Origin of the sequence: Christiangramia aestuarii (assembly GCF_009735585.1) — a bacterium.
GTDB classification, from domain to species: Bacteria; Bacteroidota; Bacteroidia; order Flavobacteriales; family Flavobacteriaceae; genus Christiangramia; species Christiangramia aestuarii.
On record NZ_VJVW01000003.1, the window covers coordinates 517,355 to 562,791 of the forward strand.

Annotated in this window: 35 protein-coding genes, 1 other RNA gene and 1 pseudogene (1 of these 37 cut by a window edge); 25 read left to right on the top strand and 12 right to left on the bottom strand. The window is 42.9% G+C overall.

The features are described 5' to 3' along the window. The 4 genes from prfB to FLP08_RS10290 all read left to right on the top strand — a co-directional run. Positions 1 to 549, top strand: a protein-coding gene (prfB, locus tag FLP08_RS10275) for a peptide chain release factor 2 (protein WP_156276589.1); it begins 550 nt to the left of the window's first position. Within the gene, positions 1 to 549 belong to an annotated coding region that runs on past the window's edge; the region does not span the whole gene. 60 nt (positions 550 to 609) lie between these two features. Next, positions 610 to 951 carry an arsenate reductase (glutaredoxin) gene (gene arsC / locus FLP08_RS10280; protein ID WP_156276591.1) on the top strand — a complete coding sequence of 114 codons (342 nt, stop codon included), beginning with the start codon at positions 610 to 612 and terminating at the stop codon, positions 949 to 951. A 12-nt stretch (positions 952 to 963) separates the two neighbouring features. After that, the gene (locus FLP08_RS10285) at positions 964 to 1,332 is read left to right on the top strand and encodes a hypothetical protein (RefSeq protein WP_156276593.1); all 369 of its coding nucleotides are present in this window, start codon (positions 964 to 966) and stop codon (positions 1,330 to 1,332) included. A 113-nt stretch (positions 1,333 to 1,445) separates the two neighbouring features. Beyond that, on the top strand, positions 1,446 to 3,983 hold the full coding sequence (locus tag FLP08_RS10290) for a TonB-dependent receptor (RefSeq protein WP_156276594.1): 2,538 nt from the start codon (positions 1,446 to 1,448) through the stop codon (positions 3,981 to 3,983). Positions 3,984 to 4,034: 51 nt separating this feature from the next. On the opposite strand, the gene FLP08_RS16410 is transcribed toward FLP08_RS10290, so the two are convergent. Next, complete coding sequence (locus FLP08_RS16410) at positions 4,035 to 4,211, bottom strand: hypothetical protein (RefSeq protein WP_026934940.1); 177 nt, start codon at positions 4,209 to 4,211, stop codon at positions 4,035 to 4,037. A 125-nt stretch (positions 4,212 to 4,336) separates the two neighbouring features. Beyond that, entirely contained in the window at positions 4,337 to 4,672 is a 336-nt protein-coding gene (locus tag FLP08_RS10295) for a hypothetical protein (RefSeq protein ID WP_156276595.1), read from the bottom strand. A gap of 467 nt (positions 4,673 to 5,139) precedes the next feature. Here FLP08_RS10295 and fumC point away from each other — a divergent pair, with 467 nt between their 5' ends. Then, positions 5,140 to 6,537, top strand: a complete 1,398-nt coding sequence (gene fumC, locus FLP08_RS10300) for a class II fumarate hydratase (protein WP_156276596.1) — start codon at positions 5,140 to 5,142, stop codon at positions 6,535 to 6,537. A 62-nt stretch (positions 6,538 to 6,599) separates the two neighbouring features. Here the strand turns inward: fumC and FLP08_RS10305 are convergent, their stop codons facing one another. After that, the gene (locus FLP08_RS10305) at positions 6,600 to 8,018 is read right to left on the bottom strand and encodes a serine hydrolase domain-containing protein (protein WP_156276598.1); all 1,419 of its coding nucleotides are present in this window, start codon (positions 8,016 to 8,018) and stop codon (positions 6,600 to 6,602) included. Between the two features lie 64 nt (positions 8,019 to 8,082). Beyond that, on the bottom strand, positions 8,083 to 11,247 hold the full coding sequence (locus tag FLP08_RS10310) for a cytochrome c biogenesis protein CcsA (RefSeq protein WP_156276600.1): 3,165 nt from the start codon (positions 11,245 to 11,247) through the stop codon (positions 8,083 to 8,085). 127 nt (positions 11,248 to 11,374) lie between these two features. Between FLP08_RS10310 and FLP08_RS10315 the strand changes: the two genes are divergently transcribed. The 9 genes from FLP08_RS10315 (at position 11,375) to FLP08_RS10355 (ending at position 20,937) form a co-directional block, all read left to right on the top strand. Then, positions 11,375 to 12,136, top strand: a complete 762-nt coding sequence (locus FLP08_RS10315; RefSeq protein WP_156276602.1) for a Rossmann-like and DUF2520 domain-containing protein — start codon at positions 11,375 to 11,377, stop codon at positions 12,134 to 12,136. Continuing rightward, the gene (locus FLP08_RS10320; protein WP_156276604.1) at positions 12,120 to 12,635 is read left to right on the top strand and encodes a KdsC family phosphatase; all 516 of its coding nucleotides are present in this window, start codon (positions 12,120 to 12,122) and stop codon (positions 12,633 to 12,635) included. Before FLP08_RS10315 ends, FLP08_RS10320 begins: the two co-directional genes overlap by 17 nt. A gap of 4 nt (positions 12,636 to 12,639) precedes the next feature. Next, entirely contained in the window at positions 12,640 to 13,554 is a 915-nt protein-coding gene (locus tag FLP08_RS10325; protein ID WP_156276606.1) for a geranylgeranylglycerol-phosphate geranylgeranyltransferase, read from the top strand. Between the two features lie 4 nt (positions 13,555 to 13,558). Continuing rightward, positions 13,559 to 14,149, top strand: a complete 591-nt coding sequence (locus tag FLP08_RS10330) for a Maf-like protein (RefSeq protein WP_156276608.1) — start codon at positions 13,559 to 13,561, stop codon at positions 14,147 to 14,149. 23 nt (positions 14,150 to 14,172) lie between these two features. Further along, positions 14,173 to 15,060 (top strand): septum formation inhibitor Maf, encoded by an 888-nt coding sequence (locus FLP08_RS10335; RefSeq protein WP_156276681.1) that lies wholly within the window; start codon positions 14,173 to 14,175, stop codon positions 15,058 to 15,060. Then, on the top strand, positions 15,060 to 15,599 hold the full coding sequence (locus FLP08_RS10340; RefSeq protein ID WP_156276610.1) for a mechanosensitive ion channel domain-containing protein: 540 nt from the start codon (positions 15,060 to 15,062) through the stop codon (positions 15,597 to 15,599). Before FLP08_RS10335 ends, FLP08_RS10340 begins: the two co-directional genes overlap by 1 nt. A gap of 71 nt (positions 15,600 to 15,670) precedes the next feature. Beyond that, positions 15,671 to 18,160: a PIG-L family deacetylase gene (locus FLP08_RS10345; protein ID WP_156276612.1), complete on the top strand. Its 2,490-nt coding sequence runs from the start codon at positions 15,671 to 15,673 to the stop codon at positions 18,158 to 18,160. Between the two features lie 108 nt (positions 18,161 to 18,268). Further along, a complete protein-coding gene (locus tag FLP08_RS10350; RefSeq protein WP_156276614.1) occupies positions 18,269 to 19,972 on the top strand; it encodes a sodium:solute symporter family protein in 1,704 nt (567 codons plus the stop codon). Next, on the top strand, positions 19,969 to 20,937 hold the full coding sequence (locus tag FLP08_RS10355; RefSeq protein WP_156276616.1) for a Gfo/Idh/MocA family protein: 969 nt from the start codon (positions 19,969 to 19,971) through the stop codon (positions 20,935 to 20,937). The genes FLP08_RS10350 and FLP08_RS10355 overlap by 4 nt, the downstream gene beginning before the upstream one ends. Before the next feature lie 97 nt (positions 20,938 to 21,034). Here the strand turns inward: FLP08_RS10355 and FLP08_RS10360 are convergent, their stop codons facing one another. Beyond that, on the bottom strand, positions 21,035 to 21,883 hold the full coding sequence (locus tag FLP08_RS10360; protein ID WP_156276618.1) for a DUF2911 domain-containing protein: 849 nt from the start codon (positions 21,881 to 21,883) through the stop codon (positions 21,035 to 21,037). Positions 21,884 to 22,014: 131 nt separating this feature from the next. Here FLP08_RS10360 and FLP08_RS10365 point away from each other — a divergent pair, with 131 nt between their 5' ends. The 3 genes from FLP08_RS10365 to FLP08_RS10375 are packed head-to-tail and all read left to right on the top strand — an operon-like array spanning position 22,015 to position 24,538. Next, positions 22,015 to 22,524: an SRPBCC family protein gene (locus FLP08_RS10365; RefSeq protein WP_156276620.1), complete on the top strand. Its 510-nt coding sequence runs from the start codon at positions 22,015 to 22,017 to the stop codon at positions 22,522 to 22,524. Positions 22,525 to 22,529: 5 nt separating this feature from the next. After that, entirely contained in the window at positions 22,530 to 23,228 is a 699-nt protein-coding gene (locus FLP08_RS10370; protein WP_156276622.1) for an SDR family NAD(P)-dependent oxidoreductase, read from the top strand. Then, a complete protein-coding gene (locus FLP08_RS10375; protein WP_156276624.1) occupies positions 23,228 to 24,538 on the top strand; it encodes a cryptochrome/photolyase family protein in 1,311 nt (436 codons plus the stop codon). The genes FLP08_RS10370 and FLP08_RS10375 overlap by 1 nt, the downstream gene beginning before the upstream one ends. Here FLP08_RS10375 and kdsB read toward each other — a convergent pair. Both kdsB and FLP08_RS10385 read right to left on the bottom strand, forming a co-directional pair. After that, the gene (gene kdsB, locus FLP08_RS10380; protein ID WP_156276626.1) at positions 24,531 to 25,277 is read right to left on the bottom strand and encodes a 3-deoxy-manno-octulosonate cytidylyltransferase; all 747 of its coding nucleotides are present in this window, start codon (positions 25,275 to 25,277) and stop codon (positions 24,531 to 24,533) included. The genes FLP08_RS10375 and kdsB overlap by 8 nt on opposite strands. Positions 25,278 to 25,301: 24 nt before the next feature. After that, entirely contained in the window at positions 25,302 to 26,738 is a 1,437-nt protein-coding gene (locus tag FLP08_RS10385) for an ATP-dependent DNA helicase (RefSeq protein ID WP_156276683.1), read from the bottom strand. A 124-nt stretch (positions 26,739 to 26,862) separates the two neighbouring features. Here FLP08_RS10385 and FLP08_RS10390 point away from each other — a divergent pair, with 124 nt between their 5' ends. From FLP08_RS10390 to FLP08_RS10410, 5 genes and pseudogenes are all read left to right on the top strand, one after another. Then, on the top strand, positions 26,863 to 27,516 hold the full coding sequence (locus FLP08_RS10390) for a hypothetical protein (RefSeq protein WP_156276628.1): 654 nt from the start codon (positions 26,863 to 26,865) through the stop codon (positions 27,514 to 27,516). Then, on the top strand, positions 27,500 to 28,318 hold the full coding sequence (locus tag FLP08_RS10395) for a DUF3822 family protein (protein WP_156276630.1): 819 nt from the start codon (positions 27,500 to 27,502) through the stop codon (positions 28,316 to 28,318). The genes FLP08_RS10390 and FLP08_RS10395 overlap by 17 nt, the downstream gene beginning before the upstream one ends. Beyond that, a complete protein-coding gene (locus FLP08_RS10400; RefSeq protein ID WP_156276632.1) occupies positions 28,318 to 28,851 on the top strand; it encodes an RsmD family RNA methyltransferase in 534 nt (177 codons plus the stop codon). The genes FLP08_RS10395 and FLP08_RS10400 overlap by 1 nt, the downstream gene beginning before the upstream one ends. A gap of 15 nt (positions 28,852 to 28,866) precedes the next feature. Next, positions 28,867 to 29,247, top strand: a complete 381-nt coding sequence (locus FLP08_RS10405) for a hypothetical protein (protein WP_156276634.1) — start codon at positions 28,867 to 28,869, stop codon at positions 29,245 to 29,247. Between the two features lie 56 nt (positions 29,248 to 29,303). Then, positions 29,304 to 30,044, top strand: a pseudogene (locus tag FLP08_RS10410) (glycoside hydrolase family 16 protein); the annotation flags it as partial. A gap of 31 nt (positions 30,045 to 30,075) precedes the next feature. On the opposite strand, the gene rnpB reads toward FLP08_RS10410, so the two are convergent. Further along, an RNA gene (rnpB, locus tag FLP08_RS10415) (RNase P RNA component class A) lies at positions 30,076 to 30,389 on the bottom strand. A gap of 115 nt (positions 30,390 to 30,504) precedes the next feature. Here rnpB and FLP08_RS10420 point away from each other — a divergent pair. Further along, entirely contained in the window at positions 30,505 to 32,475 is a 1,971-nt protein-coding gene (locus FLP08_RS10420; protein WP_156276636.1) for a DNA polymerase III subunit gamma/tau, read from the top strand. Positions 32,476 to 32,477: 2 nt separating this feature from the next. Further along, a complete protein-coding gene (locus tag FLP08_RS10425) occupies positions 32,478 to 33,062 on the top strand; it encodes a MiaE family protein (RefSeq protein WP_156276638.1) in 585 nt (194 codons plus the stop codon). Here the strand turns inward: FLP08_RS10425 and FLP08_RS10430 are convergent. Genes FLP08_RS10430 through pdxH form a run of 4 tightly spaced genes read right to left on the bottom strand, consistent with a single transcriptional unit; the run spans position 33,059 to position 37,206 of the window. Beyond that, entirely contained in the window at positions 33,059 to 33,964 is a 906-nt protein-coding gene (locus FLP08_RS10430) for a Ppx/GppA phosphatase family protein (RefSeq protein ID WP_156276640.1), read from the bottom strand. The genes FLP08_RS10425 and FLP08_RS10430 overlap by 4 nt on opposite strands. Beyond that, complete coding sequence (gene ppk1, locus FLP08_RS10435; RefSeq protein ID WP_156276642.1) at positions 33,964 to 36,066, bottom strand: polyphosphate kinase 1; 2,103 nt, start codon at positions 36,064 to 36,066, stop codon at positions 33,964 to 33,966. The genes FLP08_RS10430 and ppk1 overlap by 1 nt, the downstream gene beginning before the upstream one ends. Positions 36,067 to 36,072: 6 nt before the next feature. After that, on the bottom strand, positions 36,073 to 36,558 hold the full coding sequence (locus FLP08_RS10440; RefSeq protein ID WP_156276644.1) for a SixA phosphatase family protein: 486 nt from the start codon (positions 36,556 to 36,558) through the stop codon (positions 36,073 to 36,075). A gap of 3 nt (positions 36,559 to 36,561) precedes the next feature. Beyond that, positions 36,562 to 37,206 carry a pyridoxamine 5'-phosphate oxidase gene (pdxH, locus tag FLP08_RS10445; RefSeq protein ID WP_156276646.1) on the bottom strand — a complete coding sequence of 215 codons (645 nt, stop codon included), beginning with the start codon at positions 37,204 to 37,206 and terminating at the stop codon, positions 36,562 to 36,564. A gap of 620 nt (positions 37,207 to 37,826) precedes the next feature. On the opposite strand from pdxH, the gene FLP08_RS10450 reads away from it, so the two are divergent. Further along, positions 37,827 to 45,437, top strand: a 7,611-nt coding sequence (locus FLP08_RS10450; protein ID WP_156276648.1) for an Ig-like domain-containing protein, incomplete at its 3' end; no start/stop codon positions are given.

The following is a 45,437-nucleotide window of genomic DNA, read 5'->3' on the forward strand; positions in this document are numbered from 1 at the left end:
GGCTGGCTGAAAGGTGAAAATGGAGTACACCGGCTGGTGAGGATCTCTCCCTTCGATTCGAATGCTAAAAGACATACTTCGTTCGCTTCAGTATATGTATACCCGCTAGTAGACGAAAGTATAGAAATCGATATCAATCCTTCAGATCTTAGCTGGGAGACCATGAGATCTTCTGGTGCCGGCGGACAGAACGTGAACAAGGTAGAAACTGCCGTGAGGTTACGCCACGCTCCTACCGGGATCGTCATTGAAAATTCTGAAACCAGGTCTCAGCTGGAAAACAAGAATAAAGCCATGCAGCTTTTAAAGAGTCAGCTTTTCGAGATCGAACTTCAGAAAAGACAGGAACAGCGGCGCGAGATCGAGGATTCAAAGATGAAGATAGAATGGGGATCGCAAATAAGAAATTATGTGATGCACCCATATAAACTGGTGAAAGACGTTAGAACCGGACAGGAAACCGGGAATGTTGATGATGTGATGAACGGGGAGATCGATGCTTTCCTTAAATCGTTCCTCATGATGATGGGACAAAAGGACGAAGCCTGAGAAGTTTTTCCTACAGTTTTTTAAATTTGAATTAATTGACTATTTTAAAAAGAAAAAATAATGCTTAAGATCTATCATAACGCTAGATGCAAAAAGTCCAGAGAAGGCCTTGAGATCCTGAAAGAATCGGGAAAGGATTTCGAAATAAGGGAATACCTTAAGGAACCATTGGATGAAAGCGAATTGAAAAATCTGATCAAAAAACTGGAGATCGCACCCATACAGTTAGTGCGAAAGAATGAAAAGATCTGGAAAGAGGATTACAAGGAAAAAGACCTTAGTGACAGTGAATTGGTCACGGTAATGGTTAAAAACCCCAAGCTTATTGAAAGGCCGGTGGTAGAAACCGACAAAAAGGCTGTTATTGGAAGGCCTCCTTCAGATATCAAAAAATTGCTTTAAAAATAAAGGATAATGAAACTTCAACATAGAATAGCATTAATTAGTGTGGCGGCTGCGGCAGTAGCCGGTTTCGTTTATTCACAGATCTACATTCACGAAAGGAATCGAAGGGAGATCAAGGAAGTTGCAGGGGAACTTGCCCTTACCTGGAAAGACCAGTTACAGCTTAACCAGGAACAAACCCAGCTTCTGGAAGATTCCATTATAGAGTACACCATCAAAAAGAATGAGATCATCAATTCAAGCCTGGGCATTAACCAACAGGTGAATAAGCTAAAGGCTATTCAGAAGAATGAGCACAGGTCGCTACAAAAATTTTTAACCGAAGATCAGTTCGAAAATTATATTTTTCTGAATAAACAGCTCACCCGAAAGTCCTGATTTCGAGATTTATACATATTTGTTTAATCATTTATAATTTTTGTTTAACAAAACTTTAACCGGGATAGATTAAACCATCCCGGTTCTATTTGGTCATAGAACAAAAATTGAACATGACCACCAAAAAGATCTTTACACTCAGTATTATTTTTACTTTTCTCAGTGTAATGCTAATGCCCGGCTTCGCCCAGGGCCCCTCTTCTTTCAAAAAAAACACCATAAAAGGTAAAGTTATAGACGACGAGCTCAATGTTCCCCTGGAATATGCTACTGTTTCTGTACAGAATACCGAAGATCCTCAGGATATCACCGGGGGTATCACCAATGCTAAAGGAGAATTTTCCGTAGACGTTAAGAACGGAACCTACAATATCATTATAGAGTTCATCTCTTATGAAACCAAGGAATTCAAAAATCGGAAGATCACTAACGATCTTAATCTGGGTGTTATAAAGCTGGGATTGGGTTCAGAAAATCTCGACGAGGTCGTCGTTAGAGCTGAAACCACCCAGGTAGACATTCGTCTCGACAAAAAGATCTACAATATTGGGAAAGACCTTACGACTGCCGGAGGGACGGTAAGTGACGCGCTGAACAACGTTCCTTCAATTTCGGTAGATATCGAAGGCGGGATAAGCCTTAGAGGAAATGAGAACGTAAGGATCCTGATCAACGGGAAACCTTCTGCCATGGCAGGCTTCGGAAATACTGATGTACTTAGTCAGTTACCTGCTGAAGCTATTGAAAGAGTTGAAGTGATCACTTCCCCTTCCGCCAGGTATGATGCTGAGGGAACCGCCGGGATCATCAATATCATCCTTCGTAAAAAAGAGACTCTTGGCTTTAATGGTTCAGTAAACCTTAATGGTGGAATTCCTGAGAATGCCAGTATTTCAGCTAACCTGAATTACCGAACAGATAAATTCAATCTCTTTACCACTACAGGTTACAGATATAATGAATCTCCCGGATATGCTTATTTCGATACTCGATATTTTGAGCCCAGGGAAGATGCTTTTCTTGGTGATATAGAATACGACCGTAATATTGAAGACCGTGATTATGACAGGATCAATCGCGGGTTCAACACTAACGTTGGGATGGAATACTATATTTCAGATCTTTCCTCTATTACCGGTTCGATCTTTTATAGGCTTGGAGATGATCGTGATGTGACCATGAACAAGAACGATTATATCCTGAATGGAGAAAATCTTTTAGGAACCAACCGTAAGGAAACGGAGAATGAAAAGGATGAAAGTATACAGTTCGCACTGAACTATATCAAGAAGTTTGATAATAAGGGGCACGAACTTACCGCCGATTTTCAGTTTGAAAACGATAGTGAAACCCAAGACGCATTTATAAACGAGCCTATTCTTTATAACAACACCGATGTTGATGCGATCAGGGTACCTTCTGAATCTACGATCACTATCGAAGATCAAAAAGAATACCTTTTACAGGCAGATTATGTAAGACCTATAGGTGAAGAATCACAGTTTGAGGCTGGTTACCGTGGAAATATTGAAAATGAAGTCACAGATTATGAGCTGTACCAGGAAGATGCCAATGGTAATTTTATTCTGAATGAGAATCAAACTAATGTATTTGATTATACTGAAAATGTACAGGCAATTTATTCTCAATACGGTACTAAGTTCGGTGATTTTAGCTTTCTTCTAGGTTTGCGCCTCGAAAACACCAATCTTAAAGGAACCATCGATTCTGAACTTACCGAAGAGGAACTTCAGGAAGAATTTTCATTCGATATAGATACAGATTTTGATAATAATTACCTGGGCTTATTCCCTACGGTAAATATCATTTACGAACTTGGTGAAGAAGAAAATATCACGCTTGGATATAACAGAAGGATCAACAGGCCACGAGGTTGGTATATCAACCCGTTCCCTTCCAGGAGTAGTCGTAATAACATCTTCCAGGGTAATCCCAACCTTAACCCGGCATTCTCTAATGCCTTTGACCTGGGTTACCTTAAGAGATGGGAAAAGTTCACCCTTACTTCTTCGGTATATTTCCAAAGAGAGACCGACGCTTTCCAGAGAGTTCAGGAAGAAGTATTTATTACAGGACCTGCAGGACAGGATATAGAGGTGATTAGAAGTATCCCTTTTAACCTGGCTACCAATGACAGGATGGGTGGAGAATTAGGTTTTCTTTACAACCCAACAGATTGGCTGAGACTGAATGGTAGTGTGAATGCGTTCCGGTTTAAACTTGATGGAGAATTCAACGGTGTAGATTACAGTCAGGATAACTTCAGCTGGTTTGGTAGATTCAGTTCTAAAGTGACTTTACCTCTTAAAATAGACTGGCAAACCAACCTGTTCTATCGAGGACCTTCAGATGAGATCCAGGGAACACAGGAAGGTATCCTGAATATAGATCTAGCTTTCAGCAAAGAGATCCTGAACGATAATGCCACTCTATCTCTTAACGTGAGAGATATCTTTAACGGAAGAAAGAGGAACAGTTTTACCTCTACCGAGTTCTTTGAACAGGATAGCGAATTCCAGTGGAGACAGGGACAATCTGTAAATATTTCGTTTATCTACAGGTTCAACCAGAAAAAACAACGCCAGCAAAGAGGAGGCGGAAACGAAGATTATGATGAAGGAGAATTCTAGGAGAGAATGAAAACAGGAAATAAAAAAAGGGACTTTAAATAGTCCCTTTTTTTATGCTTTTTCTGCTTTAGCTTTTTTGCGTGCTTCGCGTTTTTCCTTGATCAATTCTCCTACAGAACCTCCGATCCAGTAAGGAAGGAAAGCCATTAAAAAGATCATAAGCCAGAAACCCATCGTTAATATCGCTAAAAAGGCTAAGAAGCCCAGGTATTGATCGAATTCGAACATAACAGTCAAAGTTTGATTTGAATCAGGCCAAAGATATGAAGTCTGGGCCGCTTATCACAAAAATTCCTTCTTTTTTTCGCTTTATATTGTCATTCAAATAATTAGACTTTCGATCTCCCAGCCATCTACTCAAGGTCTACAAGGCGGAACTCACCTTCCATGGCTCCCATTAAACCATCCAGATCGTTCATCATTTCGCTGCAAAAGATCTTACCCTCTATATAGTTGTCACGAACTGAAGATATTTCGATATAATTCGCATTTAAATTGAGGGTTTTCTGCAATCCTACCAACCAGGATTCAGACCGCAGCGGACTCTCGAACTTCATCCAGCTATTGGTATAATAACTGCTTCCCAGCTGATACTTACCAATGCCCTGGAAATTTTCTACCATGAACTCTAAAATATCGCCTTCTGCAGAAAGGGCCTTGACATATAGGTTAACGCGGCCAGATGGCATTAATATTCTTTTAAAACCTAAGGGTTGTTTAGTTTCGTCTGATGTAAAGTTTACACCATTTACGTTGGCAATCAAGAATTGCTCTGTGTTAATTTGAGCATCATCATCGGAACTACAACTCAGAAAAAAAATTGAAATCACCAATGAAAAAACATAGGGTAAATTGCGCTTTTTCATGTTTAAATTTATTTAGTTAAAGAATAGTTTAAATTACGACTTTAAGCCATCTCCTGAAAAGGGATTTTACCCCTATTTTACGCGCAATACGCTGTTTTTCAATATTTTACGAATGTAGAAATATAAGGTATGGATAATTATAATAGCCTTAATCTTAGCTTATTAAATAGCATAAGAATTACACTTATGGTATTTTTTAAGTGAAATTTCTAAGTGTTTAATTTTAAAGTTTTTTTAGTCCAAAGAAATCTTTGAAACCTTAACTTTGCGGGACAACCAATTTTTGTATTATGGATTACAGAATAGAGAAAGATACCATGGGGGAAGTTAAAGTTCCTTCAGATAAATTATGGGGTGCGCAGACTGAAAGATCACGCAATAATTTTAAGATTGGTGCTGCCGCATCCATGCCTCTTGAAATCATTTATGGCTTCGCCTACCTTAAAAAGGCGGCTGCCTATACAAACTGTGAACTGGGAGTGCTTCCGGTAGACAAAAGAGACCTTATCGCACAGGTTTGTGATGAGATCCTGGAAGGCAAACACGATGACCAGTTTCCGCTGGTTATATGGCAAACCGGTAGCGGTACTCAAAGCAATATGAATGTGAACGAGGTGATCGCCAACCGTGCCCACCAGATCGCAGGTAACAATATTGGTGAAGGCGAGAAAACACTTCAACCTAATGACGATGTAAACAAGTCCCAGTCTTCTAACGATACCTTCCCAACAGGAATGCATATCGCGGCTTATCAAAAAGTGACCAAGGTTACCTTACCGGGCCTTAGAAAACTTAGGGATACTTTAAAGAAAAAGTCTGAGGAGTTCAAGAATACTGTAAAAATTGGTCGTACCCATTTTATGGATGCCACTCCCCTAACCCTTGGTCAGGAATTTAGTGGTTATGTTGCCCAGTTAGATTACGGGATCAGGGCTTTAGAAAATACCCTCCCCCACCTTGCTGAACTTGCCCTTGGCGGAACCGCGGTAGGAACCGGGCTTAATACTCCAAAAGGATATTCTAAAAGGGTTGCTGAATTCATCGCAAAATTCACCGATATGCCTTTTGTTTCTGCAGGCAATAAATTTGAAGCTCTTGCAGCCCATGACGCTTTCGTAGAAACCCACGGTGCCCTTAAACAGCTGGCAGTTTCGCTAAACAAGATAGGCAATGACATTAGAATGCTGGCCTCTGGACCACGTAGTGGAATCGGTGAGATCAATATTCCTGCTAACGAGCCAGGATCCTCTATCATGCCTGGTAAAGTGAACCCAACCCAGTGCGAGGCCCTAACCATGGTTTGCGCACAGGTGATAGGAAACGATACTACGATGAGCGTTGGAGGAATGCAGGGACAGTTCGAGCTGAACGTTTTTAAACCTGTTATGGCGAACGCCTTATTGCAAAGTGCACAATTACTTGGAGATGCCTGCGTTTCTTTCGAAGAGCATTGTGCAAGAGGAATTGAAGCCAATACACCAAGAATCAAAGAACATCTTAATAACTCGTTGATGCTGGTAACCGCCCTTAACACCAAAATTGGTTATTACAAGGCGGCAGAGATCGCAAATACCGCTCACAAGAACGGTACTACTTTAAAAGAAGAAGCTGCTAATCTTGGTTACGTGACCAATGAGCAGTTTGATGAATGGGTAGACCCAAAAGATATGGTAGGAAACCAAAAATAATTCCTTCCGTCATTCAAATAAAAACCTGCAGAAATGCAGGTTTTTTTTATTTTTAGTAGTTCCTAATTAAGCTGTTTTTCTACCTTCTCTATTTTCCTTTGAAGCTGGGCGTTATCCGGAGCTAAGCCTAAAGCCTTTTGGTAGGCTTCGGCTGCACTTTCGTAATCCTGAAGCCGCTCTTTATTTTGTCCTTTTATATCCCAAACTTCCCAGTCTTCCGGTAATTCCAAGACCATAATATCGCTCAGCTGGTCACTAACTTCCCAGTTCCCCTTTCCATAATTAAGCCTCTCCAACCAGTAAATATCTACTATTTTCACCAGTTTCCCCTCATTCTTCATGTTCTTATAGCGGGATAAAAGGTCTTCAGTTTTACCCATTTCAATAAATTCTGCCAAATCGTATGCGATACTTCGCTGTGGTCTGTTCAGGTTAAATTCTGGATAAATAAGCTTCAAACCTATATCATCGTTAAGACTTACCGAATTGGATAGAATAACCACCCCGGTACCAGTGGATTTATTATAACCTGTAAAAGAAGTAAAACCTCCCGTCCCCCCGTTATGGATAAGAATTTCAGTGCCAGGTTCCGGTTTCATGATGAACCATCCCTCCTTAAAGTATAGCTCGCCATGCCCCATGTTCCTGATCCCAGTTGGAATGGCTTCAGAAATCAATTCAGATGAAAAGATCTCGTTATTCCTTTTCTGAAATTTCAGATATTCGATAAGATCGCTGGTATTGCTAATAAGTGCCCCGGCGTATTTACTGGGGCCATTCAAATGCCAGTAAAAATTCTTTATCCCTATATTCGTAGGAGTGGCCAATTCAGCATCCTTTAAACTGGAATGATCAAAAACCGTTTTTTTAAGTCCTGCCTCATCGAGAAAATCTCCCATCAGACTTTCGAAATCTTTCCCCGTCTTCTTTTCTATGGTCCTGCCCAGGATCCCGTAACCAAAGTTTGAATAGCTCCAAGACTTCAGGCTGTCTGCCACAAACTTAAGATCTTCAAGTTCGGTGTTCAGTTTTTCATTAGAATAATCCTGGTAAGGATCTGCCCAGTTCGCAGGAGAAAAATTATCAGACAGGCGGGGTACTCCAGAAGTATGGTTTCTTAACTGAAATATCTTGGTATTCTGAAGTGCTTTATTCTTTATTTCAGGAAAGAAAAAAGCCAATGAAGTATTAAGATCTTCCTGCAAATATTCTTTGGCCAAATAGGCAGTAAAGGTCTTGGTAATAGACCCTATCTCATAAAAAGTAAGACTATCAGCCTTTTTTCCGGAATCATCAAGTTTTCCATAATTATAAAATCTCGTTTCACCGCCAGGCAATAAAAGACCAATGGACATGCTCGGGTTTATCTCGAGTTGAGTTCTTCTTTGAATTTCGGTTTCAACCTCCGCAGGAATCTCCTGCCCGAATGTATTCAAGGAGAAAAAGGCAAGAATAACAATGAAAAAATTCCTATAAATCATATCATAGAATATCAACTAAAATTTAATTCCTGCCTTTTTCAATTTTCACCTGATGGGACCAGGCTTAACTTTTGGCGAAATATTTTTTGAATTTCCAGTAAGATAATGCTCCTAATATTGCTACCACCGCGATGGAATAATAAACGAAACTAGGCGTGATCACCTTGTCCCCACTCGCGTAAGAATGCAATCCACTTAGATAGAAGTTCACTCCGAAATAGGTCATCATGATACTGGCGAAGGCCACGATCGCCATCAGGTTAAAGAACCAGCGACTTCTAAGCCCCGGCACCAGCCTCATGTGGATCACGAAAGCATAAACGAAAATACTTATCAGTGCCCAGGTTTCCTTAGGGTCCCATCCCCAGTAGCGGCCCCAGCTTTCGTTGGCCCACTGTCCTCCAAGGAAGTTTCCAATGGTAAGCATTACCAGTCCTACCGTAAGTGCCATTTCGGTGATCACGGTAATTTCGTGAATATTCACCTCCATCTTCTTTTTATTCTTCTCGTTGGTAAGGATCATCAGGATAAGCGCAACTACACCCAGTATCATTCCCAGGGTAAACGGACCGTAACTACCTACGATCACCGAAACATGTATCATTAGCCAGTATGAATTCAAAACAGGCTGTAGGTTAGCAATAGCAGGATCCATCCAGTTCCAGTGGGCGATCATTAAGATCATGGAAGCTACAAAGGCCGTAGAGGCGATAGTAAGATTAGATTTCCTTCCAAATGCCAGCCCAAAGAACATGGTAGCCCAGGCTACATAGATCATGGATTCATAGGCGTCACTCCAGGGAGCATGCCCCGAAATATACCACCTGGCTCCAAGACCCGCAGTATGTACTACAAAGAGAATGATTATGGAAATGGCTCCCAGTTTTATCAATCCCCTGATTAACTTGTTATCCTTAAAGATCTGCACGATTACGAACAGTAACATCAACAGACCAGCCAGCATATACATCCAGAAAAGGTTCCTGAAAATATCATATTTGTTATACATGATCTCTGCGTTAACCTTGTCTTCTGATGGCATTACCTCGCTTCCAAATTTTTCCTGGTAACTTTTAATGCTTCCAAGGTATTGGTCTGCCTTTTCATAATCGCCGGTTTCCCTGGCCGATCTCAAGGCGCTCATATATAAAGGAAGTATCTGTTTAGTGTAGACCGAATCCATACCGGTTAAGTTAGATTCATCAACCTCTGGATAGGATATCCATTTGTTATCCTCATCTTCAGGTACCGGGAATATTTTCAGCACTTTACCCTGAACGGCCTGGTAAAGCAGATTCACTTTTTTATCTGTCTCTATAAAATCCTTCTGAAACTGGTTGGGAACAGCAGCCTTATAGGCATCTTCCAGAACTGGAGAAAGTTTGTAGTTTCCTCTTTCATCAAAGAAATCGGTTAGGGCCAGGTATTTCTTACCCTCTCTTACCCCCAGCATATTGTGCAGGCTATCGTTCCTTTTCTTCACATAGATCAAAGGAGCCTGGTACCAGAATACCGGATTTTCGGTAATCGAAACCAGGACCTGGTCTGAACTCAGGCCGGCATATTCATCGCTCTTACTAAGCTTTCTTAATAGTTCTGAAGAATAGGTGTTGGCCGGTTTCATCCTTCCACCCGCATCCTGGATGATAAGTTTCCCGAACTTAGCCGCGTGTTCTTTGCTAACAGCGTTGGTCCTGATGATACTGTCTATCTGGGAAACATCTGAATCTATATGCTCATGACCACCTTCCTGAGCGCTGGCTCCGAAACCGGCACTCAAAATGATAAGCATGCTGGCGAGGGCCTTCTTCTTTTTCTTGATCTTTTTAAGGCTCTTTTCCAGATGTCCAAACCTGGAATTCTTATCGAATAATATCCACATTAGTCCAAAATATAGTAGGAAGTAACCAATATAGGTGGTCCAGGTACCCCAGAAATCATGGTTTACCGAAAGTATGGTTCCTTTTTCGTCGGGGTCGAAACTCGACTGGAAGAAACGGTAACCTTCGTGGTCCAGCACATGGTTCATATATATATCGTAAGGTTCGGGCTTTTCTCCTTCCTCGATGATCTCCACCTTACTTTTAAAAGAAGCATAACCAGGAGTTGGTCTGTCAGCAGTTCCGGGGTATTTTTCCGCAATAAAATCGTTCAGTTTTAAGGCAAAAGGCAGTTCCTTTTCAATAGAGCCGTAGTTAAGGAAGAACTCCAGCCCGGCAAGGTTAACCTGCACGGGATCTGCCACGATACCCTGTCCTCCCAGGAGGGTCACCGTTTCCGATTTGCCTTTTGAAGATACACGCACGGTTACGGCGTCCATATCTTCCTTTGTTTCAGGATTGGTGGGTACCACATCGTATTCCCCCTTGATCATGGGTTCGGGAATCACGAATTGCATGGCCCCAATATTATAGAGCGACCGGAGCATCAGGGTCTGCGTAGAATCTTTTACCAGCTCACCCTTTTTCTGGTCGGCCATACGCATGTAATTCCCTTCAAAAGGAGAATCAATAAGGTATTGTCCATCTTCGGTCACCTGTATATTGATGGCTCCATCCTGTGGGCTGTTCAGCGTAAAAAGAGTGTTGTGAATATTGCTAACCTCACCCTGTTTCAGGTAATGATCGTGACGATTCCCATCTCCGGCTTCCACGATCTTCAGGTAGTTCTCACCATCTTCAGTTGGTACAAGGGCTTCTTCAGCACCATGAATAAAGTTGGTCACCTCGAACTTCACCGGTTGCCCGTTGAAATCTGTGTTCAGCGTATAATCGTTCTCTACCTCAGGTCCAAAAAGTACATCTTCCTGAAGCACCCTTCTCCTTGCATTACCGTCTATTTCACCATCGATGAAAAAGGTTAGATAAGATTCCTGGGTCATAAAAGTATTGGTGGTCTCCCCTTCCCTAATTGGCATTATGCCCTCGTAACTAATGTATCGGGTGATAAAAGCACCTATCAGGATAAGGATAAAGGAGAGGTGCAAAAGCAAAGTGCTCCATTTCTCTTTTTTATAGAGCTGGTAACGCTTGATATTACCAATAAAATTGATCAAAAGGAACAGCATGATGCCCTCGAACCACCAGGTATTATAAATAAGTATCCTGGCTGTTTCTATACTATACCAACTTTCTATGAAGGTTCCCATGGCCATGGCAACGGCAAAAATTATAAATAAAACGGCCATGATGCGGGTAGAAAAAAGGATTGAGGCTATTTTTTTCTGCATGAAGAAGTGTCATTTTAACGGCTGCAAATTTAACGATTTATTATCAGTTTTCTGGGCTTATCCTGATTCAATCTAAACTGGACGAATGTTAATTTCACCTGCTTGAAAATTTTGGTATTTTAGCCGAATGATCAAAGTGGTAATTCTTGGCGCCGGAAACGTGGCTACGCACCTTTATCAGAGCTTTTCCAGGGCAGAGCAACTGGATGTGATACAGGTTTATAACCGTAATCCAGATCACCTGGATTTTGTGGAAGATCCTGAAAAAAGGATCTCAGATCTTAAGAAGTTGAAGCCTGCAGACCTGTATCTTATCTCGATCAAGGACGAAGCCATAGAGGAACTGGCCCCACAATTAGAGATTTCCGGAGGCATCGTGGCCCACACCTCGGGCAGTCAGCATATGGATACTTTATCGAAATTCGAGAATTTTGGAGTATTCTACCCACTGCAGACTTTTTCAAAGAACAAGGAAGTCAACTTCAGAGAGGTCCCGCTTTGCCTGGAAGCCAATACCCAGAAAAATCTAAAACTCCTGAAAAAGGTCGCTGCCAAGGTAAGTGACAAGATCTTCGAAGTAAATTCTGAACAGCGCAGAGCCCTGCATGTTTCGGCTGTTTTCGTGAATAATTTCAGTAATCACCTTTTCGCGCTGGCTTCAGATTATTGCCGGGATAATGATCTGCCCTTCGAGATACTAAGACCGTTGATCAGGGAAACCGTGGACAAGATCGAAAGCCTTGATCCCTATACTGCTCAGACCGGGCCGGCCTTGCGGAATGACAATAAGACCATCGAGGCACACCTGGAACTACTGGATCAGGACAGGAAAAAGATATATACTATATTAACCGAATCTATACAAAAATTGCATGGAAAAGAGCTATAAAGAACATTTGAACCAGATTAAAACCTTTGTTTTCGACGTAGACGGAGTACTTACCGACGGATCCATCCAGATTTCAACCCACGGGGAACTGCTTAGAACGATGAACACCAAGGATGGCTATGCCATGAAAATGGCTCAGAAATCAGGTTATACCGTATGTATCATTAGTGGCGGAAAGAACGAAGGAGTTAGACAACGCCTGCGCGACCTGGGTATTACCGACATCTATCTTGGAGTTGGAGATAAAGTGGAACAAATGGACGAGTTCTTCGATATCTATAATATTAAGGCCGAAGAAGTACTTTATATGGGTGATGATATTCCCGATATGTACCCCATGAAACTGGTTGGGCTGCCCTGCTGCCCACAGGACGCGGTGCCGGAAGTCAAAGAGGTTTCCCTGTATGTTTCCCATAAAAAAGGCGGAGAAGGATGTGTTAGGGATGTGATAGAACAGGTGATGAAGGTTCAGGGAAAATGGATCGAGAAAAAAGCCTAGTTTCATGCTGAAATATTTAAAATTGATCAGGGCCGGGAACCTCGTTTTTATCGCGCTTTGCATGTTCCTTATTAAATATGGCCTTTTTGAACCATTTGAAGTGGCCATTACCCTTAATCTATTCGGATTCTCCATGCTCGTCCTGGCTGTGGTTAGCGTAGCAGCCTCGGGATACGTGATCAACGATATCTTTGATGTGCCCGCCGACCTGAAAAATAAACCCGATCGTACCTTTATCAATAAGGACATTTCTGAAAAAGCAGCTTACCGACTGTTCTTTATTCTAAACATCATTGGCGTGGGGCTTGGTTTTTACCTGTCGAACATGATTGGTAAACCGGGGTTTTCAGCCTTTTTTATTTTTGGTTCGGCAATCTTGTACATTTATAATTCGCAGTTACAGCAAACCATCCTGGTGGGGAATATCCTGGTGAGCATAATCGTTGGACTAATCCCTGTAGGCGTAGGTCTTTATGACCTTTTACCCGCGATAACTCCCGAAAACCAGCAAACCCAGTCGGTCATCTTTTCCATTCTTATAGACTATTCTATTTTCGCCTTCCTGGTGAACCTCTTGCGCGAGATCGTAAAGGACCAGCAGGATATGGATGGTGATTATAATGCAGGCTATAAAACCCTGCCAATAGGTCTGGGAAAGAAAAGGACCAACAAGATCCTTTTTCTGGCTGGCCTTTTACCACTAGGTTTTCTTTTGTTCTATATCTACCAGTATTTGTTCGAGCATATTTACGCCGTGGTTTACGCCCTGTTCCTGTTGGTGGCTCCTTTGCTCTTTTTCCAGGTGAACATCTGGAGTGCTGAAAAAAAATCTGAATACGCTCGCCTTAGCCTGGTCCTGAAATTCGTACTTTTCTTTGGCCTTGTTTCTATTGGCCTCCTGCAATTCATTTTACTCTAAAATTATGCTGAAAGACTTACTGAAAGATTACGAGATCATCCTTGCTTCCGGGTCACCACGAAGGCATAAATTCTTTGACGAACTGGAGATCCCGGTTAAAATAGATGTGAGGCCTGTAGATGAAGTTTTCCCAGACCACCTTAAAGAAGCCGAGATCACAGACTACCTGGCCAGACTGAAGGCTGAAGCTTTTAAAGAAGATCTCAAAGCTAACCAGGTCCTTATTACCAGCGACACCATAGTATATAATGATGGTATTGCCATGGGTAAACCACAGGATCATGAAGAGGCTGTGAACATGATTAGATCACTTTCAGGAAAAGACCACGAGGTGATCACTTCCGTATGTTTCAGTATGGCGAATTCTCAAAAGGTTTTAAACCATACTACCAGGGTTTTCTTTTCAGACCTCAGCGATGAGGAGATAAAATACTATGTAAAAAATTATAAACCCTTTGATAAGGCCGGGGGTTATGCCATCCAGGAATGGATAGGTTTAATAGGCATCGAAAAGATCGAAGGAAGTTATTTCAATGTGGTGGGCCTTCCCACCCACCTCGTCTATAAAACCATTAAAGAGCTCGTAAATAGTTGAAATTTGTACCTTTAGAAGAAAACATGTACCGGCATTTAGTTTTCGTATTGCTCATTATCTTTTGTTTTTCCTGCAATAGCCAGAAAGGTAAGGTTCAGGAACTTCAACTTTCTGAAAAATTCAAGGATTACTGGTATTCCGGTGAAGCCGAGATCACTTCTTATGAACTGGAGCAGGCCAGGTACGGGGAAATGAGAAAGGGTGAAGCGGTACTCATTTTTGTGACCGAAGATTTCCTTCCGAAGGAGCAGGTAAAGGCAAATTCCCAGAACAAAAAAAATATTTCGGTTCTTAAACTTAATTCCACTAAGAATTTTGTGACCGGTATTTATCCTTACAGCATCATGCAAAGCTCTTTCTACCCTTTGAATGGGCAGGAACACGCGCTCAAGATTTCGGCTTCCATCCAGGAGTGGTGTGGTCAGGTCTACACTCAACTGAATAACAGAGAAAATTACGAAATAAGCAGCCATTCCTACTTCCAGGGAGAAGCAGACCAGCAACTGAGCCTTGAAAAGGCCGAACTCGAGAACGAAGTTTGGAACCGCCTGCGCATAGATCCAGATAAGCTTCCGGTCGGGGAATTCAAAATGATCCCTTCACTAGAATACCTGCGACTTAGTCATCAACCCATAAAAGAATATACAGTAAGCGGTGAATTTTATACTGTAGACGAACTCAATGTTTATATGCTGGAATACCCGGAATTGAAAAGGAAATTAAAGATCTTTTACCAGCCTTATTTTCCCTTTGGTATCGAAAAATGGGAAGAGACCTATCCTTCCGGTTTTGAGGATGATCAAAAATTGCTCACCACGAGTGCCGTAAAAAAACAACGCATAAAATCTGACTACTGGAACAAGAATTCGAATAAAAATCTACCTTTGCGGGAAAAACTGGAGTTAAATTAATGTACGAGATCCTTATCACATATCGCGAGCAATTGCTGTATTCCCTGGCGGTACTCATCATTTTGATGGTGATACAGTTTGCTATGAAAAAAGCGGCGAACAAGGTTGGTAAACGCAGTGAGATCAATATCACCAGGACGCGTTTAATGTTCAAATACATTAATATCCTTATTCTCCTGATCGCGGCCTTCCTACTTGCATTTGCCTGGGGCGTTGGGCTGACCGATCTTTCCCTCATTTTTTCTTCAGTATTTGCCGTGATTGGAGTGGCACTTTTTGCCATCTGGTCTATTCTGAGCAATATCACCTCAGGTATCATCATGTTCTTCTCCTTTCCCTACAAGATCGGGGACACCATCAAGATACATGATAAGGACCTGCCCATAGAAGCCGAGATCGAAGATATCAAGGCCTTCCACCTTCATTTAAGAACTGCGGAAGGTGAGCTTATCACCTATCCTAATAACCTTATTCTTCAAAAAGCAGTGTCCCTTATCGCCACCGAAAGAAGGCATGACGACGGTAAGGAAAGCCTATAAATCCAAAAGAACCCAAAAATACGCTTACTGAAGAATCGAAAGTTTTTATATTTGGTAAAACCTAAGATTCAATGCGCAAATTAATACTTGCTCTTTTTCTAATAGCCTACACTTTTAGCCAGGCCCAGGCTCCTGAAAAATGGGGATCCTCTGAAATTTACAATCATATCAAAAAGCTGAACTTTCTTGGTTCGGTACTATATATTGCGGCTCATCCCGATGATGAGAACACCCGCTTGATCTCTTATTTTTCGAATGAAAGAAATGCCAGGACGGCTTACCTTTCCCTTACCCGCGGCGATGGCGGCCAGAACCTTATTGGTCCTGAACTAAGGGAGCAACTGGGATTGATAAGAACACAGGAACTGCTGGCCGCAAGACGCATCGATGGCGGGGAACAATTCTTCAGCAGGGCCAACGATTTTGGTTATTCCAAAACCCCATCAGAAACCCTGGAGATCTGGAACAAAGATGAAGTGCTAAGTGATGTGGTTTGGGTCATTAGAAAGTTCAGGCCAGATGTGATCATTAACAGGTTCGATCATCGCACACCGGGCAGTACGCACGGACATCATACCTCTTCGGCGATCCTGAGCGTAGAAGCTTTCGAACTTTCAGGATCAAAAGATACTTATAAGGGTCAACTGGAATATGTGGAGGCTTACCAGCCAAAACGCTTATTTTTTAATACTTCCCCATGGTTCTACGGTGGGGATGAAGCCTTCGCCCAGGCCGATAAATCGAATTTCATAAGTTTCGATACCGGAACCTATTTTCCGTTAAGAGGTCTCTCAAATACTGAGATCGCTTCGCTAAGTCGTAGCCAGCATCGTTCCCAGGGTTTTGGAAGTACAGGCAGTCGTGGCTCACAAATGGAATATCTTGAACTTATAAAGGGAGAACTTCCTGCCGAAGACTCCAATATTTTTGAAGGTATAGATACTAGCTGGAACCGTATCGAAGGAGGAAAAGAGATTGGCGAGGTACTTTTAGAGGTTGAAAATAATTTCGATTTCCAGGATCCTTCAAAAAGTTTACCTCAACTTTTAAAGGCTTACGAATTGATCCAAAACCTGGAAGACGAACACTGGAAGGAAGTAAAGACTCGGGAGATCAAAGAGATCATATATGCCTGTTCCGGGCTTTACCTGGAAGCAGTGGCAGAAAAGCCCAGCATCACCCCTTCCGAAGACTTACAGGTAAGGCTGGAAGCTATTAATCGCAGCAATCAGGAAATTGTACTTAACAGAGTTGAGCTAACCCCGAATAATTCAGTTCTAAACCCGGAGGTAAAACTAGCCAATAACAAGGGATGGGACGGGAACATGAATTTCAAGATCCCGGCTACAGCCCAGTACACCACGCCTTACTGGCTGGAAAAAGAAGGGAGCATGGGAATGTATAGTGTGGAAGATCAAAAACTACGCGGCCTACCCGAAACGCCGCTGAATACCAAGGCGACTTTCAAGATAAATATCGGGGGCGTGAACATGAATTTCGAAAAACCAGTGGTTTATAAGTATAACGACAATGTATATGGCGAGACCTATAAGAATTTTGAGATCGTCCCACCTGTAGATCTGAATTTCACCGAGGATGTGCTTATTTTCAATAACACCCAGCCCAGGGAGATTAGCATTCGGGTTACAGCCAAAAAGCCTCAGCTTAAGGGTGAGCTAAAACTTACCGCGGGTAAAGGATGGAAGATAGAACCGGTAAAAAGCCAGTTTTCCATTGCCCAGGCTGGAGGTTCTGAAAATCTTAAGTTCAGGATCACTCCACCCGAAACCCAGAACGAAACCAGACTGATTCCCCAGGCGAGCATAGACGGAAAGGTCTATGATCTAAATCTGGTAGAGATCAATTACGAGCATATTCCAGATCAAAACCTGGTAAAACAGGCTAGTCTTAAACTGGTAAAACTGGATATCAACAAAAAAGGTGAGAATATCGCCTATATCGAAGGAGCCGGGGATGTAGTCCCTGAAAGCCTGGAACAAATAGGTTATAAAGTGACCAGTCTCTCTCCAGGGGAGATCTCCCTGGCCAGGCTACAAAATTTTGACGCCGTAGTCCTGGGAATAAGGGCTTACAATGTGGTTGAAGATCTTAAATTCAAACAGGAGATCCTAAAGCAGTATGTGAAACAGGGAGGTACCATGATCGTCCAGTACAATACCAACCGCGGATTGGTAACCGGCGACCTGTCGCCTTATGATCTAGAACTTTCCAGGGACCGGGTAACCGATGAAAATTCAGAAGTAAGCTTCCTGGCTCCCATGCATCCGGTGTTGAATACCCCTAACAAATTAACCAGTAAAGACTTTGAAGGTTGGGTACAGGAAAGAGGACTTTATTTTCCTGATTCCTGGGGAGAGCAATTCACGCCAGTTTTAAGCATGCATGATGCCGGTGAAACCCCAAAGAACGGCAGCCTTCTGGTAGCCAAATATGGAGAGGGACATTATATCTATACCGGCCTTAGTTTTTTCAGGCAGTTTCCTGAAGCCGTTCCGGGGGCATTCAGGTTATTTGCAAATCTAATCTCAATAGGGAAATAATGGAAAAACCCGAAACCTACCACTGGAAGAGAAGCTATACCCTTGTTCTTATTGCCAACGCGATCTATATCCTCGCGTTCTATTTAATCATGAATTATTTCGCCTAATATGCAATTAATAGACTGGATCGTTCTTACAGGAACCATCGCCTTTATAGTTTGGTATGGAGTTTATAAATCCCGGGGAAGTAAGAACGTCGAAGATTATATTGGTGGAGGGAAGAATGCGAAATGGTGGACCATAGGTCTTTCGGTCATGGCTACCCAGGCCAGCGCGATCACCTTTCTTTCTACACCGGGACAGGCCTTTCACGACGGGATGGGATTTGTACAGTTCTATTTTGGCCTTCCCATCGCCATGGTCATCATCTGTATGGTCTTTATTCCTATTTATCACCGGCTGAAAGTTTATACCGCTTACGAATACCTCGAATCCAGGTTCGACCGGAAAACAAGGACCCTTACCGCGATTTTATTCCTGGTACAGCGCGGACTCGCGGCCGGAATCACCATTTTCGCCCCAGCCATCGTCCTTTCGGCGGTGCTGGGTTGGAACCTTACCTATCTCACTATCATTATCGGGGTGTTGGTGATCATCTATACGGTTTCAGGAGGAACAAAAGCGGTAAGTGTAACCCACAAACAACAGATGGCCGTCATACTTACGGGAATGATCTTCGCATTTTTTATCATTCTTAGTTATCTCCCAGATTCAGTAAGTTTCAGCAATGCGCTGGAGATCGCCGGAACCGGCGGTAAAATGAACATACTCGATTATTCTTTCGATTTCGAAAATCGCTATACCCTCTGGAGCGGCCTTATTGGAGGAAGCTTCCTGGCCCTCTCCTATTTTGGAACAGACCAGAGCCAGGTGCAAAGATACCTTTCCGGGGGCTCGGTGAAAGAAAGCCAGATGGGAATGATCTTTAACGGACTATTAAAAGTGCCACTTCAGTTCTTTATCCTTCTGGTTGGGGTGATGGTCTTTGTATTTTACCAGTTCAATACGGCTCCACTTAATTTTAACCCGGCCGCCACCGAAACCGTGCTCAATTCTAATTATTCGGAACAGTATCGAGATCTTATGCTCGTGAACGAAGAGATACAGGAGCGAAAACAGGATTTAAGTCTGAACTATGCTGAAAATAAGTCATCAATGACTAAGGAGCAGGTCGCCGATTTTGAACAGCAATATGTGGCCCTGGAAAAGGAGCAAAAAGATGTAAGAGAAGAAGCAAAAATGTTTATAGATGCTTCAGACGAAGAGGCAGAAAGCAATGATAAGGATTATGTGTTCATTCATTTTATCCTGAATAATCTACCAAGAGGCCTCATTGGCCTGCTATTAGCGGTAATCCTTTCTGCGGCCATGTCTTCCACGGCATCAGAATTGAATGCCCTAGCTTCTACCACGGTAATAGACCTTTATCGCAGGAACCATAAAGAGAATAAAAGCGAGGAACACTACCTGGCAGCCTCGAAATGGTTTACCCTGATGTGGGGAGTTATTGCGATCGCCTTCGCCAGCCTGGCCGACCTTTTTGACAATCTAATTCAGTTAGTGAACATCATTGGCAGCATTTTCTACGGAAACGTTCTGGGGATATTTTTACTGGCCTTTTTTATAAAATCGGTAAAAAGCAACGCTGTTTTTATTGCAGCGATCATCACCCAGGCTATCATATTCCTGGTATTTGAACTGGAACTCATGCCCTACCTATGGCTGAACGTGTTGGGATGCGGGCTGGTTATCGCCATTGCGGTGCTAATACAGATGTTCACGCAATCTAATTCGGAAATTGAAACTACATGAAAAAGATAAATTGGGGTATCATTGGGCTGGGGAAGATCGCGAACAAATTCGCTAACGACCTGGCTGAAGTTGAAGATGCAAAGCTATACGCGGTGGCCAGCAGGAACCGGGAGAAAGCTGAAGAGTTTGCCCTGAACCACCAGGCGGAGCTAGCCTATGGCGCCTACAGCCAACTTATAGAAGATGCCAATATAGATGTGATATATATCGCGACTCCGCATATATTCCATTATGAATTGACCCTAGAATGCCTGAAAAACGGAAAGGCTGTGCTTTGCGAAAAACCTTTCGCCATGAATACCGGCCAGGCCCTGGAAATGATAAAAGTCTCGAGGTCTAAAAATGTTTTCCTAATGGAAGCTTTATGGACGAAATTCCTTCCACATTTCGAATTCGCGGAGGAAAAGCTGAAGTCCGGGGAAATGGGAAAAATCAAGTCCATAAAAGCAGATTTTGGCTTTAAGGCCGAATTCGATGAAACCAAACGACTTTTCAATAAATCCCTGGGGGGCGGTAGCCTGCTGGATATAGGAATTTACCCGGTCTTCCTGGCGTATTCCTTATTGGGAATGCCTGAAGAGATCCAGGCAAGCGCAGAATTCTCCGAGACCGGGGTGGATTCGTCCTGCCAGATCAGATTCAAATATACCGGCCAAGTACAGGCAGAACTTTATTCCACCTTCAAGGAAAAGACACCTACCATTGCCGAAATTGAACTGGAAAAGGGGAAAATGATTATTAACGAAAGGTTTCATGAACCTACGTCGGTAACAATAATTGAGGAAGGAAAAGAAGAAACCAAGGAGTTCGGAGTTCAAACCACCGGTTATTATTTTGAGGCCGCCCATGTAGGCAGGATGCTTACACAGGGAAAGACCGAAAGCGACCAATGGAGCCTGGACCACACTAAAGACCTGATGCAGCTACTGGATAAGATAAGGGAACAGATAGGCCTGGAATATTAAAAAGAAAAAAGGTTCTCCTCTACTATTTCGTCAACCTGAATTTATTTCAGGATGACATAAAGAGGAAAACCTTTAATGTTTTAAAATGGTTCAGGAATTATTTACTTCCTTCCCATTCTGCTATAGACTCTTTGTTCATTTTCACGTAATCATCATTCTTGGCCTTTTCAGCAGAAGCTAAAGATTTTTTTGCGGTGGCGATCGCCTGCTCTTTTTTACCCATATCGGCTTCTATAAGGGATTTTCTTCTTAGGATCCAGAATGCCTGATCACCGGCCATTTCAGCTGCTTTGGAAACCCATTGATGAGCTTTTTCAAGGTCTTTCCCTGCTTCATGATAATAGCTTCCGGCAGCAAAATAATCGTTAGCCGTAGGGCCATTCATCACTTTCTCGATGCTGGCCATGGTTTTCTCATCGGTAGGGAATTCCATTTTCAGCATGGCAATGGTATTTTCCCAGATAAAGTTAAGCACGGCAGAGTCGTTTTTAAGTTCGTCTATCACAATGGTAAAAGTTTCCATTTTCATAGGCATCTCCATGGTTTCGGCTTTGGCCTTTAGAGCCACCTTGCTTTCGTCCCACTGCTGAGGCACTCCCCAGTTATCTGTTGAAGAGTAGAACATCACTTCCCAGGAATCCTTGTTTGGAATCGTGTAAATGGCGTAAGAACCTTTTTTAAGTTCTTTGCCGTTTATCATTACATCATCGCTAAATGTAATCTTGGTATTAGCATTAGCTCCGGTTCTCCATACCTTACCATAAGGAACAAGATCACCAAAAATAGTTCTCCCACGCATGCCTGGCCTGGAATATTCTACGGTAACATCGGTAAGCCCTACCTTTTGTTCAATTTTGGCGGAGGGACTTGGCTGAGGAGCCTCGATCTGGGCGTTCATAGAGATCGAAAGACAAAAGATCACTGCAAGAGATAATAGTTTTTTCATATTGGTACAGTTTAGTTTTGAGTAAATATAGTAAAGATTTCTCCTACGAATGAAATTCATTTAATTTTTGTTTAACTAATATTATTTCTTTTTAAACAAAATGAGTTTTACTTTTACTTCAAACATTTATAATGAAAATCTATCGTCTGCAAAGCCAGCAAAAATTACCCATGAGCGTGGAGGAGGCCTGGCAATTCCTTTCAGATCCTAAAAACTTAAAGACCATCACTCCAGATTATATGGGGTTCGAAATCTTATCGGGAGAAGACCGCCCCATGTTTCCAGGGCAGATCATACAGTATATAGTTACCCCGGTTGCGGGCATAAAGACCAAGTGGGTTACCGAGATAACCCATGTCAAGGAAGGCGAATATTTTGTAGATGAACAAAGATTTGGCCCTTACTCTTTATGGCATCATAAACATTTTATCAAGCCTATTCCTGGAGGAGTGGAAATGGAAGACATTATAGATTACAAACTGCCCTTGGGGATCTTGGGCCAGCTAGCTCATCCTATTCTGGTAAAACCAAAGCTGAATGAGATCTTCGATTATAGAAAGAACAAGCTGATCGAGCTTTTTGGTGAATACACCGGGGACGCACAGAAAAATGAAACCCTGAAACAAGATATATTAAATTAAAAATTATGAGTAAGAACATTCTACTAATTGGTGGTTCAACGGGAATTGGTTACCAGATCTCAGAACTGCTAAAAGCAAATCATAACGTAATTGTGGCCTCGAGAAATACCGGGCAGCTAGATACAGATAAAGTAAAACACCTGGATTTCGATGTCCTCAAAGACGACATTTCAGAGCTGGACCTGCCAGATCAGATCGATGGCCTGGTTTACTGCCCAGGAAGCATTGATCTTAAGCCCTTTAAAATGATAAAACCGGAAAGTTTCGAAAAGGAAATGCAGCTTAATTTCTTCGGTCTTATGAGATCTGTTCAGGGACTGCTGGACAAACTAAAAAATTCTAAACAGGCAAGTCTTGTATTCTTTAGCACGGTTGCGGTAAAGGTAGGAATGCCATTTCATACCAATATTGCAGCAGCTAAAGGTGCGATAGAAGGTTTTGCGAAGTCTCTCGCTGCCGAGTATGCCCCGAATTTCAGGGTAAACGTGATAGCGCCTTCCCTTACCGATACCCCCCTGGCGGAAAAACTTCTATCCAGTGAAGATAAAAGACAGAAAATGGATCAAAGACATCCACTTAAACGAGTAGGTCAGGCCAAGGATATTGCCAACCTGGCTGCATTCCTGCTAAGCGATGAAAGCGGCTGGATCACCGGGCAAATCCTGGGAGTTGATGGCGGACTGTCTACCATAAATAACAATTAATGGGAAAGGAAGTAAACATATTCTGGTTCCGTAGGGACCTTAGACTTGATGATAATGCAGGCTTAAAGGCAGCACTTCGTGATGACCTGCCTGTATTACCAATTTTTATTTTTGATAGCGAGATCCTGGATAAGTTACCCGAAGACGATGCCAGGGTAAGTTTTATTTATGACAACCTTCAGGAAATGAGGGATCAGTTGCAAAATGAAAACGACAGTTCCATTGGGATGTACCACGGTACTCCAAAAGAGATCTTCAAGGAACTGATTAAGGATCATCAGGTTAAGAAAGTTTTTACCAATCGGGATTATGAGCCTTATGCCAAGGACCGCGATGAAGAAATCAAAGAATTACTCGAAGAAAATGATATCGAATTTCACGATTTCAAGGATCAGGTGATCTTCGAAAAAGACGAGGTGGTAAAACAGGATGGGGATCCATACGTGGTATATACTCCGTACAAGAATACCTGGATGGACAAATTCAGGGAAACCGACCTGGATTTTCACTATACCGCAAGATATTCAGATAATTACATAAAAAACTCCAGGCTTCCCAATCTCAGCCTGAGCGATATAGGTTTTAAAAAATCCTCCATTAAAGTTCCAGATTACCAGGTCACCCCCGGTCTAATAAAGGACTATGAAGATAAAAGGGATTATCCCGCAGAGGAAGGTACCTCCAGGCTTGGACCTCATTTAAGGTTCGGAACCGTAAGTGTACGGCAAATGGTTCGAGAGGCAGATAAACAAAAGAACAAGACCTTTCTGCAGGAGCTTGTATGGCGTGAGTTCTTCATGCAGATCCTGTATCATTATCCAGAAACGGTTACCGATGCATTTAAGAAAAAGTATGACCGTATAGACTGGAGAAACAATAAGGACGAATTCGAACTCTGGAAAAAAGGAGAGACCGGTTTTCCGCTTGTGGATGCCGGAATGCGACAACTCAATAAATCTGGCTACATGCATAATCGCATACGGATGCTTGTGGCTTCCTTTTTATGCAAACATCTGCTGATAGACTGGCGCTGGGGTGAGGCCTATTTTGCCGAAAAGTTGCTGGATTATGAAATGTCTTCCAATGTAGAAAACTGGCAGTGGGCTGCCGGAAGTGGTGTAGATGCCGCCCCTTATTTCAGGATCTTTAATCCTACCACGCAGATCGACAAATTCGACGAGAACCAGGAATATATTAAGGAATGGGTTCCTGAATATGGAACCGATGACTATCCTGAAAAAATGGTAGACCACAAGGAAGCCCGGGAGCGAGCATTAAAAACATATAAAGAGGCCGTAAGTTCTAACTAAGGATCTTACGGGCCTTTTCAAGATCTTCAGGGGTATCTATACCTATACTTTTAACACTGGTTTCCACCATTTTGATCTTTTTACCATATTCCAGGTAGCGTATACATTCTATCTTTTCGGATGCTTCCAGCGGCAGCATGGGTAATTTGTAGAAATCCATCAAAGCCGATTTTCTAAAGGCATAGATCCCTATATGTTTATAATAGGTCACTTTGGCCGATGTGTCTCGTGGATATGGAACAGGGAATCTAGAAAAATAAAGCGCAAATCCTTCCTTGCCCGTGATCACTTTTACGTTATTCGGATTGGTGATCTCATCACTGCCTTTCAAAGGAGTTTTTAAAGAGGCCAGGTCTATTTCCTCTGCTCCTTCCTGCTGGAATACTTCGAGTAATTTCGCCAGGCTGTTCTTGTCTATAAAAGGCTCATCACCCTGGACGTTCAGCACGATATCTACCTCCATATCTTCCACGGCCTCGGCAATACGGTCACTGCCGCATTCATGTTCCTTTTTACTTCTTAGAACCTTCCCACCATTTTTTTCGATCTCTGAATAGATCTTATCGCTATCGGTCACCACGTAAACTTCATCGAAAAGACCGGTATTCAACGCGGCTTCGTAGGTCCTGGTGATTACGGTTTTCCCGTTCAGGTCTTTTAACAGCTTTCCAGGGAATCGAGAGGCTTCGTAGCGCGCCGGGATCATGGCGATGATCTTATTTTTGACTGGTCCTTCCATATAATTTTTCGGTAAAAGTAATGATTAGTTAGGTTTGAAGAAATCGTCCCCAAACCCGATAAGGTATAATTTATCCTGTGCCCGGGTTACTGCAGTATATAACCACCTAAGGTATTCCTTTCCTACGCCGTTAGGCAGGTATGGTTGCTCTATAAAAACATTCTTCCATTGTCCACCCTGGGATTTATGGCAGGTAATGGCATAAGAAAATTTGATCTGCAGGGCATTGAAGTATTTATTGTTCTTTATGTTCATGAACTGCTTGTACTTAGACCGCTCATTTGCATAGTCCTTTTTAACTTCCTCATATAATTTATTAGATTCTTCGTAGGTTAAAGATGGGGTATTACTGGTAAGTGTGTCCAGCATGATCACCGTTTCAAAAGGTCTCATTTTAGGATAATCTACCATCTGCACCTGCACTTCCGCAAAGCGGAAACCATAAAGATCCTTGAACCCGAATATTTCCAGAATTTTCACGATATCCCCATTGGCGATAAAACCAGCCTCACTGGTAGGCTTCACCCAGAAATAATTATTCTTCACCACCATAAGGTAATCACCCGCCGAAATCTCCTCTTCCTGGAAAAGGATTCGGGACCTTATCTGCTGGTTATACATATTGGCACGCTTGTTTGACCTCACAATGATACTGGTATCTTCATGCCCGTTCTGGCCATAAGAATCCTGAATGGCATCCATGATCTCGTACCCATCGGTAAGCCTTACCACATCTGCATTTCCGGAAAGTTCGAACTGGAAGCTTTCGTAGAAACCCTCCTGAAGACTTTCCCTGATAAGGGTTGCATTATGCAGAATATCGCTTTCTTCACTTTGTCTTACAACTTCATCCAGCTCTATAAAAGACACCTGTTTATCATAATTCATCTCGAGCTTCTGCTCTTCAAGTGCAGGGCTAAGATCCATCTTCACCGGTGGTAACTGGGCAGTATCTCCTATCAATATCAACTGGCAATTATGCCCCTGATAGACATATTGAATAAGGTCATCTAATAGCGATCCATTTTCAAACAATTTTGAATTACCTCCGTCATCTGAAATCATCGAGGCTTCATCAACGATGAAGAGGGTATTCTTGTGCTTGTTAGGCTGTAAGGTAAATTGTACCCCGCCTCCGCTGGATTTCTTCGGAAAATATATTTTTTTATGTATGGTAAAGGCCTCTTTATTGGAGTAATTAGAGATCACCTTGGCCGCCCGGCCCGTGGGAGCCAAAAGAACCCCAGATTTCCTGATCTTCCAAAGGTTCTTTACCAGCGTACTTATAATAGTGGTCTTACCCGTACCGGCGAATCCCCGCAATAGAAACAACCTGTCCTTCCCTCCATTCACCACGAATTCAGACAACATCTGCAGGGCAACATCCTGCTTATCGGTTGCTGTGAATCCAAGGTCTTTAAGGAGTAATTTGAAGAAGGAATTAGGGGTGGGTTTTTCCATATAGAGGGCATAAAATCTCAAAGATAAGAAGGGATTTTTATGACAGAAACTTTTCCGAATAAAAAAAAGTTGTAGATTTGCGTGTAACCAATAACCTTCAAATTAAAACATAAACTTTTAAAGCATGAGATTTGTAATACAGATACTTCTTTGGTTGGTGATTATCTTCCTGGCATATCTTACTTTCAACGCGGTTTACGAACCGATCCAATTCAACAAAATAAAAGAAAAAAGATACGCTAAGGTTATCAAGAACCTTAAGGATATCAGATCTTCTGAATTAGCGCATAAAGAGGTAACTGGAAAATTTCAGGGAGACTGGGATAGCCTGGTAAAATTCCTTGATACTGCAGAGTTCGCTATTACTCAACGTAGAGATACAACTTATCTTGATGAGGAATACAAGAAAACTTATGGTGTAGACCAGTATATAGAAAGTGTAGTTATCGATACTCTTGGATTCGTACCCGTAAAAGATTCATTGTTCAAAGGTAACGAGGAAAGATACCGTACCATGATGAATATTCCAATTGAAGGTGTTGATGGCACTTTTGATCTTGAAGCAGGAACTATCACTAAAGGTGAATCACAAATCCCTGTTTTCGAAGTAAAAGTTGCTAAAGCTAAAATCCTTGCAGATCAGGACAGAACTTTGGTTCTTCAGGAAAACGAGATCCAGTCTGTAGACGATGTGAACGGAAGATATATCAGCGTAGGTTCTATGAGCGAGGTCAATACCAGCGGTAACTGGCCAAAAGTTTATGGTGACAACGAATAATAAAGAAAACTCCTATAAAAAGATGTCCATTCAGGTGAGCCTGAATGGACTTTCTTTTTGTATCCTAAACCAGGATGAGAACGAGATCTGTTATTTCAAAAAAATAGATTTCGACAAACAGCTGGACCCCATAAAGCTCCTGGCCAAGATCGAGCTCACCTATGAGCAGGAAGACGAGCTAAACCAGCCGGTGAACGAAGTGACGGTTATTTATAACAATTCACTCTTCAGCCTGGTGCCGGCAGAACTATTCGATGAGGAGCAGGCTGCTAGCTACCTAAAGTTCAATACCAGGATCCTGAAGACCGATTTTATCGCCTTCGATCAAATCAACGAAGAGATGGTGAATGTATACATTCCATATACCAATATCTCTAATTACTTTTTTGATAAATACGGGGAATTCGAATACAGGCATAGCCTGAGTGTTTTAATTGACTCCCTGCTGAAATTTCCTAAAGAAACCTCGGGTCCGAAATTATACCTGCATGCCCATCGCAATTCTTATGAGCTGGTCATCATTGAAAATGCAAAGCTTATTTTTGCCAATTCTTTTGAATTCGATACCAAGGAAGATTTTCTATACTACCTGCTTTTCACCGCTGAACAGCTAAACCTGAATCCCGAAAAATTCGAACTGGTATTGATGGGAGATATCTCCAGGGATAGCGAGGAATATAAAATGGCCTGGGATTATATCAAAAACATTACATTTATGGGGCCTTTCCACCCCTTCAGCTTTACTGAAAAGGCTAAACCGGAAGATGAACTTTCAGAATACCTCCTAATTAAATCATTATAATGCGAATCATCTCAGGATCACATAAAGGAAGAAGAATCACCGCACCGGCGAAACTTCCGGTAAGGCCCACCACAGATGTAGCCAAGGAAGCATTATTCAATATCTTGAATAATTATTATCATATTTCTTCTGTTTCGGTATTAGACCTGTTCTCAGGGACCGGAAATATCTCTTATGAATTCGCCGCCCGAGGAGCTGAGACCATTACCGCGGTAGACGCGAACTACGATTGTGTGAAATTCATAAAAAAGACCTCTGCCGAACTCGAATTTCCTATTACCACCATAAAAAGCGATGTCTTTAAATACCTTGCCAAAGCGCCGGTAAAAGCCGATATCATATTTGCAGATCCTCCATACGATATTAAAAAGGAAGATTTCGCCAGAATTCCGGAACTGGTTTTCGCCAACCAGCTTCTAAAAGAAGATGGACAACTCATCATAGAGCATTCTAAACACACCGACCTTTCAGACCTGGAACACTTTACGGAAAGCAGGAAATACGGAAATTCAGTTTTTAGTTTCTTCGAATAATCCCTATATTCGATTATGACCAAGGTTACTAAAAAAATCGAGCTTAGCTTCGCATTACTTATTTTCTATGATTCGGTAGTCGTTTCTACGGTCAAGGAAGATATGGTAGTTGAACAGGAGCACGTAGAAGAGCTCAGGAAGATCTGTACAGAGCATTTTGGTGACCGTAACTTTGCCTATATCACCAACCGGAAGAACAATTACAACGTAAATCCCGTAGTTTATATAGACCTGGTAAGAACTAATCGATTAAAGGCTATTGCGGTGGTAAGTGAAAATCTTGACCGGTTGAAAACCGCCAATTTTGAAAAGAATTTCTCCCCGGTTCCCTACGAGCTTTTTAACCACGAAGAAGAAGCAATTGTTTGGGCCAACAGTATTGTTTCGGCTAACTAAGGATGAAGTCCTCCCTTATATTTTCCCTCTTTTTAATTCTTATCAATTTCCAGATGATGGTGGCGCAGAATTATAAGCTTATTTGGAGTGATGAATTCAATTATTCGGGAAAACCAGATCCTGAAAAATGGAGTTATGAAACCGGCTTCATCAGGAACCTGGAAAAACAAATCTATACCCGGAGAAACAAAAATGTAAGGGTTAAGAACGGAAACCTGGAACTGGTAGCTCACAGAGAGAAGTTCAGGAACAAACGCTTTGATCCTGAAATAAGGAACTACAGGTATAACACCGCCACTTCAGATTATACTTCCGGCAGCATTCACACCCAGGGCAAATTCGAATTCAGGTATGGTCGCATAGACGTTCGAGCTAAACTGCCCCGGGGAAATGGGGTTTGGCCGGCGATCTGGATGCTGGGAGCGAATTTTGAGGAAATAGAATATCCCCTGGCCGGGGAGATCGATATCATGGAATTTGTTGGGGTCGAACCCAATGAAATTCATGGCACGGTGCACTACCCCTGGGATAACCATGCCGGAATAAAAGCCGATGGTGGAACTTTTGAACTTGAAAATATTGCGGCTGAATTCCATATCTACTCACTTGAATGGAACGATGATAAAATCGAGTTCCTGGTAGACAACAAGGTTTATCATGAATTCGAAATCGACGAGGCCGGGCAGGAAAGAAATCCCTTCCGGAAACCATTTTACCTGATATTGAATCTTGCCCTTGGTGGAAACTGGGCGGGAGAAGTAGATCCCGAAATTTTTCCACAAAAATTCCTGGTAGATTATGTTCGGGTCTATCAAAAAGAAGAAGAAAAAAAAAAGCAGGCCTGTAAGCCGGATTCTGTCACCCGATAACTGATCGGGCTCCTTATCATTTATCTGAAAATAGCGTTGCCACTATTCTTTAGCTGCCTACCCTCCGGCAACGGACGGGCGATCCTTAAATACCGGTATACATGGCATTGCACCGTATAGAGTTTACCTGATTTCACTACAGCTTAACCTGTACATCCTTTCTGTTGCACTGGTCCTGATCTCACGACCGGTGGGCGTTACCCACTATACTGCCCTGTGGTGTCCGGACTTTCCTCTCCGAAAAAATGTCGGAACGATAAGGCGGCCTGCTTCTGGGGCAAATGTAAGTTAATTTCTGTTGATTTCTTCCCGCATTTGTTCATAAATAAGACTGGCTGCACTGGACTTTAGGCCTGTGATTTTTATATTTGTAGTTCAATACTTTTTGATGGAGCATTTTGTAGTATCAGCAAGAAAATACAGGCCACAAACTTTCAAGGATGTGGTAGGACAACAGGCAATCACCAATACCCTGGCCAATGCCATACAGAACAATCACCTGGCCCAGGCTCTGCTTTTTACCGGGCCGCGTGGAGTTGGAAAGACCACCTGTGCTCGTATTCTTGCAAAAATGATCAATCAGAAGGAAACCCAGGACCCAGACGAGGATTTCGCTTTTAATATTTTTGAACTGGATGCGGCCTCGAACAACTCGGTAGATGACATCAGGAATCTTATAGACCAGGTCAGGATCCCTCCACAGGTAGGAAACTACAAGGTATATATTATCGATGAGGTACATATGTTGTCACAATCTGCCTTCAACGCTTTTCTTAAGACCCTGGAAGAACCGCCAAAACATGCGATCTTTATTCTGGCCACCACAGAAAAGCACAAGATCATTCCTACCATACTTTCACGTTGCCAGATCTTTGATTTTAAACGCATCACTGTTACCGATGCGAAGAATTACCTGGCCTATATCGCTGAACAGGAAGGAGTGAATGCTGAAGATGATGCCCTGCATATCATTGCCCAAAAGGCCGATGGTGCTATGAGGGATGCCTTATCCATCTATGACCGGGTGGTAAGTTTCAGCGGAAATAACCTTACCAGGCAGGCGGTTACCGAAAACCTGAACGTGCTCGATTACGACACATATATGCAGGTAACCGATCTTATCCTTGAAAACAATATTCCTCAATTACTGGTTACTTATAACGATATACTTTCCAGCGGTTTCGACGGTCATCATTTTATTGCCGGCCTTGCCTCCCACTTCAGGGACCTTATGGTGTGCAAGGACCAGAAGACCATTGCGCTACTGGAAGTTGGTGAACAAACCAAGGCAAAGTATTTTGAACAGTCTCAAAAGACTTCCCATCAATTCCTTCTGGAGGCTATTGAACTGGCCAACGCCTGTGATCTTAAATACAAGACCAGCCACAACCAGAGATTACTGGTGGAGCTTTGCTTGATGCAACTAGCATCGATCACCTTCGGTCAAGAAAAAAAAAAGCCTGAAGCTAAAAAGATAGTTCCTGCGGCAAATTTCGAGCAGGAAGCAGTAAGTATACCTAGAGAGAAAAAGGAACTCGTTAGGGAGAACGAACACGATACCTCCTCTCCTGCTGAAGAAGCCAAACTGCCTACTGAAAAAACAGCCACGGAATCCTGCGCCAAAGAAGAAGAAAAACAATATTATTCTGAAGAGAGCCCGGCAGGGGAAGTACCTCAGGCAGCTGCAGAAACAGAACCAGTAAACGAAGAACCTGCGCCAGAGTCGGAAGTTTCTGAAATAAGTCAGGAAAATGAGGAGTTTTCAGGTGAGAGCCTATTCCCATCTGGTAATCATGGAAGCAATACCACGGTTTCTACAGAAACCACGACCACGGCTGTAAAGCCTGCCGTTGAAAAAAAGAAAACAGAATCTTCTAAAAACGGACTTCCTGAAATAAAAAGAGAGAAAGTTTCCGGATTATCCCTTAAGAGCATCGGCAAGAAAAAAGAACTAGCCGAAAAACAGAAGGCCATGATGCCAACCGAAAAGGTGATGGACGACCACTTCACCGAGGAGGATATGGTTACCGAATGGAAGAAATACACCGAACGCCTTAAAGATAAAGGAGAAAAGATCCTGGCTTCGATCTTCGAGTCCCAGGTGCCAACTTTAAAAGGCAAGGAGATCCATGTTACCTTCCCTAACGAAACCATGAAGATAGACCTGGAAAGGGAAGAAAACAGGCTGATGACCTATTTAAAGGCAAAACTCAGGAACACACATATTAGCCTGAAGATCAATGTAAATGAAACGATCTCGAAAAAATACGCCTTTACGCCACAGGAAAAATATGAGAAATTAAAGGAAGCCAATCCTTTATTAGATAAATTAAGAGCAACCTTCGATCTAGACGTATAATTATGTTAGGACTTAAGTTACCCACAGATCCAAGATGGGCAGATATCGCTGAGAAGAATATAGAAGATATCCTGGTAGACCATGCTTATTGCGAACAAAAAGCGGCTTCTACCGCCATCTCGCTTATTGTCACCTACCCGGAATATTCAGAGTTGGTAACGGCCATGACCGCCCTGACCCGGGAAGAAATGGGCCATTTTAAGATGGTTCACGACAAGATCCTGGAAAGAGGCTATAAAATGGGTTGGGACCGTAAGGACGAATACGTGATCAAACTCAGGAACTTCTTTCCCAAAGGAGGCAGCCGGGCAACCCAGCTGGTGCACAGGCTACTTATCGCGGGACTAATTGAGGCGAGAAGCTGTGAACGTTTCAGGTTGCTTTCTGAGGAGCTGAAAGACCAGGAACTGGCAAAATTCTACAGGGACCTTATGGTTAGCGAGGCTAACCATTATACTATGTTCCTTAAATTCGCCAGGAAATTTGGCGAAAACCGGGAAGAAGTAGACCAGAAATGGCAGGACCTACTGGAATACGAAGCCGAGATCATGAAAGACCTCGGCAAGGAAGAAAGCATTCACGGCTAAGCTTTCTTTTTCCTTTTTGAATCGTTATACAGGGATTTAATGATCCCATCGGCAAGACCTATCTTTGGAACATAGATCCAGTTCGCCTTGGCCCACTTCATGGAATTCACGTAGATCTTGGACGCGGGGATAATTACATCTGCCCGGTCATTTTTCAGATCCAGTTCGGTGATCCTTTCCTCGTAGGTGTACGAATTAAGTTTTTCATCGTAATCCTTCAGGTATTTCAGGCTTAAGGGCTTTCCATCCTTTTTCCCGCTAGTCTTAAAGATATTATTAATGTTCCCACCGGAACCTATCAGATCTATTTCATTAAAATCGCGGGTAACTTCTTTCACCCAGTCGCGCATTTCTTCCCAGGTTTTGTGTTCCACGAGATCTTCCATCATTCTCACTGTACCAACTTTGAAGGATCTTGAAGCAACGGTTTTCCCGTTGCTGTACATGGTATATTCAGTACTACCCCCACCCACATCTACATAAAGGTAATTATGATCGTTCTCTATAAGCGCATGCAGGTCGGTCGCTGCAATGATCGCCGCTTCGTGGCTACCATCGATAACCTCGATCTCTATTCCGGAATTTTCTTTTACGGTCCTGGCGATCTCCACGGCATTGGTCGCTTCACGCATGGCCGATGTCGCGTAGGCCTTATACTTCTCTACTCCATGAGATTTCATTAAGAGACTGAAGGCATGCATGGTGTCTATCACCCTGTCTCGGTTCTTTTCTGAAACCTTCTTTTTAAGGAACACATCGGCTCCCAGACGGATTGGCACCCGAACCAGGGAGGTCTTCCTGAAACTGGTTTCCATCCCCTCTTTTTCAGTAATGGTAGAAACCAGAAGTCTAACGGCATTCGAACCAATATCTATAGCAGCGTATGTTCTTTGCTTTATCATTATTCCTGAATATCTGTTTTTCTTAAATAGTAATCATAAAGGGCGAACTGGGACCTTATTTTTTCCCCTTCACTTTCTCGATACGGGTTTTCCATTCCGCGGCAATGCATCCTCGCTTTCACATTATCGTTCCAACTAATGTCAAAGGTTTCTATGAGCTCCTGTTTGATATCCTCATCATAGATGGGGCAGGAAATTTCTACCCGCTGGTCAAGGTTTCGTGTCATAAAATCGGCTGAAGATATATAAACCCTTCTATCCCCGTTATTTTCGAAAATATAGACCCTGGGATGTTCCAGGAACTTATCCACTATGCTTATCGCTTCGATATTTTCGCTAAGACCTTCCACTCCCGGCACGAGGCAGCAAATTCCTCTCACCAGAAGTTTTACCTTCACCCCGGCTTTACTCGCCATGTAAAGTTTGTCTATCACGCCATTATCTGAAAGGCTGTTCAGTTTTAATCTGATACCGGCCGGTTTCCCGTTTTTAGCATTATCTATCTCGTTCTGAATTAGATTATAGATCACATTACGGGTATAATGTGGGGAAACGATAAGATGCTTGTATTTATTAACCTTATAGTTTGTTTCGAAGAAATCGAAAACCATATTCACTTCTTTCAAAATATCGGGATCGGCAGTGAAAAGCGTATAATCGGTATATACCCTGGAGGTACTTTCATTAAAGTTACCGGTACTAATAAAACCATATCTTTTAAGTTTTCCTTCCTCTTCCCTTTCAATCACACAGGTCTTACAATGAACCTTCAAGCCTCGAACCCCGAAGATAAGATTCACTCCTTCTTCCTGCATTTGTTCGGCATATCGAATGTTGGCTACCTCATCGAACCTCGCCCTCAGTTCTATCTGAACGGTCACTTTTTTCCCATTCTTAACCGCGTTAATAAGGGAACTCGCGATATGGGAAATCTTTGCCAGCCTGTAAATAGTGATCTTTATGGTCTTCACCTTTGGGTCCAGTGCAGCCTCTCTTAAAAATTTCACCACATAGGCAAAACTCTGGTACGGAGTATAGAGCAGGTAATCTTTTTCAGCAATACCACTTAGAACACTGGTTTGCAAAATCAGCCCGGGAATGGGTAGAGCTTCCCTCACCTCGTATTGCAGGTCTTCCCTGCCCAGGCTTGGGAAATCCATATAATCCCGCCGGTTATGGTAACGCCCACCGGGAATGATACTATCGGTAGCATCAATGCCCATCTTGTTCATAAGGTACGTAAGCGTATCTGAATCTATATTCTTGTCGTAAACGAACCTCACCGGGTCACCTTTGATCCTGTCTTTTACACTATCTGAGATCTTTTCGATAAAACTCTTACTAAGGTCACTATCCAGATCCAGCTCGGCGTCCCTGGTGATCTTGATCATATGCGCCGAGAGACTCTCGTATTTGAAAATATTGAAGATAACGTTCAGGTTAAACCTTATAAGGTCATCTAACAGTATGATATATTGATTTCCATTTTCTTCAGGCAGGACCACGAAGCGTTCAATATTCCTGGGGATTTCGATAAGAACATATTTCTTTTCCTTCACCTCTCTTTTTATGATCTTGGAGATACCATGGGAAGGCTCGGTCTCTTCTGACATCACCATTTTCACAGCCAGGTAGGCTGCGCTATCTTTTAAGGAAGGCATTTCGGGAAGGTCATTCAATACGATGGTCACCAGTGCCGGGCTTACCTTGCTCAGGAAAAAGTTCTTGATGAATTTTTCCTGGTTTCGGGTAACCTCATCCTCGGTAATAATATGTATCCCGTGAGATTTTAGCTTGGACTGAATATCCTCCAGGATCTTAAGACTTTCAGATTGCTGGTCTATCACTATTTTGGTGATCTCTTCCAGCAATTTGTTCGCCTTAATGCCTCCCAGTACTTTCTTGGCCGCTTTCCCGGCAAGATCTATTCGCTTTACCGTGGCATAGCGGACCTTAAAAAATTCATCAAGATTATTCGAAAATATACCTAGAAACCTGAGGCGCTCAATAAGCGGTACGGTTTCATCTGCGGCTTCCTGTAAAACTCTGGCATTAAAAGACAGCCAGCTCAATTCTCTGTTTATATAACGTTTTTCGGCCATATGGGTCTATCGGAGATTTTTGGGCAATAAGGTGAGTATGGTCTTACCTTTTCTTATTTCCTGCCAGGAGTCCGTATCGAAATCTATCACGCAAAGTCCCGTGGTAGGGAGATTATCGATCTTTTTATCTCCCAGCGAATTCACCAGGATGGTCATGGCAGGATTATGACCAAATACAATTAGCTGGTCCCGGTCTCCGGAATAGGACCTGATGGAATTCAAAAGTTCGTTCTGGTTAAAGGTGTATAACTCTTCTTTTACCTCAAAATCCTCATCCTTTACATTTAGCCGTTCCTTGAATAGGTTTGCAGTGGTGTTCGCTCTAACGGCATAACTGCTCCAGAACTGAGCGCCTCCCTGGTAAAAATGCTCAAAGGCATCGAGCACAACTTCAGCATCCTTATAGGCGCGTTTCTTTAAAGGTCGTTTATGATCGGGGAGATCATTATCCCAGGAGGACTTTCCGTGTCTAACCAATATTAATCTTTTCATATCTTAAGGTGCTAGTCTTTCTATATTCCAGTTCTGAGCTTCTTTTGTAAACTGAATCCTGTCGTGTAACCTGCTTTCGCGTCCCTGCCAGAACTCGAATCTTACTGGTTTGATATTATATCCACCCCAGTAATCTGGTTTGGGGATTTCCTGGCCTTCGAACTTGTCTTCCAGTTCCTGTAGCCTGTTTTCCAGGTATTCCCTGGACGGGATCACCGAGCTCTGGTTTGAAGCATTCGCTCCCAGCTGGCTTCCCCTGGGCCTGGAATGAAAATATTCCTCAGATTCCTCTTCTGAAAGCTTTGAAACTTTACCGGTTATAATAACCTGTTTTTCCAGTGATGGCCAGAAAAAGGAAATACAGCATTTTGGGTTTTCCTGAAGGTCTTTGCCTTTTTGGGATTCATAATTGGTAAAGAAAACGAATCCTTCCCTGCTGAAGCTTTTCAGTAAAACTACCCTGGTCCTGGGCCATAGATCCTTCCCAACCGTGGAAATACTCATGGCATTGGCCTCCTCTACAGAATCTGCCTCGTCTGCCAGGTGAAACCAGGATTCAAATAAATCAAAAGGGTCCCGGGGAATATCAGATTCCAGTAATTCCCCTTTTTCATAAGACTTTCGGTAATCTTTAAGGTCTTTTTGCATTTCTAAAGGATAGTTTCATGCAATTTACAAGTTTAAATATCAAGGTAGAAAAAAAGGCTGGAAATTTATAGAGGAGATTTTAACAGCATTATGACATGGCTTCAAAAAATTAGGCAGAAAAAGTAGTCCAATAACTACCCAACTTTTTATCGAAAGGATCCTGTACGAAAATGGAATTTTCAGGGCTATTTCTACGGGATTTCCCCTATTCATTTTTGAAATTTCCTACAATCTTAACAAATTTTAAGAGTATATTTCCTTCAATTTCAAAGACTTACGTTTCTGTTTTCCTGTTACTTATCGGCAATAAACCGTAATTCATCTAATAGTTTTTACTTCCATCTGCTGGGCGGTTTATTTGTAATAATTTTATATCCTAGAACACCAATTAAAAGTCATCCCCCACTTCTAATGGTAACCAGTCACTGGTTGCCGGTGTTTAATACCTACAATATTTTTTTGATTCCCCCCGAATCTTCAGTATCGCCAAAAGCGGTATACATGGCTTTCTTACATATCTGTGTCCAGCCGATACCCCACATATTTGCTGCCCCCCCCAAATCACATTATCGCCGAAATGACGATGGAATTTTTATTTGAATAGTCTAAACATTATTGATATGATTTGGAAAATTACTATCCACAGTTTGCTGGGGGAAATAAAGTCTATCCCTATACAGCAAAACATTCGTAAGTCACTTTTATTATTAGGCTTACTTTTATGCACTATTATTGGAACTGCCGATCTCGTAGCTCAGCAGCAAGACCAATATATTCCAATCCTGGATCCTCCCGGCCAGTTTGAGATTGACGGGAATTTAACGGCCAAGGATATTTCTAATGGAATAGACTGGGCACCCGAATGGAATGGCACCACCTACCTTACGGGCACAAATAACTATATTTTCAATCCTGTGGATGGAACCGCAAGGGATCCCAACACCTCGTTCTTTACAAAAGATCCTCTAGAATCTTCTACAGACGATATCTTTGTAGGAGGTCTTAAATATACAGACGATCCTACCGATTGGAGAAGTAAGCAGGCTGGTGCCAGCCCCGGAAAAGGCGATATGAGTACTGCCTTTTATCACATTTCCAGGGATGGAAATGGTGACCAGTGGCTATTTGTTGGTAGTGACCGACTCAAAAATAATGGTACAAGTTATATAGACTTTGAATTTTTCCAGGGAGAAGTTTTTCATAATCCTGCAACCAACGAGTTCACTACTACTAACCCGAATGGAAAAGGCCGTAGTGAAGGAGACTTTTTGATTTCTGTGAAGTACGGTAACGGAGGCTCCGATGCAACTGTACAGTTTTTCATTTGGAGAAATAACCAGTTTGTAGAATATACAATTGCTTCAAATGCAGTAGCGAAAGGAAACACTACCCTGGTAAGAAGACCTTTTACCGGTAGTAATGCATCTGTATATGATGCATACCTGTTTGTGGAGGCAGGCCTGAACATGACGAGTATTTTTAATGGGATTTCAGAAGAGTTTTGTGATGAAATAGAACTGGAATCATTACTGGTAAAAACCAAGACTTCTACCTCAGATAATGCCCAGCTTATCGATTTTATTGGGCCGGTACCGATTGATATTACCTTTGGAGCAGCAATCATCTCTTATGATCCTAACCCGGTTTGTGAAAATTACGGTCAATTCTATGAACCAACTATTGAAGGGGTTCAAAATGGAAGCTTTTCAGCTACCCCCGGAGGACTGGCAATAAATTCTACTACCGGTGTAATAGATATAGCTGCAAGTGCTCCTGGCATCTATACTATTACCTATACTTATGACAGTTATGGGTGTAACGACCTTATTTCAGAATACGAAGTTATAATCCAGTCACAACCAGAAAACCCTTCCACAAATGTGGGTTACAATGCCGGGGATTTCACTCAATGCTTTACCGGGCAAAGCCTGGATGCTAATAATGCCATAGAGCCTGTAGCGGGTGTGAGTACGGTTTGGTATACTTCAGAAACTGGAGATACAACAACTACCTCTCCCACACTTTCCAGTCCTGGAACTATTAGTTACTGGGCGCAGGCTGTGTCTGTTGACGGAGGATGCGTTAGTGAAGGTAGAACCGAGATCGTCCTGCAGTTAAAGGCCAAACCTGAAGCAAATAATGATTCAGCCACCACCAATGAAGACGAAGCTGTAAACATAGACGTCCTGGCTAACGATACAGATCTTGAAAATGATCCTATTACTATTACCTCGGTTTCTGAACCTGGTCATGGTAAAGCAGAGATCACTGCCAATAACCAGATACTTTATACGCCAGATGCGAATTATTTTGGGACAGACACCTTCACTTATACAATTGATGACGGAAACTGCGGAAGTGATACCGCCACGGTAGACATTACCATAAATTCAGTGAACGACCTGCCCAGTGCAATGGACGATGATCTTACGGTCGAGGAGGATTCCGGAGCCGGTTTAGCCAACCAGGTAGATGTTAGCCTGAATGATAATATTGGCGGCGATGGCGGTGATGCAGATAACTTTGCAATTACCAGCCAGCCAGATAATGGATCGGTTTCTGAAGTGAGCGATGGGATTTTTCAATACATCCCGGATGCCAATTATAACGGCACAGATAGTTTCACCTATACCATTACAGACGTAAACGGTGATTCTGCCACGGCTACCGTAAATATCACTATAAACTCAGTAAACGATGTTCCTGTGGCCAACGATGATAACCTTATCGTGGCCGAGGACTCTTCTGCCGGATTGAGCAATCAGGTTAACGTAGCTGCTAATGATGATATTGGCGGTGATGGCGGTGATTCCGATAATTATTCAATCGCCAGCCTGCCATCAAATGGAAGCATTACTGAGATTTCTGATGGTGTATTCGAGTATGTTCCAGATCCCGATTATTACGGGCCAGATTCTTTCAGCTATACCATTACTGATGTTGATGGGGATACAGATACAGCAACGGTTTCAATTACTGTAAATCCGGTAAATGATTTACCCGTAGCAGTAAATGATGAGCTTAGCGTGGAAGAAGATTCAGGAGCGGGAGCTGCCAACCAGGTGAACGTGGCTGCCAATGATGATATTGGAGGCGATGGCGGTGATGCAGATAACTTTGCAATTGCCACCCAGCCATTATACGGAAGTATAACAGAAATATCAGATGGAATATTTGAATATATTCCAGACCCCGATTATAACGGACCAGATTCTTTTACCTATACTATCACAGATGTAGATGGGGATACAGATACCGCCACGGTAAGTATTACCGTAAACTCGGTAAATGATCTTCCTAATGCTGAAGATGATAGTCTTACGGTTGAAGAAGATTCCGGTGCCGGGGTACAGAACCAGGTGATCGTTTCAGCAAATGATGATGTTGGGGGCGATGGTGGTGACGGTGACGACTATGCCGTAGCAACTCCTCCATCAAATGGTAGCCTGACCGAGATAAGCGACGGGGTGTTCCAGTATATTCCCGATCCAGATTTCAACGGAACAGATAGTTTTACCTATACTATTACAGATGTAGATGGTGATACAGATACCGCCACAGTAAATATTACCGTAAACTCGGTAAACGATCTGCCCGTTGCAGTAAATGATAATCTTGCCGTAGACGAGGATTCCCAGAGCGGTCCTGCTAATCAGGTAACAGTTTCAGCCAATGACTACATTGGTGGCGACGGTGGTGATGGCGATGACTATGCTCTGGCCACTCCCCCTTCCTTTGGTTCAGTGACCGAAATTAGCGACGGGGTATTTGAATATATTCCAAACCCTGATTATAACGGCCCTGACTCATTCACCTATACCATTACAGATGTAGATGGAGACAGTGATACCGCTACCGTATCTGTCACCGTGAATTCGGTAAATGATACCCCGACTGCCGAGGACGACAGCCTGGTGGTGGAAGAAGATTCTCAAAGCGGACCTGATAACCGTATTACCGTTTCCGCCAATGATTTGTTGCGCGGTGATGGTGGTGATGGAGACGATTATGCACTGGCCAGCCCACCTTCAAATGGAACTGTGACCGAAATCGTAGACGGTGTATTTGAATATATACCAGATCCGAATTTCAATGGTTCAGATTCCTTTACCTATACCATAACCGATGCCGACGGAGATTCAGTGACCGCTACCGTTAACGTTACAGTAACCCCGATAAATGATTTGCCGGTAGCCGTAGATGATATCGCATCTACAGATGAGGATGTAGCTGTAGTGATCCTTGTGCTGGACAACGATTCAGATATCGACGGGGATGATCTCACCATAACCGGAACCAGTAATCCTGCTAACGGAACTACCAGCATCAATGCTGATGGAACCATTACCTATACTCCAGATCAGGATTATAACGGCCAGGACAGTTTCACTTATACCATTTCAGACGGGAACGGTGGCACAGACACCGCAACCGTTCAGGTTTTCATAGGTATCGTGAACGATCCACCTGTAGCTGATAATGATGCTGTGACCACACCCGAGGACACTGCCATTGATATTGATGTAACGGCTAATGACACAGATACAGATGGTGATGAGCTGGAAGTTTTTTCAGTGAGCGATCCTGAAAATGGAACTGTAGTGATCAATGCCGACAATACTATAAAATATACTCCAGACCAGGATTTTAACGGGCAAGATAGTTTTACCTACACCATATCAGACGGAAATGGTGGTACAGATACTGCTACGGTGACGGTTACAGTTACCCCTGTTAATGACGATCCTGTAGCTGTTAATGATCCTGCCAGTACTCCTGAAGATCAGTCAGTAAAGATAAATGTGCTTGCTAACGATTCAGATGTAGATGGAGATGAACTAAGCATTACCAGTGTTACTGATCCCACAAATGGAACAGCCACTATTAATCCAGACGGAACTATCACTTATACACCAGATCCAGATTATAATGGAGAAGATAGCTTTACCTACACCATTTCTGATGGTAATGGAGGAACAGCTACAGCTACGGTTACCGTAAATGTAACCCCTGTGGATGATGCACCAGTTGCCGAAAATGATAGCCTGGAAGTAGATGAAGATTCTACCGCTGGAATAGATAATCAGATAGATGTATCCCAGAATGACTATATAGGAGGTGACGGTGGTGATGATGATAATTTCTCCATCAAGACCCAACCTGAACATGGGACGCTTACTGAAATTAGCGATGGCATCTTCGAATATATCCCAGACCCGGATTATTTTGGCGATGATTCATTTACTTATACCATAACCGATATAGATGGTGATACAGATTCTGCGACAGTTTCCATAACCGTGACCTCGGTAAATGATGTACCTGTAGCGATGGATGATAACTTAAGTGTTGAGGAGGATTCAGGTGCAGGAATGGCCAACCAGGTAGATGTTTCAGTGAATGATGAAATTGGCGGCGATGGCGGCGATGGTGATGATTATGCACTGGCTACTCCCCCTTCCCATGGTACTGTAACCGAAATCAGCGACGGAGTATTTGAATATATTCCAGACCCTGATTATTTCGGAGAGGATTCCTTCACCTACTCTCTTACAGATGTGAATGGAGATTCAAGCACAGCTACGGTAAACATTACGGTAAACTCAGTTAACGACAACCCGGTTGCTGAAAATGACACCCTGATCGTAGATGAAGACTCAACCGCTGGAGTAGATAACCAGGTAGATGTTTCTTTGAACGATTATATTGGTGGTGATGGTGGTGACGATGACAATTATTCAATCGCCACTATGCCGGAACACGGAAGCCTTACAGAAATTAGCGATGGTGTGTTCGAATACGTTCCAGATCCAGATTATAACGGAACAGATTCTTTCACCTACAATCTTACCGATGTAAACGGTGATCCTGTGACTGCCACAGTGAACATTAGTGTGAATTCTGTAGATGATCTTCCGGTGGCTAATGACGATTCCCTCACCGTGGATGAAGATTCCACAGCAGGCATCGCCAATCAGGTAGATGTTTCAGCCAATGATGATATTGGAGGTGACGGTGGTGATGACGATAATTTTACCATTGCCATCCAACCTGAAAATGGAACTCTAACCGAGATCACAGACGGGGTATTTGAATATATCCCTAATCCAGATTTCAACGGAACAGACTCATTCACTTATACTATTACAGATGTAGATGGAGATGTGGATACCGCGACAGTAAACATTACGGTGAATTCCGTAGATGATGTGCCTGTGGCGAACGATGATAGCCTTAGCGTTGATGAGGATTCTTCCAGCGGCCTGAGCAACCAGGTGAATGTAACCTTGAACGATGATTTAGGAGGTGACGGCGGCGATGGTGATGATTATGAGATCGCAACCCAGCCAATGCATGGTGTAGTAACCGAGATCGAGGATGGTATTTTTGAATATATCCCAGATCCAGATTATAATGGACCAGATTCGTTCACTTATAACATCATCGATGTAGATGGCAACACCAGTACCGCTACGGTTTCAGTTACCGTTAATCCGGTGAACGATGATCCTGAGACTGAAAATGATATAGCCACTACTAATGAAAACACCCCGGTGGATATTCCGGTTCTGGAGAACGATAAAGATATAGACGGTGATGAACTGGTGGTTATAGAGGTAAGTGATCCTCCTAACGGAACTACCAGCATTAATCCTGACGGAAGTATCACCTATACTCCAGATCCTGACTTCACCGGAGAAGATACTTTCACCTATACAGTTTCAGACGGAAATGGTGGTGAAGATACCGGAACCGTTACCGTATTTGTGAGCGATGAAAGCGGACCGCAGATCGTTTGTCCAGAAGCCGATGAGGTTTCCAATGACGAAGGAATTTGCGGGGCGATCTACGAATTCACTTTACCGGAATTTTCAGATAACTCTGGAGAGGCCAGTATTGAACAAATTGGAGGACCTGCTTCAGGAGAGATTTTCCCTGTGGGGCCAACTACCCTTATTTTCAGAGCCACAGATTCCTCAGGTAATATTAGCATCTGTACTTATACTGTAACCGTCATAGATACTGAAGCACCGGTGATAACTGCCTGTGCCCAGGATATGATGAGCGTGGAAGCAGATAACGGAAGTTGCCAGGCCAGCTCTGTAGCACTGGAAATGCCAGCAGTTACTGATAACTGTACTGCGGAAGAAGATTTGGTCATCACCAATGATGCTCCGGAAGTTTTTGAGCTTGGACAGACCATCGTGACCTGGACCATTACCGATGCCGCTGGAAACAGCAGCAGCTGTGAGCAGATCGTCAACGTGATCGATACCCAGGCGCCGGTAATTACTGCCTGTGCTCAGGATATGATGAGCGTGGAAGCAGATAATGGAAGCTGCCAGGCCAGCTCTGTAGCACTGGAAATGCCAGTGTTTACAGATAACTGTACTGCAGAAGAAGATCTGGTCATCACTAATGATGCTCCCGAAGTTTTCGAACTTGGACAGACCATCGTGACCTGGACCATCACCGATGCCGCTGGTAACAGCAGCAGCTGTGAGCAGATCGTCAATGTGATCGACACCCAGGCGCCAGTGATTACTGCCTGTGCTCAGGATATGATGAGCGTGGAAGCAGATAACGGAAGCTGCCAGGCCAGCTCTGTAGCACTGGAAATGCCAGCAGTTACCGATAACTGTACTGCGGAAGAAGATCTGGTTATCACCAATGATGCTCCGGAAGTCTTCGAACTTGGACAGACCATCGTGACCTGGACCATCACCGATGCCGCTGGAAACAGCAGCAGCTGTGAACAGATCGTCAATGTGATCGACACCCAGGCGCCGGTAATTACTGCCTGTGCCCAGGATATGATGAGCGTGGAAGCCGATAATGGAAGCTGCCAGGCCAGCTCTGTAGCACTGGAAATGCCAGCAGTTACCGATAACTGTACTGTGGAAGAAGATCTGGTTATCACCAATGATGCTCCGGAAGTCTTCGAACTTGGACAGACCATCGTGACCTGGACCATCACCGATGCCGCTGGAAACAGCAGCAGTTGTGAGCAGATCGTCAATGTGATCGATACCCAGGCGCCGGTAATTACTGCCTGTGCCCAGGATATGATGAGCGTGGAAACAGATAATGGAAGTTGCCAGGCCAGTTCGGTATCACTGGAAATGCCAGTGGTTAACGATAACTGTACTGCAGGAGAAGACTTGGTCGTCACCAATGATGCTCCGGAAGTCTTTGAACTTGGACAAACTATCGTTACCTGGACTATCACT

Excerpts from the sequence above, each read along its gene's own strand:
- arsC (WP_156276591.1), top strand. The coding sequence starts at position 610 with ATGCTTAAGATCTATCATAACGCTAGATGCAAAAAGTCCAGAGAAGGC.
- FLP08_RS10285 (WP_156276593.1), top strand. The coding sequence starts at position 964 with ATGAAACTTCAACATAGAATAGCATTAATTAGTGTGGCGGCTGCGGCA.
- FLP08_RS10290 (WP_156276594.1), top strand. The coding sequence starts at position 1,446 with ATGACCACCAAAAAGATCTTTACACTCAGTATTATTTTTACTTTTCTC.
- FLP08_RS16410 (WP_026934940.1), bottom strand. The coding sequence starts at position 4,211 with ATGTTCGAATTCGATCAATACCTGGGCTTCTTAGCCTTTTTAGCGATA.
- FLP08_RS10295 (WP_156276595.1), bottom strand. The coding sequence starts at position 4,672 with ATGCCATCTGGCCGCGTTAACCTATATGTCAAGGCCCTTTCTGCAGAA.
- fumC (WP_156276596.1), top strand. The coding sequence starts at position 5,140 with ATGGATTACAGAATAGAGAAAGATACCATGGGGGAAGTTAAAGTTCCT.
- FLP08_RS10305 (WP_156276598.1), bottom strand. The coding sequence starts at position 8,018 with ATGATTTATAGGAATTTTTTCATTGTTATTCTTGCCTTTTTCTCCTTG.
- FLP08_RS10310 (WP_156276600.1), bottom strand. The coding sequence starts at position 11,247 with ATGCAGAAAAAAATAGCCTCAATCCTTTTTTCTACCCGCATCATGGCC.
- FLP08_RS10315 (WP_156276602.1), top strand. The coding sequence starts at position 11,375 with ATGATCAAAGTGGTAATTCTTGGCGCCGGAAACGTGGCTACGCACCTT.
- FLP08_RS10320 (WP_156276604.1), top strand. The coding sequence starts at position 12,120 with ATGGAAAAGAGCTATAAAGAACATTTGAACCAGATTAAAACCTTTGTT.
- FLP08_RS10325 (WP_156276606.1), top strand. The coding sequence starts at position 12,640 with ATGCTGAAATATTTAAAATTGATCAGGGCCGGGAACCTCGTTTTTATC.
- FLP08_RS10330 (WP_156276608.1), top strand. The coding sequence starts at position 13,559 with ATGCTGAAAGACTTACTGAAAGATTACGAGATCATCCTTGCTTCCGGG.
- FLP08_RS10335 (WP_156276681.1), top strand. The coding sequence starts at position 14,173 with ATGTACCGGCATTTAGTTTTCGTATTGCTCATTATCTTTTGTTTTTCC.
- FLP08_RS10340 (WP_156276610.1), top strand. The coding sequence starts at position 15,060 with ATGTACGAGATCCTTATCACATATCGCGAGCAATTGCTGTATTCCCTG.
- FLP08_RS10345 (WP_156276612.1), top strand. The coding sequence starts at position 15,671 with ATGCGCAAATTAATACTTGCTCTTTTTCTAATAGCCTACACTTTTAGC.
- FLP08_RS10350 (WP_156276614.1), top strand. The coding sequence starts at position 18,269 with ATGCAATTAATAGACTGGATCGTTCTTACAGGAACCATCGCCTTTATA.
- FLP08_RS10355 (WP_156276616.1), top strand. The coding sequence starts at position 19,969 with ATGAAAAAGATAAATTGGGGTATCATTGGGCTGGGGAAGATCGCGAAC.
- FLP08_RS10360 (WP_156276618.1), bottom strand. The coding sequence starts at position 21,883 with ATGAAAAAACTATTATCTCTTGCAGTGATCTTTTGTCTTTCGATCTCT.
- FLP08_RS10365 (WP_156276620.1), top strand. The coding sequence starts at position 22,015 with ATGAAAATCTATCGTCTGCAAAGCCAGCAAAAATTACCCATGAGCGTG.
- FLP08_RS10370 (WP_156276622.1), top strand. The coding sequence starts at position 22,530 with ATGAGTAAGAACATTCTACTAATTGGTGGTTCAACGGGAATTGGTTAC.
- FLP08_RS10375 (WP_156276624.1), top strand. The coding sequence starts at position 23,228 with ATGGGAAAGGAAGTAAACATATTCTGGTTCCGTAGGGACCTTAGACTT.
- kdsB (WP_156276626.1), bottom strand. The coding sequence starts at position 25,277 with ATGGAAGGACCAGTCAAAAATAAGATCATCGCCATGATCCCGGCGCGC.
- FLP08_RS10385 (WP_156276683.1), bottom strand. The coding sequence starts at position 26,738 with ATGGAAAAACCCACCCCTAATTCCTTCTTCAAATTACTCCTTAAAGAC.
- FLP08_RS10390 (WP_156276628.1), top strand. The coding sequence starts at position 26,863 with ATGAGATTTGTAATACAGATACTTCTTTGGTTGGTGATTATCTTCCTG.
- FLP08_RS10395 (WP_156276630.1), top strand. The coding sequence starts at position 27,500 with ATGGTGACAACGAATAATAAAGAAAACTCCTATAAAAAGATGTCCATT.
- FLP08_RS10400 (WP_156276632.1), top strand. The coding sequence starts at position 28,318 with ATGCGAATCATCTCAGGATCACATAAAGGAAGAAGAATCACCGCACCG.
- FLP08_RS10405 (WP_156276634.1), top strand. The coding sequence starts at position 28,867 with ATGACCAAGGTTACTAAAAAAATCGAGCTTAGCTTCGCATTACTTATT.
- FLP08_RS10420 (WP_156276636.1), top strand. The coding sequence starts at position 30,505 with ATGGAGCATTTTGTAGTATCAGCAAGAAAATACAGGCCACAAACTTTC.
- FLP08_RS10425 (WP_156276638.1), top strand. The coding sequence starts at position 32,478 with ATGTTAGGACTTAAGTTACCCACAGATCCAAGATGGGCAGATATCGCT.
- FLP08_RS10430 (WP_156276640.1), bottom strand. The coding sequence starts at position 33,964 with ATGATAAAGCAAAGAACATACGCTGCTATAGATATTGGTTCGAATGCC.
- ppk1 (WP_156276642.1), bottom strand. The coding sequence starts at position 36,066 with ATGGCCGAAAAACGTTATATAAACAGAGAATTGAGCTGGCTGTCTTTT.
- FLP08_RS10440 (WP_156276644.1), bottom strand. The coding sequence starts at position 36,558 with ATGAAAAGATTAATATTGGTTAGACACGGAAAGTCCTCCTGGGATAAT.
- pdxH (WP_156276646.1), bottom strand. The coding sequence starts at position 37,206 with ATGCAAAAAGACCTTAAAGATTACCGAAAGTCTTATGAAAAAGGGGAA.